Genomic DNA, 57671 nt, shown 5'->3' with positions numbered 1-57671 from the left:
CGCCATTGGTCGAGCCGCCAGAAGTCGGTGTCCGACTGTTGCTGCATCCATTGAAATTCAGCGAGCAGCGAGTGCGAACGCGCAGCGACGGCTGCATCTTCCGCCCCTTTGGCAAGCTCTTCGTAGAGGAACTCTCCTCGAGCAAAATTCCTGTCGGGACACCGGAGGATCGTTACGTCGCCCAGCGGATGAGGCGACCCGGTCACTCCGAGCGCCAATTCCTGCAACGTCCTCCATGCATGCCTGCGCGCATAGTCACTGAGCAGGCGTCTGGCCAAGCTGTAAGCGAAGAAAAATACGGCTTCGGTAAGTCGCCAAGGCGCCGCGACGGCAAAGAACATCGGCCCCGGAGCGATGAGTGCAATGAGCGTCACACCGATGAAGAGGCACGAGACGATGAACGGAATTGAGCGCGATATGTCCAGGCTTGCCAGCAACGGCACCATGACGAGTCCCGCCCCGACGATACCCGCAATTGCAAGGCCCAACCGCCGCCCGTCCCACGGATAGCGCTGGACGTCTTTCTCCCTTGCCTGCCTGACGACAATCTCGAACCATTGCCTGCCGGAGTTTTTCGCGCCGGGCACTTCCGGCCAGGCTTCGGCTGCCCGAACGCCGGCGAGGAACCCGTAGGCTTCGTCGCGCTCGCTGTTGATGAAAAGGAGACGGGGCGGATACGACATCACCATTTCGCGGATCGCCTGGAATCCTGTCAGGAGAGGGGCTGCCTCCGCCGCAACGTACCGCGTGCCCCAGTAGAGCGCTCCCAGGACGGCCACTGCTCCGATCGCCGCCATCCAAAACCGGGTACTCTCGTAGATCAGCGAACCCAGTTCGAACCCGCTCAGGTGAACAAGATAATTGGCCGCGAGCACCCAGAGCAGAAGAGAGACGACAGCCGCCGCGACGATGCGAAGGAGACTCGGCTCTCTACCTGGAATACTGCGACGCATGCCGTAGAAGTGAACCATTGGCGATGTGCTGATGCGAAGGCGCTCCACCAGCTTGGACCACATCTTCGGCGGCGATGCGAAGTGCAGGATCGGCGTGCCGAGGAGCACGCAGTTCCCCGTCAAACCGCCAATTCTGTTCGGGTTGTCGAGGTCGAACGCCTCGAGCACGGCATTGCCGCCATGGCTGTGCGCGACGAGCTTCCATTTCCATCCCCGGTCGATCAGATAGTCGAGTTCATCGAGCAACTGCTGGGCGGCGGCTGACCGATCGGTCCACGAATTGCGGCCACTCCAGGAAAAGTGGGGAGTAGCGCGTCCGGCACGCCGCCTGAGCTCTTCGCCACATTCCTCGAGATGCGCCCAGCAGCGAGCCTGAGAGCCGTGGGCGCCAAGGCGCTCGTCGAGTTGGCGACAGAATGCGCTTCCCGGCTCGTACCACCCGGGCTTTCCCTCGACCGGCGCGGCGAAAGTGCCGTGAACGATGATTACAGTTTCTTTGGTCGCCATGAGATTACCGTGACAGCGAGGGATTGCACCTCTCACGCGTGAATGTCGCGGCGGACGTCTTCGATGTATTTCCATGCAGGGGGCAGCGCATGTGGACGGCTGCACGTCGGCAGGCACTTTTCTCGATGTAGACGCCGGGAGCGCGGAACTCGGCCATGCCACCTCTCCTGCAAAGCTGCCTCGGGTGCCGCCGCTCGACAGGCCGTCCGCCCCGCGGAACCGCCAGCAGGGCGAGGACCGGTTGCGCTGAACACGATATTCCCGAAGAGACGGAGAAGCAATCCTCCCCCAACGGACCGTGTTTCGGGCCGTGGACGCTCCCGCCTCAAGCGGCAGCGGCCTACTTGCTGAACTGTTGAGCAAACACGGCCGGCGCCGGATAGCCCAGGCGCGAGTGGCGCCGTTGGCGGAAGATTTCCACGTATTCGCGAATTGCGGCTCGCGCGGGCACCCGCCCCGCGACAATTTCGCCGCCGTGACTCAGTTCGACAGCGTGCCCTTGGGCACAGCCCGCAAACCTTAAGCGTTTCAGCCCCTTGTCAATAGTGCCCCCACGGTGGCCACACCTGCTGCGCTATAGGCTTTGACGCCGAGTGCACCGAAGAACACCGCGGCTCGCGCACGATCCAAGCTTCGACTGGTTTCCGCGATGGACGGATGCACATGACGAACGATGCGACCCTCGAATCCGCGCGTGAACGCTACGCCCGTCGCGCCTGGGCCGACGCCTTTCGCCGATTCACGCTCGCGGATCGGGAGCGGGCGCTCGAGGTGAAAGATCTCGAGCGACTTGCGGTGACGGCGTATCTCGTCGGGGATGACGATGTGTATTTCGCCGCACTCGAGCGCGCCTATCATGCCTGCGTAGAGGCTGACGAAGCGGCGCGTGCCGCGCGCTGCGGCTTCTGGCTAGGTCTCCATCTCATGCTGAAGGGCGAAGCGGGTCACGCCACGGGATGGTTCGCGCGCGCTCATCGTCTGCTCGAGCATGCAGAAGGCGAGCGCGTGGAGCACGGCTATCTGTTGCTCCCCGTCGCGGAGCAGCAAATCGCGACGGCGGCATACGCGACGGCGGAAAGCACTGCGGCGCATGCCGCCGCGATCGGCGAGCGCTTTCGCGACGCGGACCTCGTCGCCTGCGCACGGCACGTGCAGGGCCGCGCGCTGCTCCTCAACCGGCAGGTGCGGCGCGGGCTCGCGCTTCTCGACGAAGCGATGGTCGCGGTCGCCGCGCGGGAGCTCTCGCCCATCATGACGGGCCTCATCTATTGCAGCGTGATCGACGCATGCCAGCAAATGTACGCCGTGGACCGCGCACGCGAATGGACCAGCGCGCTCGCGCGCTGGTGCGACGAGCAGCCCGAGATGATCGCGTTCACGGGGGTATGCCGCGTACATCGCGCCGAGATCATGCGCCTGCACGGTGCATGGAGCGATGCTCTCGATGAGGCGCGCCAGGCGTGCGAGCGCTGCCGGCAGACCAACCGCCAGGCCGCAGCGGCCGCACTGTACGAAGAAGCCGAGGTGCACCGATTGCGCGGCGAGTTCACCGCGGCCGAGGCTGCGTATCGGAACGCGAGTTTATGGGGGCTCGAGCCGCAGCCGGGGCTTGCGCTGCTGCGGCTCGCGCAAGGACGCACGGATGCGGCGGCGGCTGCGATCCGACGCGCGCTCGTCGCGAGCGCGGGCGACGAAGTGCAGCGCTCGCGCCTCCTGCCGGCATACGTGGAGATCATGCTCGCCGTCGGCGACACGGTCGAAGCGCGCCGTGCCTGCGGAGAGCTCGAAGCCCTCGCCGGCCGCTTCGAGGCCGACGTCGTGCGTGGGCTCGCAGCGCAGGCGCGCGGCGAGGTCGAGCTGGCCGAAGGCGATGCGCAGTCCGCACTCGCGTCTCTGCGCGACGCGGCGCACGCGTGGGAACGGATCGACGCGCCGTATCTCACCGCACGCGTGCGCATGCTGCAGGGACTCGCCTGCCGCGCGCTCGGCGACGAAGACGGTGCCGCGCTGGAGCTGGAGGCGGCGTACGCGAGCTTTCAGGCGCTGGGCGCAGCACCCGATCTCGCCGGCATCGACGCGCTCGCGCGCTATGCGCCGCACGCGCCTCAGCTCACGCCGCGAGAGCTGCAAGTCCTGCGGCTCGTGAGCGCGGGCAAGAGCAACAAGGCGATCGCCGCCGAGCTTTCGCTGAGCGAAAAAACGGTGGATCGGCACCTGAACAACATTTTCATGAAGCTCGACGTCTCCTCGCGCACAGCGGCGACCGCGTACGCGTACCGCCACCGTCTGTTCACCCCGGTCTGATGTTCTGATTGAGGCGGAAGAAATTAGTTGGATCGTACTTCTTCTTGATCACCGCAAGTCGCTCGTGGTTGGGACCATAGGAAGCCACGATTCTCGCTTCGCCCTCGTCACCCAGATAGTTGACGTACGCGCCGCTTTCCAGAAAAGGCTCCACAGTCCGGTAGCAGCGGCGGGCCCAGTCCATATTGGCTTCGGATTCGGCAGGATCCTCCCACATCCGCAGGACGAGCAGACTGTGCTGCGCCTTCCTGTGCCTGAAAGCACTCTCCTCAGCAGCGACGCGGCTCACCGCTCCGCCCAGATGCTCGATCGCGATGGCGGCGAAGAAACCCGGCGCCGTGCTCGCAAAGAACTCCACCATCGCGTCGACCGCGTCCTCGCCGAGCGCACGGACGAATGCAGCCTTCCAGTAGTGCAGCCGGCCCGGCTGGAACACCTCGGTGAGAAGATTCTGGACTTTCGTGTACGGAACCGTCGCGACCGTGTCGACCAGCGGACACCCACATAAACGTATGGGTTCCAACACCTTCTCGCCCTCCTCGGGCGCACCGCAGTAACAAACGCTGATATCGAGTGCCGGGCCCTCGGGTCCCGCGATCAGCGTCGCATCCGCTCGAACCTCGTCCGGAGCTGCCGTGGACCAGTCGCGGTAGAAACGCAGCACCCTCTGCGCCTGCTCCAGTGGAAAGACGATCTCCCCTCCCAGCACGGGACCTACCGCGTGGAGCCGGTATTCAAACGATGTAACCACGCCGAAATTGCCCCCGCCGCCGCGGAGAGCCCAGAAAAGATCCTCGTGTTCGGCGGGACCTGCGTGAAGCAACCGCCCGTCCGCGCTCACCACGTCCGCAGACAGCAGGTTGTCGCAGGCGAGGCCGTACCTTCGATTGAGAAAGCCGATGCCGCCGCCCAAAGTGAGCCCTGCGATGCCCGTGCTTGGCACGATGCCGCCCGTAGTGGCGAGGCCGAACGCCTGGGTTTCGTGGTCGAAGATGCCCCAGGTCGCCCCGCCTTCGGCCCGAGCCGTCCGCTTCCCAGGGTCGACATGAACGCTCTTCATCGCGGACAGGTCGATCACCACACCATCGTCGCACACGGCGTTACCCGTCACCCCATGGCCGCCGCCGCGAACGGCCGTGCGCATGTCGTTCTCGCGAGCGAAATTGACAGCCGCGATCACATCCGCGACGCCGGCGCAGCGCACGATCAGCGCGGGTCGCCTATCGATCAATCCGTTGAAAACCCTGCGCGCCTGGTCGTACCGCGGGTCACCTGGTTGAATCAGTTCCCCGCGCAGGCACGCCTTGAACGTTCCGAGACTTGATTCGCTGAACATGGCTTTGTCCTTTCCATAGCTTCCTTAGGACAATCCTGGCCGGATTCTGAGTCACGCGCTTCGGGGAAACCACCCAACCCGCGGTGCCAGGCGCGTGGGTACTTTCCCCCACGCAGCTGGCCGACTCGGAGGTTCGGTCGAGGCGGCGGCGTTTCGCGTCCGCTACCATGGCGAGAGATGAATGTCGTGACGGGACTCGGCGTCGGCACCTACTTCGAACACTGGGGCAACTTGGCGATCTTCTAAAAGGCCTGGACTGCTGCCGGTTTCACAGACAGCTTGTTAAGGAGGGAAGATGAAACCGGAGGTGGTTGATGAGCACAAGACGGCAGTTCAGTCGGGAATTCAGGATTGAAGCGGTAAAGCTGGTCAGGGAGCGCAGCGTGTCGGTTGCGCAGGCGGCTCGTGATGGGGATGTTCACGAGAACGTGTTGCGCAAGGGGGTGCGCGAGAGCGCGGCCGATCCGCGGCATGCGTTCCCGGGCGCAGGCGTAATGAAGCCTGAAGAGGCCGAGATTGCGCGCCTGCGCAAGGAAGTCGCCAAGCTCGAGATGGAGCGCGACATCCTGAAAAAAGCCGCGGCCTACTTTGCCAAGGCGTCGAGGTGACGTTCGGCTTCGTGGCGAAGCACCGAGGGGCCTGGCCGGTTCTGATGATGTGTGAGGCGCCCGGTGTGTCTCGAAGCGGGTTCTATGGCTGGTTGAGCAGGCCGCGCAGCCAGCGCAGCCGCGATGACGATGTGCTGAGCAATCAGATCCGCAAGAGCGTTCTCGGCAGCGACCGGACGTACGGCGCCCGACGCGTCTGGCACGAGGTGTTGGCGCTGGGACAAAGCTGTGGCCCGGACATTGAACAACAGGCCACGTAAAACGTTGGACTGGAAGACACCGGCTGAAGCGCTCAATGACCACCTAAGATCTGCCGCATAGCCCGATGTTGCGACGACCGGTTGAATCCACCCAATACACCAGCGAGCATTTCCAGGCGCTGCTCAAGGAACAGGGCGTCACTTGCAGCATGAATCGCGCCGGCGAGGTCTGGGACAACTCGGCAATGGAGAGCTTCTTCAGTTCGCTCAAGACCGAGCGCACGTCACGAAAGGTCTATCGGACCCGCGAGCAAGCTCGCTCAGACGTCTTCGATTACAGGGAGTGTTTTTACAATCCGACGCGACGTCACTCGACCTTGGGTTATGTGAGTCCGAGGGGGTTCGAGGCCGCGCGGAACGCGCAGGTGGGTGTCTACGGAACCGGCACCAGCCCAGACCTCCCGTTTTAGCCGCTAAAAGCTACCGAGAGCGCCCTCGACCGAGCTGGACTGTTTCGGCGGACATGCTGGCCTTGCCTTGCGCGTCGTAGCTGATACTCCTGGCGCTCCCAATTTCCGGTGTTTTATCGAAATCTAAGCGATCGTGCATGACGTAGTTCTTGCCGATTTGCTGATATACGCGTTCCTTGTCGGCATGAACGATTACGCCGCTGTGGGTGGCGGCCTTATCTGCTCGGCTAGCAAGATACAAATTGTATATACCGGGCTTCAAAGCCCCGGCCTTATCGACCTTGTCGGTGTACCACTGACCTTCTCGCTCGTTCTGGACGATCCGCGAACCATTCATCACAAGAAGTCTTTGTTTCACTAAGAGTCCCCTTTGAGTTAGGTCGACAATTCTATGATTTTTGACATTCTCCCCCACCTCTCGCGAACGCTCGCCGGCCTTGAGGCCGGAAAGGAGGGGGAGGATGTCAAGGGCAGGCGTTTGAATTGACTGACAGGCGGAGCTAGCCCGCCTTGCATCCCAGCCGCGTCCCTCCGGTCAGCCCTCGATCAGCGCAACGAGTTTCACCTGGATCAAGTCGGCCTCGAACTCCATTCCGTCATCCTCATACTTCAACCAGGCCCAGCCCTCGGCCGGCGGGCGCTTATTGAGGATCAGCCGGGCAGGGCGGCCATCGTGCTCGACTTGGATGATCGCCTTCTTGAGCTTGTCCAAGTCGGCCTCCTTCTTCTCCTTATTGGAATCCGACCCGTCCGACCCTTGCTCGCCTTCCTCAGCAGCGGCGTCAGGCTTGCTGTCCATGGCGTCGGCCGTATTCCGATTAGGCTCGTCCTCGTCACCATGCCGGCGCTTGTCCTCCAGGAACTCGCGCAGCAGCTTGACCGATCCCCGCGTCAGCTCCTGGCTGTCGTCGGCCAACCAGACGCCAACCTCTTCCGGGTTCTTCTTGAACGCCGTCACCAGTTCGTTGACCACGGTCACGTCGTTGACCCGACCGGTGTTGAACGCCTTGGCGATCGGGTCGGGTAGATCGAGCAGCGTCACGTGCTGGGTCACGAACGCCGGAGACTTGCCGATCTCGCGGGCGATCTCGCTCTTCTTTTTGCCGGTCGCCAGCTCGCGGCCAATGAAATCCGCGATCTCGCGCGGGGTGAGCTCGTTGCGTTGGAGGTTCTCGATGACCTGGTCGGCGTGGTTGTAATCGTTGTCGATAAAGGCCGGAATGGTCGCTCTCTCGGCCCACTGAGATCCACGGTAGCGGCGGGCGCCGTGGTTGATAATGTAGCGCCCTTCAGCCTCCGGGTTCTCGCGCACAGAAATCGGCGACTTCACGCCCCGGTCTTTGATCGTCTGCCCAATCTCCGCGATGCTTTCGCGCGAGAAGCCGGGGTTGTCTGCGGTGCGGGGCTGATCTGGATCTTCATCGATCAGCTCCAAGGGCAATTCCAAGGGGCCAGCGCCGCGCGCAAAGGGCTCGGGCTCGTTCAGGAGGCCCGACAGGTCGCCAATGCTATCCAGGCCCAGCCCGGACGCATGGGGCTGCTCGACGACCTTCTTCCTGGCGTTCTTAACGGCGGTCATTACGCAATCTCCATCTTCGTGAATACATAGTCGGCCACGTCGCGGACTTCCTTCGCCGCCTTGCGCGCTGCGGTTTTCTTGATCTTCCAGACAGGCACGCCGCTCGCGAGAGCATCGGCGATGCTGCTGCGAAGGCCGACGCTGGCCGGAATCATCAGTTGCGGATACGCCTTGTGCAGCTCGTCCAAGTGCCGCAAGTGCCGGGGGTTCCGGGCGTCCACCTTGCTCGGCATCATCCCGAGGAATTTCAGCTTGGTATTGACCTTGCGGACGTTCGCAATGGTCGTGACCATCCTCTTGATGCCCTGAATGCTGTATGCCTCCAGCTCGATGGGCGACAGCACGTAGTCAGCCGCGAACAGTGCCGCCGCCATTCCGACGCCAAGGGAAGGGGCGGTATCCACCAGCACCACGTCAAAGCCGCAATCGGCAAGGGCCGCCACGTTGGCCTTGAAGCTCGCGCTCGCCTCGGACACCCCGCGCTTCTCCATGTCCGCCAAGCGGGCATCGGACGCAATCAAGTGAATAGCTGGCCCGTCCACGCGGCAAGTGAACCACTGTCGCAAGCCATCGGCGTCTAGGTCGAACATCTGGCTCGCCAGATAGCCACTTTGATGCCGCTGCAAGGTGAAGGACGCATTGGCTTGGGTGTCCAGATCGATCACGGCAACCCGCAAGCCGCGCTCGAGGAAATCGAAGGCGACATGCACGACCGTCGAAGTCTTCCCGACGCCGCCCTTTTGGTTTGCCGTGACCATCGTTTTCATGTTTTGGGTTCCTGTTTTTTCTTGGCGTCCTCGGCCCACTTCTTCACGATGAACGCCTGGTGTTCGGGTAGTACTGCCGTGACTCGCTCAAATCCATCCGGTATTGCCTTGGTTATGTGCGCCCCCCACACTCGTTCCACCGCTTGCCAGACTGCTCCCTTGGTCACGCCCAAGGCTGTCACGTACCCGGCCTGTTTCTTTCCCTCGACCAGCACACCCCACGCGATTTCGCGGGTCTGCTTCCCGATTTCGAGGCCCTTAATGGCCTCTAGAAACTGCGCTTCGGTTAACCTCTTCTTCATGATGATGGACTGCTCATAACACTCCGCCCTGATGATTGAAATCAGCGGCGCCAACCGCTAATCATGCGTAACAGTTTAGCTATACTTTCTCAGCATGTCAATATTTTAGCGGCTAAAATTCCTCCTCAAGCGCTCCGTCAGAGCAGTCGTTTCCGCCCTAACGCGACCCCAGTGAACTTTCTGTCAACCCCTCCCCTACAGACCGTCCGCATACCGATTGTGCCGTTGATCATGCGTTCATCGTTACACCTGGCGTGATCGGTTCTCGACTGCGGGCCTTTGGACAAGGGCAGAACAGACTGTCTTTCCCAATCGGGCTTGTTCGGCGCCGTGCGCCGGGGCCTGCGACTACCCGCTCCGGCTGGTCTCAATGATTCGTCGATGCGGCCGAGGCATGGAGATCAGTCGCGCCACCCATCGTCAGCCAGAGGTTAGCCAGGCCCTCAATCGGTCGGTCTGACCTGGTCCCTGCGCTTCTCGGGTGCGTTTAATTCCTCTTGCGAACATGCGGTTGGCCTGCGAACTGTCGTCATGACTTTTGATTTGTTCGCCGAACCCACGGGCTCGGGGTCAGTCGCTGGCCCAGGCTGACCTGCCGCGCTATTTTCAGCGCTCGGCAGGAGATCATCGAGTACATCGAAATCTTCTACAACCGTCAGCGAAAGCAGGCCTGATTGGGCTACCTGTCACCTGCATCCTTCCGGCAGCAGTACTACACACAGATGATGGCTTGAACGCTTGGGCTCCACGCTTGCCGACCCACCTCAGTCGAGGATCAGGAGACTCATGGCGCGTCTCCGCGGGCTCTGGGCGGCGCGGTCGGTGATGCGACATGCTTCTCTCGATGCCGTTGTACCTTGGCCAAGATCTTCTTCACTGCGGCCAGCTCCTCCTGGGCGACCTCCGCGCGTCCCTGCCAACGTGCTGCCTCATCCCGGGCCGTGTAGGCCTGCTTCCGATAAGACTCCGCCGCCACTTTCTGTCCCTCGAGCTGCTCCCGCAGAGGCTCCGCCTGCAGCTTATGCGCCTGGCGCAGGTCGTCGGTCTGCTGCATGAAGTGCCTGCGGTCGGCCTCGGCCTGGCTATGCACCTGGGTAAGTTCTGCCCCATGGCGCTCTCGCTCCTGGCGCATGGACTCATCGTGTTGATGCCGTACAGCCTGGAGCACCTCGTCGTGGCGGGTGCGCTCGGACTCGAGTGTCGTCATCGCCCTTGCCAGGTCTTCCCGCAATGCCGTTATCTGATGATCGCGGGCGGCGAGGGCGGCCTGCTGCTCCCGAAGGCGTGTCTCCAGTTCAACCAAGCTGTGTTCTCTAGCCTGTAGCGTTGCCTTGGCCTCCTTAAGTTCTCCATTCAGGAGGAGGTTCTCGCGTTCGACCGCTGCCACCTTCTCATCTGCAGCTTCGAGTCGCACCTGCCACTCAGCCTCATTCATTGCCAGGTCGCCGAGCTTCCGCTGGTAGCTTTCCTCGGCCCGGGCCAGGGCCAGCTTCCAGACGGCTTCCACCAGGTTGTCAGATGCGGCTACCAGTTCTTCTGGAAGGGCGGTGTTTTCGCGCTTTGCCGTGATGGTCGCGGCGGTCTCCTGGCGCCAGCGCCGGATCATGTCGCTGACTACCTGCTGCCCACCCCGATTGCCGATGGCGGAATAGACCTTTGCAAAAGACACGGTTTCGCCCGCTCGGAACAGTTCCGTGCACGCCTTCTCAACCTGGTCGTACTGGACTTCAGTGATGCGGACCATTCTCGGTTTCCTGTTCGATCTGTACTTCAAGTTCCTGGGCAGTCTCAATATCCCCCCTCTCACGGTACGCCGCGGCCCACTGCAACTTCTGCGCACGGGTGGGTCTTGAATCTTGCCGGGAGCGCGTCGCCTCCGGGCTCTGAACGTCAAGCTGAAGGGCGTGCCTCTGCTTCAGCAGCCGGTCCATCTCGTCCTGGCCAAGGAAGGCGTCGGCAGCGGTTGCGGGCAAGCAGTCAAAGCGCGGGCGAATACGCGCTGCATACGGGACATCGCCAGCAGACTCCACGTACTCCGCCAACTCCTGACTAGGCCCCGCGTAGTGCGCCACGAGCAACGACGCCAAGTCCGGAAGATTGAGCTTGTAGGCCTCCAGCGCAATGCTGGCCAGCACCGAGGCATACCCATTGGCAAAGACCCCTGCAGCTTCGGCCCTGGCCCGGGTCTGCCGTTCGTCTCGCGCCGGGCGCCTCGGCTGTCGTTGCGGCACGCCTCTCACCCGGACAAACACCGGGGCGACGAACAGCGGTGCGTACTTGCGTTCCAACAACAGCGTAATGCGCTGACAACCATGCTCTTGCGGATCCCCGGGCCCTTCAGCAGAAGGCTGCGGGCCAAGAACTCGATGTCTTCTCTTGCAACCTGGGGCCAGTGCACGGGTTTCAGTACGTTGATGAGGGCGCGCAGGCTCCTTCAGGCGCTCGCCGGCATGTAGCAACAAGGCCTCGAGGTCGTCACCGGCCCCCTTCGGGCCGCTGTCATGGAATAGCGGGAGCATGTTGGCTCCAATACGATGGGGACGTGGCAAATATACGCGTATGCGTGCTGATACGCACGTATAACGTTCTATATAAGTCTTTTTGTTTCTATTTCTGGTCTTTATTCCCATTATGACCAGTTTCTTTTACCCTACGTTGGCGAACTCAAAACACCCTTCGAATAGCCCAAATGTTCCACGGAGAAATCAAGCTGATCGGCGCATGAAAGCCGCGCCGTTGCTGGACTCTGAGCCTTCCAGGTCGAATTGTTTTTTCTTTCTTCGTTGTTCCACGCGCCCCCTGAAAAGGAGTTCGCATGCCCGCAACAGACGACAACCAGAAATTAGTAACTGATCGTCGGCCAACCGTTCATCGCCGGCGTCACCAGCTGGCCCGACGACCGTTTCGAGTACCGAATCTTCGGCGGCACTCATCTGCTGCAGATCTGCCTGGCTAACCTAGGGTGCTGAGTTAGAAATTCGCAGACAAAACGGTTCAATGTTGGCGAGAATTTCGTCGGCTGATTTGGTCCATGCGAATGGTCTTGGATCTTCGTTGTAGCGTGTGAGGTAATCGCGGATGGCCTGCTCGAGCTGGCGAGTGGAGCGGTGCGTACCGCGGCGGCTCTGTTTCTCGGTGAGGGCGGCAAACCAGCGCTCGATCTGGTTGATCCACGAGGCCGAGGTCCAGGTGAAATGGACGTGGAAGCGCGGATGACGGACAAACCAGTTCCTGATCTTGGGCGTCTTGTGCGTGCCGTAGTTGTCCATCACCAGAGGGATGTCGAGGTCGGCCGGGACGTTGGCTTCGATGGTGCGCAGAAACGTCAGAAACTCGCCGCTGCGGTGGCATCGGTGCAACTCCCCGATGACTTCTCCCGTGGCGATATCGAGCGCAGCGAACAATGTCGTCGTGCCGTGGCGCATGTAGTCATGCGTGCGACATTCGGGAAGCCCCGGCGCCAGCGGCAGGATCGGCTGGGTGCGGTCGAGCGCCTGGATCGGGCTCTTCTCATCGACGCACTACACCATCGTTTTGACCGGGGGATCCAGATACAGCCCGTCGATGTCGCGGACTTTGTCGACAAACAGTGGATTGGTCGAGAGCTTGAACGTTTCCTGCCGGTGCGGTTGCAGACCGAAGGCGCGCCAGATGCGGCTGACGGCGGTTTGCCACAGCCCGCTCTCGCGCGCCATGCTGCCACGCTTCGAGCTGCTCACGCTCGCCGTCGTTCAGCACGATCTATGCCTTCGGTCTGCCCATCACTTTCTCCCGCCGCCAATCTTATGGCATGAGAGACAAGCCGATGAGCCATTTATTCATGCAATTTACAACTCACCACGCTAGCTGAACAGATACAGCAGCCCGACGACGAGCGCCGCATAGAAGGCGAACTTAATCAGGACGCCAAGCACCTTCATCGCAAGGCCGAGCACCACGAGGGCGACATACACTGCAACCCCTCCGGCCGCGCCCCACAGCGCGCCTTTCACGCCCCAGGCAAACAGCACCGAGTCGGTCACGATGTTCAACCCGAAGACGGCGTATGCGACCATCAACAGCGCGCCCAGGACGGCGCAACCCTTGACGCAACCGGCGAGGCTCGGCGCTCCACCGCTGCCAGCGGCGGCGACGGCCGAAGGACCATAGGAGGCGGACCCTGGCGCAGGGCGCGTCTGCGATGCGGCGTACTTCAGCTGCTTCTCGAGGTGCTCCTGGCCTTCGCGCTCGGACTGTCGCCGCGCCGCTTCCTCGGCGCGCCGCTCCTCCTCGAGTCGCGCCCAGCGCCCCATCTTCGCTTCATAGGTGTGCTGCGCGCCGGTGGAGAAATACCCTTTGTTGAACTCGTCGCTCATCGCACACCTCCGCGCCGCGCGAGGGCGGCGGTCCTTCCTCAGACTCCTACTATAGAAGGGCGCGGGGCGCTTGCAACGACGCTTTTGGCGATCAGTCCTCCGCCACGACGAAACCCGCGCGCGCGGCCGCCTCGAGCAACATTTTCCAGCCCGCGGGCGTCTCGAAGCTCGTTTGCCGGTCGATGCCGAGCTCGCCGTCACGAACCCGATCGCCGAAAAACAGCACGCAATCGCTCTCGTCATGCTGGCGCGAGCGCCAGACAAGGCCGTCGATGTCGGCGAACGCGGCGTGCAGGGCTTCGCCCCAGCGCGCAGTGCGCCCGTAATGGCTCGGACCGGGCTCGAGGAGCTGCGCGCGCAGCAGCGCGAGCTGTCGCAGGTTGTCGCCGCCCAGGCGCAGCAGCCGCAACGGACGGCGCGGGACGAGTAGCGCGTAGGCATGGCGCAGCACGCGCTTTTTCGGCACCGCTGCGCGGCCCGGATAGCCCGCTGAAGGCTCGAGCCGAAAAAGCGTCTCGCACAGGGCGCCGACGAGCGTCGAGCCGCCGTAGAGCGTCGGTATCGACGCGCCGCCGAGGCGGGCGATCGGATGGAAGCGCCCCTTGCCTTTGCCGGGATTGAAGCTGCTCGCCCCGTGCTCGAGCTCGTGAATGTGGTACAGCGCCCGCCCGCGCAGCCAGAATTCCGGCTCGAGCGGAAGAGTTCGAAGCGCAGCCGCGTCGGGCGGCAGCGGGACGAGCTCAGCCATGGAACATGTCGTGTTCCTCGCGCGCCGCGGCAGCGACCCGATCACGTTTGGCGGGCCAAACGTCAAGCGGTGCGGCCCCGTCGAGCCAGTCGTTGGGAGTGATGAACCAGATCCCGAGCGACCACCCTTCGTAATCGGGGGCGAGGGCCTCGATGATTGAGCGCACCTCCGAATAAGGCCGGCTGGTGCCCGGGTCGAACTGGAAGGCCGGGAACAGCATAGCCTTGTCTCGTACGCCGAAAACCCGCTTTTCGGCGGACCAGCGCGAGGTGAGGGCGTGCCGGTTCTCGGCCGAGGACTTGGCGAACTCGGCGACTTTGGCGGCGCTCCACAGCTGCGTACGCTGGGCGAACTGCTCCCGCAGGACGAGGTTTGCGTCCAGGTGCGCTGCGAGCGCGGGCGAACGCTGCAACAGCGCCTCGGTGCGCTCCTTCAGGAGCGATTGCAGGCCGGGGTCGCGTGCGCCGCCGGGTGCTTGGCGATCGGCAGCTGCGTCGCCGGCCGGCGCCACGTAGTTCCTATTCTCGAACCCACGAACGACGATCCGTAGATCCTGCGTAAAGACGACCCGGCGCTTGCGAGGGCCGGCGGGCGACAGCGGCCGGTAGCGAGACTGAGCAACCAGTCGGCCGAGCTTGGGTTCGTTGGGCATGCGCCGCTCCGGTTGGTATATGAGTTCAATTATAGCAACCCGCCGCTAACGACGCTCACTTTCAGGAGGAGCGAAGGGACGAAAGTGGCGGGCGGCCGGGACTTGAGGTAGCCTGACGAAAATGGACACTCCCGGTTGGTAGACTTGCCGAACGGGAGCAGCAGATGCAAAGAAAAATGTCAGCATTACACGCCGGAGTTTCCGCCGGGGGGCGGTCGGTCGCGGAACTGGAGGCCGAAAACGCCCGGTTGCGCAAAGAGTTGGCGGAAGCCCGGATCGAGCGCGACGTAATAAAAAAGGCCGCCGCGTACTTTGCCAGGGAGTCGCTGCCCGGTACGCGTTCATGAAGCACTGGCGACTCCGCTTTCCAGTCAAGGTCATGAGCCGCGTGTTCGACGTCTCACGCAGCGGCTTTTACGCGTGGTTGAAACGGCCGCCGTCGTGCAAGCGCCAGTCGGACGAGCGGCTGAAAGTGGCGATCAAGGCCGCCCACCAGCGCAGCCGCGAGACTTACGGCGTACGTCGTCTGCAGCCGGAGCTGGCCGCGGGCGGCTTTGCTGCCGGCCGCGACCGCATCGCCCGCCTGTGGCGCGAGCTGGGCCTTCGCTGCCGACAAAAGCGCAAATTCAAGGCGACGACGAACTCGAATCACAGCTTGCCGGTGGCAGAGAACGTGCTCGGACAGACCTCTGCCCCGAGCGCACCGAATCAGGGGTGGGTCACCGATCTGACGTACCTCCCGACAGGCGAAGGCTGCCTGTACCCTGCCCTACCTCGCATGGACGCTCTCTATTGACCCTGCGGCCACAGAGCAAGCGGGCCCGTGGGCGACGCGATGCGTGCGTTCCCGGCTACCATTTAACGCCATGCCCGACTTTCCGGTAATTGCCACCCCACCCCTCTCCCCTGCCCTGCCTGTTCAACCAGGAAAGCTGGTTGTGGGCGCGAACGCCGGCACTCGGACGCTTACCCGGGCCGAGACGGACATAGAGGCCGTGAGCGGCTGGCTCGCAAAGTACGTCGACAACCGGAACACTTTAGAGGCCTACAAACGGGATGCCGAGCGCCTCCTCACGTGGGGCGGAACAAGAGGGAAGGGGCTCGCGGATCTGATGGTGGAAGACCTGACCGACTACGGGCTGTTTCTCCGCGACCCTCAGCCCATCGAGGACTGGTGCTTGGTCAAAGTGCCCCGCTACCTCGAGGACGGCACCGACAACCCGGAATGGCGGTCGGTGCAACGCCCCCCCCGCTTCCTGGCGGATGGCTCACCGAACCCGGAATGGCGGCCCTTCGTCGGCGCCCTCTCCTCGTCCGCCGCGGGTCAGTCCCTCACTGTGCTGTTCGGGATGTTCGAGCATCTCTGCGGCGTCGGCTACCTGGCCGGCAACCCGCTCCGTGCCGCTCGGAAGAAAGGCTACAAGCCGCGGCGGACGACGGTCGACCGCTATCTCGAGCAGGATCTCTGGCAGCTCGTGCTCTCTCATCTGGAGACGTGGCCACGTGAGACCGCCCGCGACGAAGCGCACTATCAGCGCACACGGTTCCTGGCGGGTTTCCTCAAACTGACCGCGCTTCGTCGCTTCGAGATGGCGAAAGCGACCACGGCGGACGTCACGCGCATCGAAGGGCGCTGGTGGCTCAAAGTTGTCGGGAAAGGCAGCGTCGACCAGCCCATTCCACTCACGCGCGAGGCAATGCGACTTCTCGGAGCGTACCGGGCATCGTCGGGGCGCCCTCCCTCCCTCCCCCAACGTTGTCGAGCCGCTTCTGATGGACATCACCGGCACTGGCCGCGCGGTCAGCGTGAAAACCATCCACGCGATCCTGAAGAATCTGTTTCTGTCGGCCGTTCACGCCTGCACGGATCCTTATCACGCCGAGAAGTTGAAGGCCGCGAGCGCACACTGGTTGCGGCACACCGCCGCGACTCATTTGCTCCAGGACGGGGCCAGCTTGCTTCACACCCGGGATGCCCTCAGACATGCCTCCGTGCAGACAACCGAGATCTACATCTCAACGAATCAACACGCCTTCCACGAGGACATGGAAGCCCGGCAGCGTCTCACAAATACCGACCATCTCGCTGCAGACAACGAAACGAAGTTCCCTACAACCAACGCGAACGTCGCCTCCAAACGGGCAGATCTCGACTGAAGGGAATCCGGTATGCGCAGCTCACCTCTCATTGAAGCCGAAATCGAGCAAACCGCGTTGCGGCTTTTCGCAAGAGGCGGGAACTTGGCGCCGACCACCATGGAGGCTGCGCCCCGTCGTGCGGAACTGATTCTGGAACAGCAGTATTAGGCTGTCGCAGTCATCGAGACCTATGGGCGAGCATGGGCACCAAGCTCCTTCAGCCCAAGCCCCCCGTCCCTTTGCGGCAACAAAGCATCGAAATGGCCAATCAGCTGACCGACTCCGGGGCTGGCTCGCTCAGCGCGCTATCCGCCCTGGCCGTTGCAGTCTGCCGCTACAACCAGAAGGCGCCGCCCCAATCCTGGTGTTTCAACATAACGCGCCGGCGGGACCGCTCTATGCTAAGGCAGCTCTGGGCGGCGATAGCGGGATGACGGCGAAGCTTCGATCCCGCGTGACCCCTGTCGAGCGCGAAGTGATCCCGGCACAGTTTTGGCGGTAGCTGAAAAACCGCTCGACGTCGGATCCAGCGGACCCGCCTGCCACCGAACCCCGAGCGAACCGTCGCGCTTCGTGCCCTTCATCGCTAAGCTTTGCCCTTTTCCGCTGCAAAGCTTGGCGTGATAATGCAGCCTGCGTAATCAACCAAGGCCTTCCATGGCTACCCCCACTTCTGAACAGCTTGCCACGCTCAAACGCCTCTGGACTGTCGCCAACGGTCACTCCGGCCAGTGCAAGTACATCGCTGAGTTCCTTCTTGGCCTGTATAACGGCATCCGCTTTCCCGTCGACTTAACCGGTTTCCGGGCGCTCGATCAAGCAATCTTCCGAGACTGTCTCACCGTCCTCGAAATGGATAGCCAGCCGCAGCAAGAGGTTCACCTGCTACTGGGGTGCTTGAATGGCGAATTCGAAAAACTCGCCGAAGATTGGCGCATTCCCGACCGCTCCGTATAGTAGCCACCTCCTCATTGCACAGAGGTCCGACGATGATGTTCATCGCAGCGAAGATCAACAATGTTGACATGATTCGACTCCGAGACCGTGTGCTGACCGCGCCGGTCCTCCGTGGTGCGCCCGGGGACTTTCCCTGGGACAGATTCGAGGCCGCCGCGCTCGAAGCCGGCGTTTCGAAGGATCTCGCGAATCTTGGTCGCGCGATTTTCCGGGAAGCTTTTCAGCATGACTGGCGCGACGAGCTCAAAGTCGAATGCGGTTGGTTGGACGGCGGGCAACGGCTGGTCTACCAAGCCTTCGCGTTTCCACAAGACTGCACCGCGCGTTGGCAGCATCTGCTCGAAACCGACGGGGTCCCGGACGACGTCGAGGTCCCGCCCGTCACAATCGACCCGTATGACCTGGCTGACGGCCTCGACGCTGTAGGGATCAAGACGAACTTCATACGGTAAGCCCATCGGCGCGACCCACCCCCGTTTTAACCACCCTACCCCTACCATTTTTGCTAGTGCAGTGCATCATTTTTACTAAGTAACTGATTATTGGCGTTATTGCAGGTTGATAAGCACCGAGAGAGTCAATCCGCTGCGAACTCTGGCTCATAGCAAACTTCGTGGTCCGGGCGACGCAGTACGATGTCGCCCTCCTCCCACGACTCGACCAGCCGCGCGTTGACCGGCAGTGTCCGACGAACGTTCTGGTCGTCTAGACATTCGACGTACCCACCATCGCCCATGCGCCTAAGCACGCCGATCAGCTTGCCTCGTCGGGTGACAACCTGCATGCCGTCTCCCCGCTCGAGGAACATCGGCAGCTTCGTGTTGAGCCGCTCGAGGACCACTTTCGACGCGCTATCTCTGTCCTCGAACCGGTCTTGGATCTCGAGCAGGCGGGCAAAGTCCTTCCGCTGCCGAACAAGCGTAGCCAGATACGCGAAAGCGGCTTTTGCGTTGAATTGCTGGATGCGATGCCACACCAGGGCGACGACTGCTCCGAGCTTGCCGCCGTTGCCATGCTCACGGGCCAGCTTCATGAGCGCGCAGATACGGCTTCGAGAAAGGCCGAGCGATATGAGTCGGACCAGCTCTGCCGGCAGCCGGGTTTTCTTGTCGATCCGATTTTCTCGAGACCCCCCTGCCCTCTCCTGGTCGGTCTCGCATGGCGCCTCGGGTGGGGGCTGTCCTTTCGAAGAAAGTTGTTGATTAGGGGAAAGTTCAATCTCTTGTAAACGGTCTCTCACGGTGAGAGACGGCCCCTGTGGAAAACTGCACTCCGGCTGGCCAGCGACCTCTTCCTTGGTAGCCAGGTGTTCCTGGTAGACGCCCTTGCTGGCCTGTGCTTGTCCAGCCAGGCCGAGCAGCTGCAATGCCTTCTCGGTGAGCCAAATGCGGCTTACCGAATACTGGCCGAAGGCTTCCCTCGCCCGTCTGCGGCCTTGCTCGCGCGTGATGTACCCCCTCGTTACAAGCTCCGCGAGACCGCGGTAAAGAGTGGGGTGGCTGCCGAGGAGCGACTCGGCGCAGATGCTGTCTCGACTGGCGAAGACTGGCTCAGTGGGGCGCTTCACGTCGAAGAAGGCCAAAATGCCGTAGAGGGCCTGACGGGCCGTTCTGGCCAGGTCGAGGCAGTTTCGCCGGTTGAGCGCTTCTGCCCGGGCACGGATGAGCGGCGCCGGCAGAAAGCGGGCCTTGGGCCCAGAAGGGGAGGGGAGGGGGGCGTTGAGTTGAACAACCCCCTCGCAAGCCAGTGAAATTGGCACGATAGTCCTTTTTGAGCAAAAAGGACCCCTTTCGGTATTGACACCAACTCGCCGCTCATTAAACTACGGACATGCAACTGTCGCGTAACCGGTTCCCGCCGGTGAGCGTTAAGTCAGGGTTCAATCCCTAGCAGAGGCCAACTTTCCAGAGTTGGCCTTTGTCTTTTCAGGGGTCAGTTGATCTCAGCGTTGTCGCTAGTCGATTCCTCTTACGTTGTCCAAACGACAGCCGTCAGTCTCGTGTTCCCGCACGAGACGAATGCCGCCCCCAAATGCTCAGAAAGCTGCCCTGTGGACGATGGGCAGCTTTCTGAACATTCGGAAGGGTAGAGGAGGGCCGTACGTCCAAAGCAGTCATCTGGCACCTCCCTTTCGCTTCATTTTAGGTTAAGTCCTTGTTTTTCGGTATTATTGCAGGTTGATAATCACTTTTTGTTGCCTTTGGCGGCGCTGGCCCGCTCTTTGATAAGCTCAGTAATGAGCGCGAAAGTCGCCTCTGCTTCTTCAGCCGAAGCGAACGAGAGGCGGACGGTCTTGTCGCTGCGAAGCGCTTCGCAATACTTCGTCTTGCCCTGACGAAAGGTGACTGGTTCCGGGCGAGTCGGGCGCTTCAAGGTGTCACTCGCTTTTGCTTGCTGCACCGCAGCAATTTGGGAAAGCTCCGACGTTACGATCTTCTGAACGGCCTCAATGACCTTAGCTGCTTTGCCCTGTTTGGTGAGTTGAGCAAGCTGCTGCACGGCCTTGGCACCGAAGAGGGCAGGGGCGTCGGCGATGCATGCCAAGGCCTCCTCGGGCAGCTCGTCAAACGCCATGAGGGAGCTGATGTACGGCTGGCTGACCCCGGCTTCGGCAGCCACCTGCGCTTGCCTCAGCTTCTTCTTCTCCATCCGCCCTTTGAAGCCGAGATACTTCTCGTAGTCCGTGAGGCTCGGGGCGAGGAGGTTGGAGTAGAACGCCGTCCGGTCGGTCTCGTCGTCGTCGAGGTCGAGAATGTTGATGTCGATCTCGTCCCGGCCAAGCTCGCGGAAGAGGCTTACGCGGTTGTTGCCGGCGATGATCTCGTAGCCGCCCTCAGGTCGCAGTCGTACAGTGACCGGGTTCGCCAACGGGTTGTGTCGCAGGTTTTCGCGCAACTCCGCATATTGCTGGGCGGTGAGTTTGCGGCGTCGCCCCGGAATCTCGTGGAGCTCGTCGAGTTTGGCCGTCTGGCGTGGCTGGCTTTCAAGCGCAGTCGCCAGCGCTGCTTCCGCTTCGGCAAGCTTGCGATGAGCCTCTGCCAGCGCCTCCTTGGAGCCATGCTCCGCCTTGAGCTTGGCCAGCTCTGCTTCCGCCGCTTCGGCACGTGCCATGGCGTCCGCCAGTTGGCCGGAGAAAATTGCCAGCTGTCCGGGAGCCGTACGAGCTTCATCTGGCTTCTCTGGAAGCCTTTTCGCCACACCGCCGCTGGCCGTTCGCGCTTGCATGGCGGCCAAGAGGTCGGTGTTCTTCGACTTCATATCCTTCGCGCCGGCCATATCAAGCCCCCTCGTACCAAGCTTTCACGATCTTGTTGTCAATGATTTCGACGACCTGGTCGTAAGCGTCACGAATACGGCTGTAGGTTTTGGCGCCGCCTTCCCACTTGCTGACGTCGTAGACGGTGCCGAAGCCGGTCGCGGTGGTGCCGATGACGCTCGAGAAGGGTATCTCGACGGGCAGGACCTTAGCGGTGTAGGTCGAAACGATCCACTCGCGGACCACGGAGGCCGACGCCTCCTGTGCATTCACCGCGCTCAAGAGGATGTTCACGAAGTCGAACTCTTTGACGAAGTTCCGCTTCTCGAACGAGCTCGCCAGGTCGGAGAACAGCGACCAGTATTGAGCAGCTGACGCGAAGTCCAAGCTCTTGGGCGGCAGCGGCATCAGCATCCCGTCCGCGCCCATCAGGGCGTTGATGGTAAGGTACGAGAGAGAAGGCGGCGTGTCTAGCACGATAATGTCATAGTCCGCCGCCAAGTCTTGGAGGGCAGGGGCCAGGATGTTCCAGAATTCAAAGCCGGGCTTCTCGGCCACTTTGTGAGGGATGACGAACTCGGCCGAGAAGAGGGTAGGGGCACCGGGAATCAGATCCAGCCCGTCCCAGTATGTGGGTTGGATTGCGTATCGGAGATCCTTCTGGTCCCCGAAAATAAGGGGCATCACCGTCGCGTCGCTGTCGACTTCGGCAGAGGGCAGCAGCCCGCACAGAGAAGAGAGCGATGCCTGCGGATCCAGGTCGACGATGAGCACTTTCCGGCCGCGCAGAGTCAGGCCTTGAGCCAACGACATCGCGGTCGTCGTCTTGGTCGAGCCCCCTTTGAAATTGCTGACGACTACGATGCGGCCGCGTTTTCCCTCGGGGCGTTTCTTGATCTTGCTCTCGGCCTGGACCCATTGCCGGGTCTCAGCCAAGGTGAAGACCCGCCCACGGCCCGCGCCTTGCGCGACCCCGGGTGGCAGGTCACCCTTGCCGATGAGATAATTGATGCGCGCCCGGTCGATGCCGCAGAGCGTCGCCAGCTGAGTGGTTGTGTATTCAGGTGGGTTTTTGCGTGGGTGCGGCTTGAGCATGCTGTCGCGCACCAATGCCAACATGTCGTCTGCGATACTCGCGAGTTCGATGAGTTGAGCTGGGCCGACCTTCGCTTCGATGGGCTTCAGCTTGAGATCAGATTCGGGTGTCGTCAGTGCCATGGCAAGCCTTCTTTGTTTTAGGATCGCGCCTCTTGCACTGAGGCGACGATTAAGCTTCCATTCGACGCTCGTGGTGCAAAATAACTCCGAAGCGGAGAATACGCGGTGATGCAGCGGGGCGCAAGTCCACCTCGCATATTCACGCCTACCGCAGACTCCTAAAGAATCAGTCGGTTACCCCGGTTACCTGAAATGGAGGGTGAAGGCGTCTAGCTTCTAGCGTCATTTGCAATTAACCGACCGAGTGTCTTTGCTTTGTATGCTCCTGGGAATGCTGGGTTTGACTATTTGGAGATGCACGTAGGTCGCGGAGGGGTGGAAGTGTGGGTAAAGAACCGTACGACGGTTAATTGCATTTATGGAGAATGAAATTCTAATCCCGGAAGTTGCGGGTAGGGCCGCAGCAAACATGCCAACGCAAGTCAGGCGACGCGAGGCGGTGATCAGAGTTAAACACTGGCTGAAAAATAGCCTTAGAGGCAAGGGTGGTCGCGTTCCTATAATGAGCTCGCCACAGCCGATCTTATCGATGATCAGGAGCCGCAGCGTGGTAAAGGGCTTGAGCTTCTCGCCGAGCCGCCCTTCGTTGTGCGCCTTGGTCAGCGTGGCAATGAGGTTCGCTGCGGTACCGAACAGCAGCACCCGGTAGCCGGTCCCCGCTGACCATGCCATCATGGACGCATTCACATTCGGGCGCCTGGATCCCTTGGTAGAGCACGAGTCTCCGCCGGTGGACCCCAAACGAAAACGGAGCCCTCTGGCTCCGTCGTCAATGAATTCCGCAACCACGTCAGGCAGCCGCTTTGGTCCTGTCCAGAGCATACTGCCTCGTCTGGTACGGCATCAGCTCGCCCAAGCGGCTGGTGAGGTCCATCGAGGCGCCCCAAGCCACCGCCAAAGGATCCTTGCAACCGGCGGCCTCAGCTTTGGGTACAGGTGAGGAGGGCTGGAACTGGCGGATAGCCGAAAGCAGCCGTAGCTTTCGCTCCTTCGGCAGTACGTTGAAGCGGGCCAGCCGATCGACCAGGTAGCCGGCATCTGGCCGGAGGTTGGCGGGCACGTCAGCCAGGTTGGGAACCTCGCCGGCGTACCAGAGACGTTCAGCGACCTCGCGCAGCAGCTCAGGATCGACACGCGCGAAACCCTGGCGCACTACGTCGCCAAGCATTCGCTCTAGTGCCGCTCCTCGAGCCAACCGTTTCACGAAGACCTCCTCTCGTCAACTTTTCTTCTAACATGGGCCAAATTCGGGGTCAAGTCAGGCCCCACGTAATATTTGGCTGCCTCCAGCGCCAATTGTTCAAACCGTTCCCAGGAGGCCTCCGGCAGGGCGAGGAGGGTGCGGATGTCCTCCAGATCCACGTCACCTAGGCGGCCGAGCTTGGACAGGGCAATGTCCTCGATGCTCGGCAGCATCACGACTACGGGTGACTCGCGGGTGCCCTCGAGGGGCACGGCGCGGTCCTGGTAGTCCATGTGGAGCGGGCCCAGGGTCGGGTTGAAGGTCGGGTCGTAGGCCAGCTGCGACGGCCCCTCCTCCGGATCGTCGTAATCCACTGGGGGCAGGTCAGCCAGGATGAGCATCAGTTCGCTCTTGAGCGGCTGCGGATACGCGAACTCGGCGTCGACGTCCGTACTGGCCCGGGAGTGGGCGTGGAGATGGACCGCGCAGCCCCCGAAGACGTATGCGTGGACGGTACCGGGCGGCACTTGGCGCCGAGCGAGTTCCTCGCCCAGGTTGCTGAAGAGCTGCAGGATCGCGTCCGTCATCGGGGGGTTCATGATGCCTCCCAGAATGCTGCCTGCAATTGTATCGGGATAGCGTGGAAGGCCCGACTCAAGTTTCGCAGCCGAAGCACAGCAGAGGAGGCAGCCGCAGTCATGCGTCGCCTCCGATTCTCCTGGTAAGGCGGGCGTAGGCCGACACCCATGTCACTAGGTCGATCCCGTCAGGTTTGTCTGATTTGCCAGACAAGCCTGACTTGCTAGCAATTCACTTCGAAGCGTTGCCATCCCCAAGGTTAAGCGGGCGCACCCGGCAGCCCAGGGACGCATGGTGCTCCCCAGTGTCCTCCTCGAGGCATTCGTAGTCGGTCTGGGCGGCGTGAACGTCATCAGGATGCTAACGATCCCGTGGAAGGTCTGGGAACGGAGGATGATTGAGGGGCCGAGGGCAGGGCAGTGTTGTTTCAAGAAGGCCATGATGAGGTCCTTGTAGGGTGGATGAAGACCTCAGGCTGTTGTCACGACTGGCGGGAGGCAAGCAGGCGAAGAAACCCGGCGCTGGGCGGGGTGGGCTGCTACCGGTTTCACAGACACCTTGTTAAGGAGGGAAGATGAAACCGGAGATGGTTGATGAGCACAAGACGGCAGTTCAGTCGGGAATTCAGGATTGAAGCGGTAAAGCTGGTCAGGGAGCGCAGCGTGTCGGTTGCGCAGGCGGCTCGTGATCTGGATGTTCACGAGAACGTGTTGCGCAAGGGGGGCGCGAGAGCGCGGCCGATCCGCAGCTGCGTTTCCGGGCCCAAGCGTGATGAAGCGTGAAGAGGCCGAGATTGCGCGCCTGCACAAGGAAGTCGCCAAGCTCAAGATGGAGCGCGACATCCTGAAAAAAGCCGCGGCCTACTTTGCCAAGGAATCGATGTGAAGTTCGGCTTCGTGGCGAAGCACCGAGGGGCCGGGCCGGTTCTGATGAGGTGTGAGGCGCTCGGTGTGTCTCCTAGCGGCAATGAGAGCTTGAAGCAGGCCTTTTTACGGCCTCAATGACGCCGCCTCGCCGTCATCGAATAACTGAATTGCCAAGAATCTCGCCGAAGCGGACGACGGGTAGCGCATCCTGAGCCTTTTTTAAACAGCCTCGGCCAGTTGCAGCTAGATGGAGGTCGGCGCCCTCCAGCCAGCGGACGTTTGCAAGGGCACATGGAGTGCTACGGTGCTGCCTCACGGAAAGATGCCGGGTAGTGTGCTGAGAAGTGTGCAGAAGCGCCTTCGGCTGGAAGGCGCGGGTGGCCATGGCTAAGGTTGATTGTCGGATCGACCTTTAACCCCGTGGAGAGGGCAGCCATGACCACGATCAAGCGTAGTTCGAAGGGCGCGACAGTGGAAGCATTGGTGGCGTCGGATCCGGAGCTGATGAAGGCGCTGATGAAGCAGGCGCTGCAGGAGGTCCTGGAAGGCGAGATGACCGAGTTGCTGGGAGCGGCGCCGGGCGAGCGCACCGACCGCCGTCAGGGCTACCGGGCCGGCTACTACAGTCGTGGCTTGGTGACGCGCATCGGAAAACTGGAGCTGCGCGTGCCACGTGACCGTAACGGCGAGTTTTCCACCGCGCTGTTCGAGCGCTATGCGCGCAGCGAGAAGGCGCTGGTCGCGGCGCTCGCCGAGATGTACGTGCAGGGGGTGTCGACGCGCAAGGTCAAAATGATCACCGAAGAGCTGTGCGGGCACAGCTTCTCGGCCTCGGCCATCTCGGCGATCAACAAGAGCCTGGACGAGGCGCTGGCGCGCTTTGCCGCGCGGCAGCTGGACGAAGCGTACCCCTATCTGATCCTCGATGCCCGCTACGAGAAAATCCGCGAAGACGGCGTGATTCGCGCGCAAGCGGTGCTGATCGCGATCGGCATCAATTGGGAGGGGCACCGCCAGGTGCTCGCGGTCGAGCTCGCCCACCGCGAGAGCCAGAGCAGTTGGAAGGACTTTCTGCTGCGGCTCAAGGAGCGGGGCCTCGCGGGGGTCGAGTTCGTCGTCTCGGACGATCACGCAGGGCTCAAGAAGGCCATTTCCGAAGTGTTGAGCGAGGCGGTCTGGCAGCGCTGCTACGTCCACTTCCTGAGGAACGCCCTTGATTACCTGCCGCGCAAGGCTGACGACGACTGTCTGCAGGAGCTGCGCTGGATCTACGACCGGCGCGACATCCAGGAGGCCCACCGCGACCTGGCCGCGTGGATCACGAAGTGGCAGGCAAAGTATCCGAAGCTCGTCGACTGGGCCGAGTCGAACATCGGCGAGACGCTGACCTTCTACCGGCTGCCGCGCCAGCATCACAAGCACATGAAGAGCACCAACATGCTCGAACGGCTCAACGAGGAGATCAAACGACGCACCCATGTCGTGCGCATCTTCCCCAATACCGATTCGTGCCTGCGACTGATCCGCGCGCTGTGCGTCGAAACGCACGAGAGCTGGCTCGAGGACAACCGCTACCTGAACATGACCCTGCTCGCCGAGCAGAAGAAGGAGGCCCTGCGGCTGGCCGCGTGAGGCCGCCACCCGCTTTCAGCGCCGCTTCGGGCTACGCCCTGTGCGGCGCTGAAAGCGAAATGACATCAACCATGTCGTGCTCACCCAATTTGCACAACTTGACGCACACAACTAGATGCCGGCGCACGCCGTGGGCAATGATCTGCCGCCCTGTTATAGCAAGACCTGAGTCCCCAGTTCGACCACCTGATTCGCTGGCAGACGGAAATAGGTTGCCGCGCCCTCCGCCTGCCGGGTCATCCACGAAAACAGCACGCAGCGCCAGCGAGGGAGCGCACCAGGGCCATCGCCGATCACCGAGCGCGCGACGAAATAGGTCGTCATCATCGGCTCGAATGTGAGGCCGAACCTGGTGACTCCCTCCAGCGCCATCGGCAGGTCCGGCTCCTCACGAAAACCGAAATGCACATCGAGTTGATAGGTCTCGGGCGCGAGCCGGGTCAGACGCAGACGATCGGCGTTGGCGACGTAAGGGATCTCCTCGTTTATGACATGCAGGAACACTGTCTGCTCGTGCATAACCTTGTAATGCTTTAGGTTGTGGAACAGCGCGCTGGGAACGACGCTCGTGTCGGAGGTCAAGTAGACGGCAGTCCCCGCCACTCGCGGCACATCCGGGTGCGGTCCGCAGAGGAAGCCCTCCATCGGCACGTCGATCTTCCGCCGCTGCTCGGCAACCAGCTGGCTGCCTTCCTTCCAACTGGTGAGGGCGACGAAGATGAGCGCGCCAAGCAGCATCGGGAACCAGCCGCCGGCGGCGATCTTGGTGAGATTCGAGCTGAAGAAGACGCACTCCAGCAGCGCGAATAGTCCCAGGCAGGCCACGATCGGCAGTCGGAAGCGAGCGGCGGCGGCGAGCGTGACGAAGATCGTGAGCACGGTGGTTATGATCATCGTGCCTGAGACGGCGATGCCATAGGCGGCCGCTAGCGCGGCCGACGACCCGAACTCCAGCACCAGCAGGACCACCGACAGCAGCATCAGCCAGTTGACGCTGGGGATGTAGATCTGACCGCGTTCGCTGTCGGAGGTGTGCAGAATGCGCACGCGCGGCAGGTAACCGAGGCGCGAGGCCTGCAGGGTCATCGAGTACGCGCCGGAAATCGTTGCCTGCGAGGCGATCACGGTCGCAGCGGTCGCGAGGCCGATGAGCGGAAAGACGAACCAGTCCGGCGCGAGCAGGTAGAACGGATTTTCGGCCGCAGTCGGGTCGCGCAGCACGAGTGCCCCTTGGCCGAAGTAATTGATCAGCAGCGCCGGGCAGACTAGCCCGTACCAGGCAACGCGCACTGCTCTCGCACCGAAGTGGCCCATATCGGCGTACAGCGCCTCGCCCCCGGTTAACGCCAGGAATACCGCTGACAGCAGCAGGAAGGCCGCGTGCGGATGGTCCAGTGCGAAGCTCACCGCGTGGCGGGGGTCGATCGCTGCGAGCACGTGCGGCGTCTGGATGATCGATTGCAGGCCCAATACGGCAAGCGTCGCGAACCAGATCAGCGTTACGGGTCCGAAGAGCGTGCCGACCCGGCTCGTGCCGTGCTTCTGGATCAAGAACAGGGTGACGAGAATTCCGATCGTGATCGGCACGATCAACCGTTCGAACTGTGGTGCGGCGACCGCGAGGCCTTCCACCGCCGAGAGTACCGAGATCGCTGGGGTGATGATCGCATCGCCGTAGAACAACGCGGCGGCGAAGACGCCGGCCCCGATCACCAGCGTCGCGAGCCGCGGCGCGTGCGACGCGGTGCGATGGGCGAGCGCGGTCAGCGCCAGCACGCCGCCCTCGCCGTCGTTGTCGTATTTCAGAACGATCCAGACGTACTTGAGAGAGATGATCAGCATCATCGCCCAGAAGAAGGCGGAAAGCGCCGCCAGCACGTTGGCCTCGCTGACGGCCAGCGCGTGCGAGCCGTGAAATGCCTCCTTGAACGCATACAGCGGGCTGGTACCGATATCGCCATAGACGATGCCGAGCGCCGCGAGCGCAAGCCCGCCCAGACTGCTGTGCGAACGATCCGGTGTTACAGACATGCTGAATCCTCGAAAAAGGCGAGCCGGAGCGGCGGTCACCCCTGAAAGCGATAGCCGACGCCGATTTCGGTGCGCAGATGCGCCGGTTGCGTTGGGTCCGCCTCCAGCTTTTGCCGCAGATGACCGACGTAGATGCGCAGATAGTGGGTGCTGTCCACGTAGGTCGGCCCCCAGACCTCGCGCAGCAGATGGCGGTGGGTCAGGACTTTGCCGGCGTTGGCGAGCAGGACGACGAGCAGGCGATACTCGCGGGCGGTGAGGTGCACCGGCTCCCCGGCGCGCGTTACCGTGCGGTGGGCGAGATCAACCTCAACGTCGCCGAAACGCACGAGCGCCTCGCCCGCGTCCTTGCCGCCGTCGGCGCGTCGCAGCAGTGCCCGCACGCGGGCGAGCAATTCGCCGACCGAGAACGGCTTGGTCAAGTAGTCGTCGGCGCCCGCATCGAGCGCCGTGATCTTGTCCGCCTCGTCGGAGCGCGCCGAAAGGATCAGCACTGGCATCCGCGACCAGTCGCGCACCGACCGCACGAACTGCGCGCCGTCTCCGTCGGGCAGGCCCAGATCGAGGATCACCAGGTCGGGCTTGCCCAAGGCGGCGTCGGTGAGCGCCTGCTCGACCGTCCCGGCCTCGAACACCCGATAGGCGGCGCGCTCGAGCGTCTGCCGGATGAATCGGCGAATTTGCAGTTCGTCCTCAACGACGAGGATCCTGGTCCGAAGCTCGGTCACGACCCGACTCCGGCCGCGTCGGTAAGCTCCGGCTCGATGCGCGGCGGCTCGCCGGCCGACGGCAGCGTGAAGCGGACGCAGGCGCCGCCGTCGGCCAGATTCGACGCGCTGATTCTCCCACCGTGCGCTTCGACGACCGCGCGGCAGATTGCCAGCCCTAGGCCGACGCCGGCGATTGCCGACTCCGCGACGCCCCGCTCGAAGAGCTCGAAGAGGCGCGGCAGGCTCGCCGGCGGAAAGCCTGGACCGCAGTCTCGAACCTCGACGACCAGCCCTTCGGCCTCGCCTGCGACGACGACCGCGATCGGCGCGCCGGCCGGCGAATACTTCGCCGCATTCTCAATCAGATTGAAGAAGACGCGCTCCATTAGCACGGCGTCGACGGCAACGAGCGGCAGGTCCGGTGCCAGCGTGACCTTCACGGGATGCTCACGCAGCGCATTGTCGAGCATCTGGATGCTGGCGCCGATCACCTCGTCGATCGCTTGCCATTCCTTGCGCAGGCGCACTTGCCCGGCCTGCAGCCGCGCCATGTCGAGAAGTTTCTCCACCATCTGGTTCAGGCGGCCCGCCTGATCTCGAATCGCCCGGGCGGCATCGCGCTCTTCATCGGTCACGTGGCCGCCGGCGAGCGTCAGCGAATCGGCCTGCCCGAACAGCACCGTGAGCGGCGTCCGGATGTCGTGCGAAATCGACGACAGGATCGAACTTCGCAATCGCTCCGCTTCGGTCTCGAGTCGGCTCGCCTCCGCAATGTCGACAAAGCGCAGGCGTTCGAGGGCGATCGCGGTCAGCGACGCGATGCCCTCGAGCATCGGCCGCAGAGCGGGCCGGCCGCCGGCACCCGCCCTGACAAACAGGACCCCGTGCCGCCGCATCGCGCCGCCAAGCGGAAACATCATATCCAATCCATTTGGGTTGGCGATGCAGCAGGACCTGTCCGCGACGTCGCTCTGGAATACTGCCCGGATCGCGATCGACTCATCCAGTCCGAGCGGCACTCCGGGGGGCGGAAACTCGTGCAGTGCCTGCGCCGTATCGGTCAGGAAAAACCGGGCGTCGCCGTCGGCCTGTTCGCGCACGAAGGCGCCCACTCGCTCCACGACCTGCTCGATGCTCATTGCCCCGGCCAAGGCCTTGGCGAGCGCATAAAGGGCGTGCGAGCGGCGTTCGCGCGCCAGGGCTTCGCGCGCGCTCGCTTGCAGCCTAGTCGTGAGGTGGCTGGTGATCAACGACACGGCCAGCATGACGGCGAACGTGACGAGATACTGCACGTCGCTGACGAGGAACGAGAGGTGGGGCGTGACGAAAAAGAAGTCGAACGCCGCAACACTGACGAAACTGGCGAGGATGGCCTCCGACCGTCCAAGCGTCGCCGCGATGAAGACGACTATCACCAACAGCAGCATCGCAATGTTGGTCAGCTCCAGCAGATCGCGCAGCGGCAGACAGATCGCCACTGCAAGGCCGCAGACGGCAAGCGCGAGCAGATGGCTTGTGATCGGTGGCAGACGCTTCCTCTCGTCGTTTTGCATGTTCGGCCTTTGAATCCTCGCCTGCAGGTGACGGGGCACTTGTTACGACGGGTTGGAGGTCGGAGTTGCTCACCGAGTTAATTGTGCTGCGGCGCAAATAAAAACGGTGTAAACGAGCGAGAAACGTTTGCGGCGGGGGTCCCTATGGTGGGCCAGTAGGTGGCACAGTTCGACAAGGGCAGAGACCGACGCCCTTGGATCGCCAAGAGCCATGCCCGCACAAGCGGCAGCGTCCAGCATCCATGCGGGCATTACGACGACTACGCCAAAGGAAGCTTCGACGTGAACGACTTCACCACCCGCCCGCTGCTCGCTGTACTGTCGTCGAAGGCGACGGCCATACAGTGGGTGCCAGCGATAAAAGACCTCAACTTCCTGCCCGACAGGTGCAGAATGACCCCGTGATTGCCCTCGGTCGATCCAATTGGCTATTTGCCGGCAGTCTGCGCGCAGGGCAACGGGCTGCCGCCGTCATGAGCCTCATCCATTCGGCGCGGCTCAACGGGCACGACCCTTACGCGTACCTCAAGGACGTGCTCACGCGGTTGCCGACGACGCCGGCCAGCCGCATTCGCGAACTGTTGCCGCATCGCTGGCAACCTGCAGCGTAAGCGGGCTGCTACTTGGTACCAACGATGCGGATCATCGAACCCGTGCGCGCGTCAAAGATGCCCACGTCGATCACAACGCCGGGGCGCCGAGCGTCGTAGACCGCCACTTCGACCTCTTTGGGTTGAGGCCCGGGCGAGATCAGCCAACCACCCGGTTCAACCCGACCGCGCGCTTCACTGCACTTGAACGGCGGCGGCTGATGACCTGCCGGCCTGTCCGGATACCAGACACGGCACTCGCCCGGAGGCGGTAGGTGACCGTCCGGAATGCGGGTGTAGCCGTGCTGATGGAAGTACGAGGAACTCCCCTCATGGCGCTTGCGCTCCTCGTCTCGTTGCTTCCCCTTGCCTGACTCGTCCTTGCCTTCGTCCGCGAAGGCTCCGGTGGCGAGCGCCATCAACCCTACCAGTGCCATCACTGCTGCGCGCTTGATCATTTGGGCCTCCCTATGAGTGAGCGTCCTTATACAACGTAGCACCGCGACCTTACGGCGACACGACAGTGCAAGATGGTACAACTGCCGGTTACTGGACTTCTCGCCACCGCCGACGACCGAAGGCGAACGGCCCGTTCCCGCCGTCAAGATGAGTTCCCCGGTCGCTTACGACGCAGGCCCGGTTTCTGTGCGTCGAATGCGGCTTCGAGGAGAACGCCGATGTGGTCGGCGCGATCAATGTTTTAAGGGCGGGACACGCCCGGTTAGCTTGTGCAGATACTTCGCCTGAAGTCGGGGCGTCAGGCCAAGAACCCACCGAAGCGACTAAACAGTTCAGCGTATAGCACCGTAGGAATCCCCCTCCTTTCCGGCCTCAAGAGCTAAAGTCAATTCTGGTGTATGGACCCGTCCGGCATGGCTGATCAGGCGGCGAGCCGCTGCTGTTCGTGCTCTTCGTCTTTCACGGGTTCGCCGTCCTTGAAGACGACGCCGCCCATCAGTTCGGCAATGCGCTCAACGCCGCGAATCCGCCGCCAGGATTTCTCGGCTTCCTGCACGAGCTTGAAGGCGAGACCGAGGAAGCTCGAGCGCGACACGCAGTTCTTCGTGCGGGTAGTGCGGTGACGCACGGTGGCGAAAGTCGACTCGATCGGGTTGGTCGTGCGCAGGTGAATCCAGTGCTCGGCCGGGAAGTCGTAGAAGGCGAGCAGCGCGTCGCGATCCCTGACGAGCTTGTCGGCCGCCTTCGGGTACTTCGCCTGGTAGCTCTCGACGAAGCGCTCGAAGGCGCTCACGGCCGCGGCGCGCGTCGGGGCCATCCAGATCTCGTGGAGCTGCGCCTTCGCCTTGGCCTGCAGGCTCTTGGGCAGCGCGTTGAGCACGTTGGCGCTCTTGTGCACCCAGCAGCGCTGCCGGCGGGTTTCGGGGTAGAGCTCGTCGAGCGCCCCCCAGAAGCCCAGCGCCCCGTCGCCTACTGCCAGGCGCGGACCGACTTCGAGGCCACGAGCCTTGAGGTCGCGCAGCAACTCGAGCCAGGACGCCTTCGATTCGCGGTGCCCGTCGCCGATCGTGACCAGTTCCTTGGTGCCGTCGAGCCGCACGCCGATGACGACCAGCAGACACTGGCGGGCATCGTCCTCGCCGCGCAGGCTGGTGTGCACGCCGTCGGCCCACCAATAGACGTAGCGGCTGCCGGACAAATCCCGCTTCATCCAGCCGGCGTAGTCGCTCGCCCACTCGGCCTTCAGGCGGCTCACCACGTTGGGGGAGAGGCCCTTGGCCTCATCGCCGAGCAGCACGGTGAGCGCCTCGCGCATGTCGCCCGTCGAGATGCCCTTCAGGTACAGCCACGGCAACGCCGCCGACACCCGCGCCGAGCGGCGAACATACGGCGGCACCAAGGCGGAATTGAACTTCACCCCAGCGCCCGAGCGGTCACGCACCTTGGGTACCCGCACCTCGACGTTGCCGACCGCCGTGAGCACCTCGCGTGCCGGCAGGTAGCCATTTCTGACCACCGCTCGGCTCCCGCCCAGCATCCGCACGTTCTCGTACTCGGCCAACAACTGCTGCACCTCCACTTCAATCGCCCGCTCGATGAGATCCCGCGCGCCGCGCCGGATCAGCTCCTCCAGCGACAGCCCCACTTCCGATTGCTCAACCGACTGCTCACTCGTATCCTTCTTCAAGGCGCGCCTCCGTGGTTGCTGAAAATTTGGTCTCGACAACTCAATTCTCAGCAGAGGCACGCCGCCTCATCAAGCCCTTCTATCAGGATCTGGTCATACACCAGTCTTGACTATATCTCCGGCCTCAAGGCCGGCGAGCGTTAGCGAGAGGTGGGGGAGGATGTCAACGTGGCCTGTCCGCAGCCTCAGCCAGTGAAGTTCCCGTCTTCCACGATGAAGCGGAATAGGTAATCGTGGAAGCTCTGTGCTGCCGGCGACAGCGAGCGGCCGTCTCGGGTGAACACGTAGAAGCGGCGCGTGACCTCTGGCCCGATTAGCGGCCGCATCTCGAGGCGGTACAGGCGCACCAGCGAAGCCGCGTAGGGAATGCAGATGGTCACGCCGAGGCCGGCGGCTACCATGCTGAGTGCAGTGGACATGAAAGTAACGGTTGTCGTGGGCTCGAAATCGAGTTCGCGCATCGCGCTATGCAGGTCCAGCGACAGGCGCTCGGTAAACGGGCCGCGTAAAGTAATCAGCGGATGGTTTACCAGATCCGCCCAGTGCAGCATTTGCAGCGCCGCCAGCGCATGGCCGGGCGGGAACACTGCGTGGAAGGGCAACTCGAACAACAGCGTGGCATCGATATCCGAGTTCGGATCGCGCTCCGGTCCTACGCCGACGTCCACCTCGCCCGAAAACACGCGGGAGGTCACGCTTTCCACTGCGCAGTCGATCAAGCGGATGTCCACGTCAGGATGGTCAGCGCGATAAGCCGCGATTACCTCTGGTAGCAGCGTGCATGCCATCAGTTGCGGTGCCGCTACGCGTACCACCCCCTTCTTCAGCGCTTTCAGGTTTGCGACCTCATCGAGCACGCCGTCAAGGTCGGTGAGGATCTTGTCGATCAGCGGATGGATTTCGCCCCCGACTTCGGAGAGTTGGATGCGCCGCGTGCTGCGGTCAAAAAGGCGCACGCCGAGCGACTGCTCCAGTTCCTTGATCAGGCCGCTGAGTGCCGATTGCGTCACGAACAAGCTTTCGGCCGCGAGGGTGAAGCTGCCGGTGCGGGCCACCGCGATGAAGGCGCGCAGTTGGCGCAGGGTGATATTCATTAGCTGGACAGATAAATTGATCTGAAAAATCTGTTGGAATGATAAGACGCTTTCCAATTTAATGTCGTCAGGGCGGCGATAAGCGCAGCGCACCGAGCGCTGGTCTGTGAGACGACTACAGAGGAGCAAGGAGACAGAAATGACCCCGATCGTTAAGAGGATTCACCACGTTGCTTATCGCTGCAAGGATGCACTGGAGACAGCGCGTTGGTACGAGAAACACGTGGGCATGAAGCTGGTGCTGTCGATTGCCGAGGATGCGGTGCCCTCTACCGGCGAGGCCGACCCCTACATGCACATTTTCATGGATGCCGGCATGGGCAACGTGCTGGCCTTCTTCGAGTTACCCACCCGCAAACCGTTGGGCCGTGACGAGAATACGCCGTCCTGGACCCAGCACCTCGCGCTCGAGGTCGATTCGATGGAGACGCTGCTCGCCGCGAAGGCACGTCTCGAGTCCGCGGGCATCGAAGTCGTCGGACCCACCGACCACGCGCTCTTCCAGTCGATCTACTTTTTCGACCCCAACGGCCATCGGCTGGAACTTGCCTGCAACACCGCACTGCCCGGCATGCTGGAGGCGCTCGACAAGGTCAAGTGGGACATGCTCGAAGAATGGGCGCAGACGAAGAAGGCTCCCAAGCATGCGGCCTGGATGCACGACGGCAGCCACAAGGAGATCTTCAAGTGAAGCTCGCCACCCTCAAGCAGGGCGGACGTGACGGAACCTTGGTCGTCGTCAGCCGCGACCTCGCCCGTTGTCGCGCCGTGCCAGCCGTCGCTCGCACGCTGCAGGCGGCACTCGACGACTGGACGGCCTGCGAGTCGCAGTTGCGCGAGGTCTATGAGGCACTGAACAGCGACGCGGAAGAATGGCAGCCCTTCGATGAAGCCGCGTGCCACTCGCCTCTGCCGCGCGCCTACCAGTGGGCTGACGGTTCGGCCTACATCAATCACGTTGAGCTCGTGCGCAAGGCGCGCAACGCCGAAGTGCCGTCCTCGTTCTACACCGACCCACTGATGTACCAGGGCGGTTCGGATAGCTTCATCGGCCCGCGGGACGCGGTGGTGGCCGACGAAGCCTGGGGTATCGACTTCGAGGCCGAGGCCACCGTGGTGACGGGCGACGTGCCTAGGGGCGCCACCCCCGCCGAGGCGGCAAAGGCGATTCGGCTGGTTATGCTGGTCAACGACGTGTCGCTGCGCAACCTGATCCCGAACGAGCTTGCCAAGGGCTTCGGCTTCTTCCAAAGCAAGCCTGCTTCGGCGTTCAGTCCGGTGGCCGTCACACCGGATGAACTCGGCGAGGCGTGGCACGACGCTAAAGTGCATCTGCCGCTGGTGGTACACCTGAACGGCAAGCTGTTCGGCCGCCCGGAGGTCGGGGTGGACGTGACCTTCGATTTCGGCCAGCTCATCGCCCACGTGGCGAAAACGCGCGAACTCGAGGCGGGCTCGATCATCGGCTCGGGCACGGTGTCGAACAAGCAGGACGACTTGTGGGGCTCATCGATCGAGCATGGCGGCGTGGGCTATTGCTGCCTGGCCGAAGTGCGGACCTACGAAACCATCGAGCAGGGCGAGCCGGCGACGCCCTTCATGCGCGACGGCGACGTGGTCCGCATCGAGATGTTCGACCGTGCAGGTCGAAATATCTTCGGTACGATCGAGAATCGGGTGGCGACGCTCAAGGGCTGAGATGATGAAGCTCTACACCTACTTCCGCAGTTCCGCCGCTTACCGCGTACGGATCGCCCTCAATCTAAAGGGGCTGGATTACGACGCCGTACCCATTCATCTAGTGCGCGACGGCGGAGAGCACCGTACCCCGGCCTATCTGGACTTGAACCCTGCGGGACTTGTGCCGGTCCTGGAAGACGGGGGGCACGTGCTGACTCAGTCGCTCGCGATCATCGAGTATCTCGACGAGACGCGGCCGCAGTTGCCCCTGTTGCCAGCGGTGGCGCTGGACCGTGCGCGTGTGCGCGCGATCGCCCAGTCGATCGCATGCGACATTCATCCGGTGAACAACCTGCGCGTGCTGCAGTATCTCGGTCGCGAGTTTGGCCTGACGGACAAGCAGCGGAGCGCTTGGTACCGACACTGGGTCGAGACCGGTCTGGCCGCCGTCGAGGCGATGCTTGCGAACGATGACCGCACCGGACGCTACTGTCATGGGGATGCGCCGACTCTGGCCGACTGCTGCCTGGTGCCTCAGGTGTTCAATGCACGGCGCTTTGACTGCGATCTGTCGGCGATGCCCACCGTGCTGCGGATCAGTGAGCAGTGCGCGATGCTGGAAGCGTTTCGCCAAGCTGCGCCCGAGTGCCAGCAGGATGCCGACTAGACCCGTCCCACGCTTTCCCACTTCCCGGCGAACCGTAGCCCGGGCTCGCCTCGCGGGCGGCTGCCTCATGAGAGAGTCGCAAAAATGAAGACCGACCAGATCCTGTGGAGACCTTCGCCCGAGCGCATTGCCTCGGCCAACGTCACCGCCTTTCGTCTCGCCGTCGCGTTGCGCTGGGGCGTGAACCTGCCCGATTACGCCGCGCTCTACGCCTGGTCAGTCGCGCAGCCCGAGCAGTTCTGGGAGAGTGTTTGGGATGATGGCAAAGTGATTGGGACCCGCGGCGAACGGGTGTTGGTCGATGGCGACAAGATGCCCGGCGCGAAGTGGTTCCCGGACGCGAGGCTCAACTTCGCGCAGAACCTGCTGCGCTCACGCGACGCGCACGATGCCTTGGTGTTCTGGGGCGAGGACCACGTCAAAAACCGCGTGAGCCACGGCGAGCTGTACCGCGTCGTGGCGCACTTTGCTGCGGCGCTGCGCGAACAGGGCGTGGTGGCCGGCGACCGCGTTGCCGCCTACATGCCAAACATGCCCGAGACGCTCATCGCGATGCTGGCCGCGGCGAGCATTGGCGCAATCTTCACGTCCGCCTCGCCCGACTTTGGGGTGCAGGGGGTGCTCGACCGCTTCGGCCAGAGTGCCCCCAAAGTCCTGATCGCGTGCGACGGCTACTTCTACGGCGGCAAGACCATCGACTGCCTGGACAAGCTCGGCGACATCGCGCGCCAACTGCCCTCGCTCGCCCGCGTGGTGGTGGTGCCGTATGTGCACGTGGCTCATGACCTGTCAGCAATCCCGCATGCGCGCATGCTGGCCGACTTCGTCGCTCCCCACCGCCACGTCACCGAGATCGAGTTCGAGGCGCTGCCTTTCGACCATCCGCTCTACATCATGTACTCCTCGGGCACCACCGGCGTGCCGAAGTGCATCGTGCACTGCGCCGGCGGTGCGCTGCTCCAGCACCTCAAGGAGCATCGCCTGCATAGTGATGTCAAGCCGGGCGACCGGGTGTTCTACTTCACCACCTGCGGCTGGATGATGTGGAACTGGCTGATGTCGGGCTTGGCCGCGGGGGCTACGCTGCTGCTCTATGACGGCTCACCCTTTGCCAGCGACAACCGTATCCTGTTCGACTACGCCGACGCCGAAGGCATGACCCATTTCGGCACTTCGGCCAAGTACATCGACGCCGCGGCCAAGTTCGGCCTCAAGCCGCGCGAAACCCACAGCCTTGCCACGGTGCGCACGCTCATGAGCACTGGCAGTCCGCTCGTGCCCGAAGGCTTCGACTACGTCTATCGCGAGATCAAGGCCGACCTGCAGCTGTCGTCGATCTCCGGCGGCACCGACATCATTTCCTGCTTCGTGCTCGGCAGCCCGGTGCTGCCGGTGTGGCGCGGCGAGATCCAGTGTCGCGGGCTGGGCATGGCGGTGGATGTCTGGGACGATGACGGCCGACCGGTGCGCGGCGAGAAGGGCGAGCTGGTGTGTTCGAAACCCTTCCCGGTGATGCCGCTCGGTTTCTGGGGCGACGATGACGGCAGCAAGTACCACGCCGCCTACTTCGACCGCTTCCCCAACGTGTGGTGTCACGGCGACTTCTGCGAGATAACCGCCCACGACGGCCTGATCATTTACGGCCGCTCCGACGCCACGCTCAATCCGGGCGGCGTGCGCATCGGTACTGCGGAGATCTACCGGCAGGTCGAGACGCTTCACGAAGTAGTCGAGGCACTGGTCATCGGCCAGGATTGGCCGCCGCAGGATCCAAACGACGTGCGTGTAGTGCTGTTCGTGAAACTGCGTGAGGGGCTGACGCTCGACGACGATCTGGTCAAGCGCATTCGTCAGGCCATCCGTGACAACACGACGCCGCGCCATGTTCCCGCCAAGGTGCTCCAGGTGGCGGACATTCCGCGCACGAAGAGCGGAAAGATCGTGGAACTGGCGGTGCGCCACGTGGTGCACGATCGTCCCGTCAAGAACCAGGAGGCGCTGGACAATCCTGAGGCGCTGGCATATTTCCGCGGCCGGACCGAGTTGAGATCCTGAGAGATCCGAGTGGATTCGGAACGCTTCGGGATCCACAAGTTCGGTGTCAGTAAAGAAACACAGGAGGAGATATCGTGATGATCAAGAACTCGTCTCAACCGCAGTCATCCCAAGGCGGATGCCCCGTCCATCATTCCGGGGGTAGTTGTCCAGCGTCCGAGCTGGCCGCCGCCTTCGACCCCTTCGAGGGGCCGTACCAGGTCGATCCAGCCGAGGCGTTGCGCTGGTCACGTGACCAGCTGCCGGTTTTCTACAGTCCCAAGCTCGGTTACTGGATCGTCAGTCGCTATCACGACATAAAGGCCGTATTCCGCGACAACGTTCTGTACTCGCCGCGCAACGCGCTGGAAAAGATCACTCCAGCCACGCCGGAGGCGATGAAAGTGCTCGAAAGCTACGGCTATGCGATGAACCGTACGCTGGTCAACGAAGACGAGCCCGCCCACATGGAGCGCCGCCGAGCGTTGCTGGAGCACTTCATGCCCGAGAACCTCGAAGCCAAGCAGGAGATGATCCGGCGCCTGACGCGGGAGAAAATCGATGGCTTCATCGATCGCGGTCGCGTCGATCTCGTGGAAGACATGCTGTACGAGGTTCCACTGACGATCGCGCTGCACTTTCTCGGCGTGCCTGAGGACGAGATCACGCGGCTACGCAGCTTCGCCGTGGCGCATGCGGTGAACACGTGGGGCCGCCCCACGCCGGACCAGCAGATAGAGGTCGCGCATGCAGTGGGGCGTTTCTGGCAATACGCCGGCGAGGTGATCGAAAAGATGCGTGCCGACCCCGACGGCCAGGGCTGGATGCACTACACCCTCCGCAAGAACGCAGAGATCCCGGAGGTGGTCACCGACAGCTATGTCCACTCGATGATGATGGCGATCATCGTCGCCGCGCACGAGACCACCTCGCTGGCCTCGACCAACATGTTCAAGACGCTGCTGACCCATCGTGAGGCCTGGGGGGACGTCTGCGCCGATCCATCGCTGATTCCCAATGCGGTCGAAGAGTGCCTGCGCTATGCGGGTGCAGTGGTGGCATGGCGACGCGAGACGACGGCTCCCACCCGACTGGGCGGTGTGGATCTGCCTGAAGGCGCCAAATTGCTGATCGTGCAGGCTTCGGGCAACCAGGACGAACGTCATTTCGAAGACGGCGACAAGTTCGACATCTACCGCGACAACGCGGTCGATCATCTGACTTTCGGCTACGGAAGCCACCAATGCATGGGCAAGAACATCGGTCGTATGGAGATGCGCATCTTTCTCGAGGAGGTGACTCGCCGCTTGCCGCACCTGCGGCTGGCCGAACAGGAATTCACTTACCTGCCGAATACATCGTTCCGCGGCCCGAACGACCTTTGGGTGGAATGGGATCCCGAGCAGAACCCGGAGCGCGCCAATCCGGCACTGCGGCAAGGGAGCGTTCATTTCCCGGTAGGGGCGCCGTCGCGCAAGGATATCGCTCGCAAAGTCCGGGTAACGCAAGTCCGGCACGAAGCGGAAGATATCCTCGGCCTGACACTGGAGGATGCCAAGGGTCGGCCGCTGCCGCGCTGGAGTGCCGGCGCGCATGTCGAACTGTGCGTGGGCGAGTACGAGCGCAAGTATTCTCTGTGCGGTCGCCCCGAAGGGGCGGGATACGAAGGGGCGATCCTGCGCGAGGAGGGCGGTCGCGGCGGTTCGCGTCATATCCACGAGGTCGTGCGCGAGGGGATGGAGCTGAAACTGCGCGGCCCCAGCAATCTGTTCCGTCTGGATGAAGAGGCCTCCTGCTACGTGCTGGTCGCCGGCGGCATCGGCATCACGCCAATTTTGGCGATGGCGGACCGGCTGAAGGCGCTGGGGCGCGAGTATGTCGTCCATTATGCCGGCCGCTCGCGTGCGTCGATGGCCTTCGTACCGAGATTGCAGGCGGATCACGCCGGTCGTATCCAGCTCTATGCCAAGGACGAAGGGCAGCGCGCCGATCTGGCAGCGATCGTCGCGGCGCTGCCCGAAGGAGGGCAGATTTATGCCTGCGGGCCGGCGCGGATGATCACCGCACTGGAGGACCTGACGGCTGGCCTGCCGGAGAACACACTGCATTTCGAACATTTCTCGCCCCATCATGCCGGGCTGGACCCCACTAGGGAAAGTGCTTTCGAGGCTGAGTTGAAGGATTCGGGACTGACCCTGTCGGTGGCCGCAAACGCTACGCTGCTCGATGCGATCCGTGCGGTTGGCATCGACATCGCTAGCGATTGTTGTGAGGGATTGTGTGGAAGCTGCGAAGTGGAAGTGCTGGAAGGCGAGATCGATCACCGCGACCTCGTGCTGACCCGTGCAGAACGGGCCGAGAACCGGCGCATGATGGCCTGCTGTTCCCGTGCCAAGAATGGCGGGCGGATCAAGCTCGCGCTGTGAGCGCCGAAGTTAAGGCAAACATAAGTTCAAACGAAGGAGACAAAATGAAGTCCACCCGCAATTTGCTGGTCGGTGCTGCGCTCTCGGCGGCGATAGCCCTGGGCGTCGCGAACGACGCCGAAGCTCGAACCAAGCTAAAACTCAGCCACTATCTGCCATCGGTACATGGCATCCATACCGATTTCATTGTGCCGTGGACCGAGCAGGTCTCTCAGTGTAGCGGCGGTGAGGTCGAGTTCGAGGTCTTCCCGGCCGGTACGCAGTTGGGGAACGTGGCGCGGCAGCAGGAGCAAGTCGTGGCCGGCGTGGTCGATATCGCCCACGGCCTTCATGGTATTCCACGCGGCCGCTTTCCGCGCACCTCACTGATCGACATGCCCTTCCTGACCGATGACGCGGGTGCGGCAACCCACGCGTTGTGGCAACTGCTGCCCGACGTCTTGGCCGAAGAGTACAAGGGCCTGAAGGTGCTGGCCCTGCATGCGCACAACGGCGGACTGCTACACACCAGCCAGAAGAAGGTCGAGACCATGGAGGACATGAAGGGTTTGCGCCTCCGTACCCCGAGCCCGGCGGTATCCGACATGTTGTCCTTCCTCGGCGCTACGCCGCAAGGCCTGCCGCCCGGCGAGGTGTACGAAAATCTTCAGCGGGGCGTCCTCGACGGCACTGTGTTCCCGTGGGATCCAGTCAAGTCTTTCGGTCTCAACGAGGTGCTCAACTACCATCTCGAACTCGGTGCCTATACGGTGTCGTTCTTCTTCGTGATGAACGAGCGCTCCTATGCCCGGCTGAGCCCCAAGGCGCGCGCCTGCATCGATCAGTACTCCGGGGACGCCCTGATTCCGAAGTTCGGCGATTGGTGGGACGCCTGGGACAAGCCGGGCCGCGAGCAAGCGATCGCCGCCGGTCACGTGATCACGAAGTTATCCGATGCCGAGCGTGAGCGCTGGCGCGAGGCGCTGCAGCCCATGATCAATGCCTACATTCAGAAGGTGAAGAGCGAAGGCGTGGCCAATGCCGAAGAGATCTACCGCCTGATGCAAAAGAAGATCGCTGAGTTCAAGACGGCGAGATAGCAAGGATCTGTTAGTCCTGACCCAGATCGGCCCTTGTGGCAGCAGCGCCAGAGCCGGTCACTCATCCACGACAGGAGTAAACCCAATGAGCCGAGTGCATAGTCTCGCACGCTCCCTCGTGTCGGCCCTAGCCGCGTTGGGCGTCGCCGCATACGGCGGCGCAGCGTTAGTGACGGTGGCCGACGTGATTGGACGGACCGTAGACATGCCCGTGCAAGGGGTGGTCGATCTGGTTCAGTTGTTCGTTGTCACCGGCGCCTGGCTGGTGATGCCGTATGCGTTCATGACGGGCGCCCATGTCGGCGTCGACTTCGTGATCAATTCACTGCCGAAGGCGTTGAGGGTTCCGCTGCAGCTTTTTGCTGCAGCGGTCGCGTTGGTACTGGTAGGGTTGATGCTTTGGTACGGCTTCGAAACTTTCGAGGTTCGCTCGATGTTCGGCGACCGCTCACAGCAGCTTGGCATTCCGGTGGCGTGGTATTGGTATCCCCTGCTCATCGGGCTGACCGTGTCGCTGCTCGGGGTGGTCCTGGAAACGGCCGCAACATGGCAGCGGGTGTCGCGCCATGAGTGACGCGTTTCTCGGCCTCATCGGCTTCGTCGCTGCGCTCGGATTGATTGCGCTCGGCATGCCGGTTGCCGTCGCCATGGGCACCATCGGGGTGATCGGCTATTGGTGGCTGAATGGCTGGGTGGGCACCGCCTACATCCTCGGCTCCAGCCCCTTCGAGTCGATCTTTCCCTATTCCTTCAGCGTGATCCCTCTGTTTGTGATGATGGGGGTCTTTGCCTCCCATGCGGGCTTGTCACGCTCCCTGTTCAACGCCATCAACAGCTTCATCGGCCATCGTCGCGGCGGTCTCGCGGTGACGACGATTGGTGCCTGTGCCTTCTTCGGGGCGATCTGCGGCAGCTCACTCGCTACGGTGGCCACCATCGGTCGGGTCGCATTACCCGAAATGAAGCGCGCCGGTTACGACGACTCCCTATCCACAGCCACCGTTGCTGCGGGCGGCACGCTGGGCGTGCTGATTCCGCCGTCTGTATTGTTGGTGATCTACGGTTTGCTGACGCAGAGTTCGATAGGACAGTTGTTCATCGCCGCGCTGATCCCGGGTCTGCTCGGTACCGCACTGTATGCACTGGCGATCGTCGGGCGGGTGCGGCTGAACCCCGCGCTCGCGCCGCTTGCCTCGCGAATGGATTGGACCACCCGTATCCGCTATCTCGGGCAGATTTGGCCGGTGGTGGTGCTCTTTACGATGGTGATCGGTGGCATCTATGTGGGTTGGTTCACCCCGACAGAAGCCGCTGCGGTGGGGGCTGTCGGCGCCTTCCTTTTGGCGCTGGCATCAGGCAAGCTGACCCAGCGGGCGCTGCGCGAGTCGATCGTTGAGACTGCCGCGCTGACCGGGATGATCTACTTCATCCTGATCGGTGCCGCGCTGTTCAATTTCTTCCTCGAAAACACCGGTCTGCCACAGTTTCTAATCGGCTTGATCGAAGCGTCAGGTCTCAGCCCGCTCGCCGTCATGGTGCTGATCCTGATCTTTTACGTGATCCTCGGTTGCTTCATGGACTCCATGTCCATGATCTTGTTGACGGTGCCGCTACTGGCCCCGGTCGCGCTGCAACTCGATTACAACCTGATCTGGTTTGGCATCGTCGTGGTAACCGTAGCAGAGATCGGTCTGATAACCCCGCCCATCGGCATGAACCTTTTCGTCGTCCAGGCGGCAGCGCGCGGCGTGTCGTCCTCAACCGTGGTACGTGGCATCTTGCCCTTCATTTTGGCCGACCTGCTGCGGCTGGTGCTGCTGCTCGCCTTCCCGGTCCTGGTGCTGTGGCTGCCGGGTGCTATGTTCTAAGCCAGGGTTCCTCGATGAGAGGCTTCATCCAAAGCCCGGCACCCAGCGGGCGCTGCCCTAAATCGAGGGTTAACTGCTGTAAGGAGTTCGGATCATCCACCCCACACCGCTGCGTGCGGATGAAACGAGGCCACGAGGAATAAAGGAGTTGCAAATGACTGCAATGGTCAAGAGGATTCATCACGTTGCCTATCGCTGCAAGGATGCTCTGGCCTGCAACACCGCCCTGCCCGGCATGCTGGAGACGTTCGACAAGGTCAAGTGAGACATGCTCGAAGAATGGGCGCAGACCAATAAGGCCCCGAAGCATGCCGCCTGGATGCACGACGGCAGTTACAAGGAGATATTCAAGTGAAACTCGCCGTCTTGAAGATCGATCACAATCGATAAACGAAAGGATCCTAGCCGTGAGTGACAAAAATCATCCGGGGGCGGACGAGACCCCATTATCCGATTTCTCTAATTGCCACGCGGGTATTCTCGAGGGGCTCGAGGCTTTCGCCGAACTGCCGGCGCTTGTATCAGCGGCAGACCGTGCCCGACGGGTGGGGCAGCGGATGGTCGATTTATTCGCGACGGGGGTGATCGAACATCATGCCGAGGAGGAGGAGGAACTCTTTCCTGCCGTGGTAGCCAGTTCCGAGCCCGGAGAGGAACTCGACCGCGTCAAACAACTTGTGGATCGGCTCACACGTGAGCACCGGGAATTTGAGGCCATGTGGAAACGTCTTGCACCGGCCGTAAAGAAAGCGGCCAGGGGTCAGAGCGTGCAGCTGGATCTGGCTGAAGTGGAACGGCTGGTGCGTACTTATGCTGAACATGCCTCGTTCGAGGAGGCGGAATTCCTTCCATTGTCGGAGCGGATCTTGGGGCGCAATTCGAACCACATGGCCGCTCTTGGTTTGTCGCTGCACATGCGCCATGCGCCCTTGGCCAAGCGGAATATCTGATTGGCGCGTGCCGCTCAGAAGGAGGCGGGTGCAGCTGAGCGTTGAATGTCCGCAATTCTCGCGTCTTTTGGCGATCTCGACTACAACGTCGTCGAAATCGTTCTGGCAGATCAAGACGGCTGGGACAGGTACGAGGGGGCCAAGTGGCTCACCATGCGCCGATGGCTCGAAGCCAATCCCGACGACTTGGCAACAAATGTTCGAGCCAAACTGACCTCGGAATCCGAACGCTACGCCGCGTTCACCCGTGAATTCCTGGGCTGGGGCGTGTTCGCGCTGATGGCGCGGGAGTTTTTTCGACCCTATGAGGGCGGCATCAGTGTCGGAGGTGGTGCGGGCGGCACGGCGGGCTTCGATCATTCTGCGGGCCGTTTTGGAGCAAGACGTACAGCCGCTTCGGGTCGGCAGTTCGCGTTCGCTGTATAGGAATTCTGCTGTTCGTGGCCGCGCAATGCTGAACGCCAGCTAACCGGCGCATTGCCGTGTGATCGGGCGCGGCAGACGAACCGCAGGTCACGCCAAAAGCATAATATTCAATGAAGTGTCGAGGCTGCTCCACAGCACTTCTTGAACTTCTTCCCGCTTCCGCAAGGACAGGGGTCGTTACGGCCAACCTTAGGGTGCTCGCGTGTGACGGTTCCGGCCTGTTGGAGCTCATATATCGCCCGCCGATAAGGCAACCAGAAACGGTAAATGGACGCAACGGATGCTTGTATATGCTTGGCGAGATCCTCACGCTGCGCCGGTTTGTCCGCCAGCGCCAGCTCGTTCTCGCTGAGATCGTCACCGCCTAGCAGACGAATCGGGTTGAGCCACTCATATCCCCGCGGATCATCAAATAGCGGCTGCCAATCGGCGCGACAAAGCGCGATCCCGTCCATGAAACCGGCGGCCCACATCTCGGCATCGATGAATTCCTTGGACTTGTCTTCAGGAATGAAAATGTCGAAGATCGGTTCGTGGGAGTCCGCATCATGCTCGAGACTCCAGATGATGCCGTTGTAGTGACGCATGATCATCTGCATGATTCGCTGCGCCTCGTCCATGGTATCGAAGTGGGGCGCGTCTTCTTCACGCTTTCCCCATATGCCCGAGTACCACTGACTCATGTTCAAGCTGGTCGGGCCGACGATGATTGCCGTGAGATAGCCGTCCAGGTGATCCAGCAACATCGTTTCATCCGATGTGGCATCAGACAGCAAGAAGGCATCCAGTTCTTCCAGCTCCCCGTCCGACAAAGGGGTTGCAAGTCGTAGCGGGTTGCTCCCCATGCCTGAGCTTCCTGCCGCCTGGCTAGGTTCGCCAATCAGCGACTCGATTCCGTCCTCACGAATGGTTCGCATGACTTCATCAAGTGCGGCTTGATCAGTTCCGAACTGATCGTCCCAAACGGTGGAGTTGCCATGTTCGTCGACGACCTCCAGTGTCCACGCGGTATGCGGCATTCGGTAGATGCAGATCTCGACCGTATGAGTACCGACGGTGTAATGCCGTTGCAGCGGGGAGTGGATCAGGTCAGGTTCGTCGTACATGGGGTGCGCATCCTGTGTGAGGTCGCCATGGTAGCAGTTGGGATGACGATCACTCGCGGACCAGGCTGGATGGAGGCGCTAAGCTTTTGGATAACCGCGGACCGACCGTTGGACGACGCTGAGGGCCGTGCGGCAGCTTTCCGCAACCTTGCTGCCGCTCATTCGGCGCAGATCGGCCGGCAGCTGCGGCCAAATTCCACGCGTAGGCTGTTCGACAGATTTCTGAGCGAAGCCACCTCTCCAACGCCTCCTCTGCCAAAAAAACGCCCGGTAGCAGTTGGCCGACATTACCCTTCCGTCATCGCTACCGCAAGGGACCGCTCGTTGCATCAAAGGCTCGCGGCGAACGGCCTTGCCACCGTTAGATCTCGATCTGCTCGGTGATCTCCACAGCATCTCGACCTCGATGCGCGAGAGCGTGGATTTCAAACCATTTCGTTGAATTCATAAAGTTACTTATTTACTCATGCAAAATGTATTCATGCCGGAGCTTTCCGCGCATTCTTGGTAACGGTAGAAAAGCGATTGTCGGGCACGGATTGCCGACATTGCGCCAATTTGCGATCTACGGCACGCAAAATTGGCGCTGAGCAGCGCGAGGCTGGATGAGCACCTCGTGAAACAGGAAAGCTTCGCGGAGGTGCTCGCGCAGACGATCGTCGTCCCACGGCTTGTGGAGTGTCTTGTAAATGGCACCCGCACTGACCGCTTCGGTCATCGACTCGAGCTCGGTAAAGCCGCTGAGCACGAGGCGGACCGTATTGGGATGCAGTTCCTTGACCTGCCGCAGGAACTCGATGCCGGCCATTTCCGGCATTCGTTGGTCGGCTACAACAACCTGCACAGAATTCGTGGCCAGCAATTCGAGGCCGCGGTTCCCACTGTCCGTGCTCAAGATGTGGTAACCCTCCTCGCGCAACCCGCGGCGCACGGCCGCGATGACATCTAGTTCGTCGACGACGAGGAGCAGGGTGGGGCGGCCGTCTGGCGCCCCCCCGTCCCGGCTAGAGCTTTCGCCGTCACCATCAACTCGCTAAACGATTCGGCGGGCATCGGCTTGGCGAAGTAGTATCCCTGCATTTCGTCGCAGTCGTGCTGGCGCAGGTAGCCGAGCTGCGCCTCGGTTTCGACCCCTTCGGCGACGACTTTCAGCTGCAAGCGGTGGGCGAGGTCGATGATTGAAACGGCGATTACGGCCGCCTGTGGTTCGGTGACGATGTTGCGGACGAACGACTGGTCGATCTTGAGGGTATCGATCGGGAAGCGGCTCAGGTAGGCAAAGCTCGAATAACCGGTGCCAAAGTCGTCGAGCGACAGCTGGACGCCGATGCGCTTGAGGGCGGTGAGGACGGCGATGGTTTGCTCCGGATCGTCCATGAGCATGCTCTCGGTCAGCTCGAGCTCGAGGGCGCCGGCCGGAACGTCATGACGCGCAAGTGCCTGCGCGACGACGATCGGCAGGTCGCCCGAATGGAACTGCCGCCCGGAGACGTTGACAGCGAGCCGCAGGTGAGACCACCCGGCGTCATGCCAGCTGCGCAACTGGCGGCACGCGGCCTCAATGACCCAGGCGCCCATCGGTACAATCAGGCCGGTCTTTTCGGCGAGCGGAATGAAGCGCGCCGGCGACTCCAGGCCCCGGCCCTCGCGGGGCCAACGGATCAGCGCCTCGGCACCGGTCACCAGGCCGGTGCGCAGGTCGACCTTGGGCTGGAAATGCAGGACGAATTCTTCGCGCTCCACCGCCCGCCGCAGCGACGCTTCGAGCTCGAGCTGGGCAACGGCGTGTACGTTCATGTCGGCCGTGTAGAAGCAGAAGCGGTTGCGACCGCGATCCTTCGCCTGGTACATGGCGGCATCGGCATCGCGCAGCAGTTCGGCGGCCGTTGCCCCGTCCTTGGGGAATACGCTGATGCCGATGCTCGCGCCGATATAGACCTCGCTGCCGCAAGCCAGCTGGAACGGCGTCGCCAACGCCGCCAGCAGGTCGCGCGCGACTACCGCCACCGCGTCCGGACCGTCGATCGGCGCGAGCACCAGCAGGAACTCGTCGCCGCCGAGGCGGCCCAGAGTATCCTCGTGGCGCACCCGCGCCCGTAGGCGCTCGGCGACCTGGACCAGCAACTCGTCGCCGACCAGATGCCCGAGGCTGTCATTGACCTTCTTGAAGCCATCGAGATCGAGGAACAGCACCGCAGCCCGCTGGCGGTGCCGTTCGGTGCGCTCGAGCGCGTGGGCCAGCCGGGATTGCAGCAACAGGCGATTGGGCAGGTCGGTGAGCGGGTCGTAATGCGCGAGATGCGCCAGCTGTTCCTCGCTGCGCCGGATCTGGCTGATGTCGCTGAAGACGGCGACATAATGGGTCGGCGTGCCGCGCTCGTCGCGGACGGTCGTGATCGTTGACCACGCCGGATACACCTCGCCGTTCTTGCGGCGGTTCCAGATCTCGCCCTGCCACTGGTCGGTCTGCAGCAGGCTCGCCCACAGCGCCTGATAGAACTCCGGTCCGTGCCGGTCCGACTTCTGAAGGCTGGGCTTGTGGCCCATGGCGTCGGCCTCAGGGTAGCCCGTGATGTCGGTAAAGGCCTTATTCACGGCCAGGATCCGGGCGCCGAGATCGGTGATCACGACCGCGTCCCGGGTGTTCTCGAACACCGTGGCGGCCTGGCGAGTGTGCGCCTCGGCCTGCCGGCGCGCGGTGATGTCCTGTATGACGGCGACGACCGCATCGATGCCACCGTCGGGACGCCGCGCCACGCGGAGGTTGACTTCGGACAGACCGCATTGGCCATCCTTGCGCACGTAAATGCTTTCGGCGCGCAGACCGTCGATCTCGCCGGACGTCAGACGCTTCGACCCGGCGGCGAGCGCATCGCGTTCGTCGGGAGGGACAACGTCGGCCCAGGCCATGTCGAGCAACTCGTCGCGCCGATAGCCGAGCATCTCGCAGTAATAGTCGTTGACGTAGAGAAACCGGTTGGTTTCTGGCGCACTCAACGCCATGCCCATGAACGGGAGGTCGTAGAACAGCTTGAGCAGTTTGTCATTCTCGGCCCTCTGGGCAATCAAATGGAGACGGTTGGCTCGGTGCTGCTGGCGCCACAACATCGTCACCACTACCGCGACGGTTGCCACCGCCACCAGCGCCAGGAGACTAACCCAACGGATCAACTCGCGCAGCGGCGCGAGTACCTCGTCGTGGTCGAGTTTAGTCACGAGTCGCCAGGGCGTGCCTTCGATCGGCTGTATGGCGGCAAGGACGGGCACGTTGCGGTAGTCGACGCCGTCCCGGATCGTCGCCGCGCTCGGGTCGAGGACGGCCGCGGCCGCAGGCAGTTTGGGGTGCGCTTCGATCGGCAGGCGGAACGCCAGTCGCGTCTCCTGGCGATGGCGCAGTTCGGTTAAAAACAGGACGTCGTTTCCCTCCCGGCGGACGAGTAGTGTTTCGCCGCTCGGGCTCGGTGTGGGCCAAGTCTGGATCAACGGCAAGAGGAACTGCTCGACCGGGGCGCGGAGAACCACTCCGCCCACGGCTCGCGGTGCGCCGGCGTCCCGGAGCACGAGCGGAATGACGAGGTCGAAACGGGCATGGCCAGCAGTGTCCTGATACAAGTCGCTGGTCTGCACCTCTTCGCTGCGCAGGGCTGCCGACAGCAGCGTTTGATGCAGCGGTTCCAAGGGATCGGGCGAAGCTTCGACCAGCAGGCGCCGTCCATCGGCGCCAAGCAATTCGACTTCATAGTGGTGCACGTGCTCCAGAGATCGCACCACGCGCAAAACGTCTTTTCGGGCCTCGGCATTGCCGTTTCGGCTCCACTCGTCGACGCTATCGACAAAGCCGACGCTCGCGACGAGGGTGTCGGCATCCGCCCGCCATTCATCGAGCCAGGACTGAATCTGACCGGTCTTGAGATCGCCAATAGCGCGCAGGTCGCTCAGTGCAGCCGCCTCGAGTCGGGGGGCCTGAAGATCGACGATGCTCAAGCCGACCAGTGGAATGAAGACGGCCAGCCCGAAAAACAGGCTGACCACGCTGCGCTGCCCGCTGGGCACCGCCTGGCTCGCGGAATCGTGGACCCGCCAGCCCTTCAGCAGCAGGTAGAGCAGTGCCGTCGTAATTGTGACGTACGCTATGCCCTTCACGGTACCGATTGTCGCGACCAGCGCCGGGTCGCCGACAAACAGGTTCAGCACCTGGTCCGAGGCGAAGATCCAGAGCGAGGCCAGCGTACCGTAGAGAGCAGCGGCGGCGCACGCAGCCGGGTGCCTGAGCCGATCAGTGACTGCCTGAGGAAGTAACATAGGAATTTGCCGCTCGGAGTCACGTCCGACCGGCCGTGTCAGAATCAGATAGTTTGCGCGGCGCATGCGCTCCTCCGTGTCCTGCCACGGCTGTCGTTGCAGCGCCCAGAACGAGATATACCAAAGGTCAGGTGTTCCTATACAGGAAATTGTTCTCGGAATAGGCACACGTATTCTTCTAGCCCCCGTTTACGGCGCCCTTGCTGAGGCTGTTGGCGGGCCTCGGTGCCGGCTCCAGCCACCCCGTACAAGAAGGAAACACTGTTTTGAGGAGCAGGGTTTCATCTAGCTGATGCGGGTCTGCTGCCAAGGGCGCGGGCGATGGCCGAACCGATCGGGACCTGGGTGCGCCGCGCGAGCAGCCAGGCGTGCAGGCGCTCGAGAACGAGACATGCCCGCACGAGGCGAATCACCGGCTCTGACGTAGGCGCGAGCGTGACCGGCACAAAGCATGCCCTCGCTACGTCACTGACCGTGACCGCCTCGGAGCCCCGGCGACTCGGTGGCTCGACGCCGCGCTCGCGCATCCAGCGGCGCACCTGGTTCGCGTTCAGGCCGTTGGCCAGCGTGACACCCGCCCCCGACACCCCAGACTCGCTGCAGCCCGAGACGCCCGATTGCTTGAATAGTTCGCTGTGCGTACGCCGGCTTCGACGGGGGATGACCACGTCCATAATGTCCACCCATCGAAGGTTGATGGACATGATCTTCAGCAGACTACCGAGCCATGAACAGGTGAGTTTGCCGGGTGCTTACAAACAAATCATGTTTGACGGGCGCGAAACCGATTTGAAGCGTGTGTCAGGGGAGACCGTCCCGTTTCGACGGCTTCATCGCTCCCCATCGTGCCTTCCCTGCACGTTGCGTCCTCGTTTTCGCTCCCTGACGCCCCATCACGACGCATCCCTACAATAACCTGCGCGAAGCGGAACAACCTCACTGCGAAGGACTCGGGCCTACCAGAGGAGTAGGGTACAACCATTGCAAGCCGGGAATTCGGCGTATCGAAGGGCTCGCTCTTCGAGGACGGAAAACAGTCGTCCCGCCTAATCGGCAAGCCCATGCCTTCGATAGCGGTGGTCGAAGCGCTGAAAACCGGGGGCAGCTGATTCTTTCGATTACGCCACCGCTCGCTTCGGAGGAAACGAATATGGCCAGTTACAAAGTGGGGTATTTCGTCGGCAGCCTGTCCTCGACTTCGATCAACCGCCGGCTTGCAAAAGCACTGATACGGTTGGCACCTCCCGACCTTCAACTCGTCGAGATCCCGATCAGGGATCTGCCGCTGTACAGCCAAGACTATGACGCCGACTATCCTCCGGTTGCACGGACGTTCAAGGAGGCTATCGCCGACTGCGACGCCCTGCTGTTCGTCACGCCTGAGTTCAATCGTTCGATACCCGGCGGCTTGAAAAACGCAATCGACTGGGCCAGCCGTCCCTGGGGTCAGAACTCTTTTGCGCGCAAGCCCTCCGGTGTGATCGGCGCTTCCCCCGGTGCAATCGGCACCGCAGTGGCCCAGAGCCAATTGCGTAGCGTGCTGTGCTTTTGCAACTCACCCCTGATGAATACCGTCGAGGCATACATCCACTTCAAGGAGGGACTGATTACGGCCGAGGGCGAGATCACCGACGAGAGTACAAGGAATTTCCTGCGCAACTATATGACCGAGTTGCACGCCTTTATCGTGCGCGTCCTGACCGTGCTGCCCCGCACGGCCTGAGCCGCACGACCAGCGCGATCGTAATCGACGCTTGCTTGCAGCCTGCGCCGTCCTGCTGTGGTGCTGAGGTTCATCGGCACCGTGATGGCGGCAGGCTGAACGGGAGCCCGATGATAGACCGGCCCGATCTCGATCTCGGATTTCAGCACCTTGAAGCTGCACTCCATGTCGAGGAGTACGGTTGTAGCGCGCGACGACGACGTCGGGTGCGAATTCTTCCGCATTGGTCCCGAGCAGGAGCTCGCCGTCGCTGAGTTCGGCGAGCCCGCGGGGCGTCTCGGCGATCTCGTAGCTCACGAGCTCGACCTTGAGATCGATGCCGATGATCCTTGACAGATCCCCGCCTCCCACACAGCGGGGTAGGAACGTGCCTTGGCCTCGCGCGATGAGACCCCATGTCGAGGGCGCGTCCTCAGCGGTTGCTTTCACGCCCGGTCGTACTTCCCGTGAGATTCAGGTCTGTGGGGGGCGGTCAAGAATTGACCAAGCGTACCGAAGGGGACTTGAGCAAATCTCACCCGCACCGTCCGCACCCGACAACGGCATCAATGTGCCAGAGTGACAGTGTCGCCAACCACTCTAATCGGAAGGAGTGTCCCTCCCATTGCTTACGCTCCCGCGCCTCGACCCTGACCAATAGGGCTCGCTGGGTTAGCATGGAATGCCTGGACCATCCAACCGGAGCTAAGGGATATGAAGATTCAAGCCGCAGTAACCCATGCTAAGGGCGAAGACTTCACTATCGAGAAAGTCACCCTCGCGGCGCCCAAGTCGAATGAAGTGCTAGTCAGGATCGTTGCAACCGGCGTGTGTCATACTGACGCAGTAGCGCGCGACCTGGGTATTTCGCCCTATCCCATCGTGCTGGGGCACGAGGGTTCGGGTATCGTCGAGCAGATCGGTGAGAACGTCACCAGCTTGGAGGTGGGCGACCATGTGGTGCTGTCCTTCGCCCATTGTGGCCAGTGCGAAAACTGCCTGACCGGGCACCCGACCGTGTGCGCACGGTTCAATGAGCTCAACTTCGGCGGGCGGATGGAAGATGGCACCTGCCGCCTGCATCAGGGTGATACCGAGCTGGCCACCTTCTTTGGCCAGTCCTCCTTCGGCACGCACGTCGTGGCCCATGAACGCAACGTCGTGAAGGTCGACAAGGACGTGGATCTGGCGCTGCTCGGGCCGCTCGGCTGCGGTATCCAGACCGGTGCTGGCACTGTGCTCAACCGCCTGAAGCCCAAGTTCGGCACCTCCATTGCGGTCTACGGCTGTGGGGCGGTGGGGCTGAGCGCAATCATGGCGGCGAAGATTGCCGGCTGCCAGCAAATCTTTGCCATCGATGTGCATGAAAGCCGTTTGCAACTGGCCGGGGAACTGGGCGCGACCCATGCCCTGAATGGCAAGGAAGTGGATGTCGTCAAGGAGATCAAGGAAGCCTCTAGGGGCGGCACCCACTATGCGGTGGAAAGTACGGGCGTGCCACCGGTGGTGCGCCAATGCCTGCACGCGCTGCGCCCCCTCGGGCAGGCGGCCATCGTCGGGGTGACGCCGGAGATGAATATCGACGTGCACAACGATCTGATGGCCGAAGGCAAGAGCATGATTGGGGTGATCGAAGGCGATTCGGTACCGCGAGTATTCATTCCCAAGCTGGTCGAATTCTTCAAGGCCGGAAAATTTCCTTTCGACAGGCTGGTCAAGTTCTACCGCTTCGATCAGATCAATCAGGCCTTCGACGATTCAGCCAACGGCACCGCGGTCAAGCCGGTCCTCAGGCTCGCCTGACGCGGGCGCCGGGCGCATTCCCGCCCCGTGGAACCGGCGTCGCCGCGGGGAGGTCAGGCCTTTTTATAGGTGTCCAGATTGATGCCCGAGCGGCCCGGCGCGAGAATATTGTTCGGGTCCAGCGCGCGCTTGATGGCGTGCTCCACGTCCCGCTTGACCGGGCCGTAGCTGCGCGCCACACGCTCCTGGAAGCGGGTGTTCACGCGGTACACCGCATAACCTTCCTTCTCGAACTCATCCAGCAGTTCGTTGAAGCAGGCATCGGCACGTCTGGTTTCCTCCGCATTGGTGCGATCGAAGAGGACGTCGATGACGTGGTGCATGTCGCGCGGGGCGACGATGAACTCGGCCACATAATCCAGACCATGCTTGTGCAGGATGCGCTTGGCCATCCGCGCCTGCTTCTCGCACTCGCTGCCGCGCGCCTCGCTTACCGGCGCGAACCACATCGAGCCGCCGCCCCCGCGCCAGTTGTACAGGCCGAATTCCTGCAGGTTGGGTACACCGGACATCAGCTCGGCGCGGTATTTGAACGGCTGCTTGTCACCGGCCTCTTCCTGGGTCACGATGCGGCCCTTGCCGAGCCTCTTGAAGGCATCGGTGACGATTTTCCAGTTCACATCGACCTGTTCCTGGGTGCCATACAGCGCTGCATAAAGGTTCCACGCGCCCATGCCGGTATCCTTCTGCATCTGCTTGATCACGCTGTCCGGCGTGTGGCCCGGTTCGGTGATGTAGTCGGAGCGACGCAGGTGCGCGCTGCCGGCCTCCCACAGCGTGCTGGCGATCACTACCGAGTTGGGGATGGTGCCGGACATGCGCAGCGGACGAAGCAGATCAACGATCTCGACGATATCCTCCTCGCTCTGGAAAATGACCTCGAACGGTTTGAACACCGGCGGCTTGGGCATCAGCCAGAAGCCCATCTTGGTGGTGATGCCGTAGTTGGCCTGGGTGAACATGCCATCCAGCGTCGGGCCATAGCCCCATTTGAAGATCTGCCAAGTGTTGCTGCCCTTCACCCCGCCCATACCCGTGCGGTAGACATCACCGTTGGCCAGCACCACTTCCATGCCGCACTGCATCATGAAATGCTCACCGTACGGGGTGTAACCCACGCCGCGGTCCATTGTGTTGCCGACCGGGCCGGCAATGGCCGAGGGCGCCGAGAAGGACAGCATCACCGGCAGATTGTTCTCCTCGATGTGATCGTAGAGCTGCCCATAGGTCACGCCCGGCTCGACCAGGGCATAGCACATGTCCGTGTCGATCTTGATGATCTTGTTCATCTTCTTCAGGTCAAGGATGACCTGCCCACGCTGGCTCGGCGCGGCTGAGCCGTAACCGAAGTTTCGGCCGGTGGAGATGGTCCAGATCGGAATTTTGTGTTCGTTGCAGATCCGCACCACACCCTGCACCTGCTCAACCGTGGTCGCCGTCAGAGCTGCCGAAGGCGCATGAGCGGCATTCTCGACCGACAGCATGATCTTGTTGTAGGGCAGCAGCTGATCGGCTTTGACCAGCACGCTCTCTTTACCCAGCAGGACGCGGAACTTCTCGACTGCCTTGTCGAATTCTTCCTGGACCACCCCGCGCGGCAATACAGCGTTATTCTGTTCAGGCATTGATCAGACTCCTTCAGGCCTCGATCGAAAAAGAAACGAAGCTGCCGGTAATTGGCGTGCTGGCAACGGGTGCCAATGGGGCGGTCAGCGTCGTGCGCGTGCCGAGCGAAGCCAGCAAATAACCGATACTGCTCGCCCACTGTGCCGACTGACCGGCGCTGCGTGACGGTCCGCTCATCCGGCGCGGCCCAATCGGCCCGTTCTGGCGCTCCTCATTCAGGCTGAAACCCGCTCCACAGGCCTGCAGCTGACGGCTGAACTGCTGCGAACAACCTTCAGCGCTATCGGTGTCGAGCAAATGATGGCGACTGAAAGCGGCTTCGACAGTGTGTTGCCCAAGCCACTGCATCCGTGCGCCGCCACTGCGGGCGATATCCACTAGCAGAGCTGCCGAGGCATCATCCAGCAGGCCGATGACCCGCATCGGCTGGCGACTCCGCAGCTGGCGCTCAAAATCCAGCATGAAGCCCGGATCGCAACCCACCCGCTGCACCTGCAGCCGGGGGCCACCGGCCGCCAGAGCGCCATACAGGAAAATCGACTGAGCCGCCCCCTCGTTTGCCAGCGCCAGTACCGGCCGGGCGGCTGCGGTAGCGCTCGGGGCGGCCGTGCCCGCGGCAAGCGCGCGTACCGCGCTGCCCATCGTCACACCGGCGATACTGCCCAAGGCCATACTCTTGAGCACGAAACGACGATTCACACTCATAACCGGCTCCTCAAGGCCGAGCTGCCGGAGCCGGCAGGGTCGACAGATATTCAGTCACCTGAGCAATGGATTCGTCATCAATGTAGGAGGCGGGGAAGGCTGGCATGGCGTTGAAGCCATTTCGAACGATGAATCTGACATAGTCTTCGGGCAGGTCGCGCCCGGCGATCACCGGACCTACTCCGACTTTAGGGTCATGGCAGTGGCCGCAGATTTTGTCATACAGGTTCTTGCCACTGCCCCATTGGCTGTCATCCTGCGCTAGGGTCGACGCGGCCAGCAGTGCAAAGGGCAGGACACTCGCCACTAGCACCCGTTTCGCAGCCTTGCCGCTCAAGGAATCAGACATTTTTGATTCTCCAATCGCAAGTGGACGGGCGAGCCTCTGACCGGATGCATCAGAATGGATAGCGACGCGGTGCGTGCTGCACCGTTACCCAGTGATCCGTCGTGAATTCCTCGATGGCCCAGTCACCATTGAACCGCCCCAGGCCGGAGTTTTTCACGCCACCGAAGGGGGCGTTTGGCTCGTCGTTGATCGGCATATCGTTGATATGCGTCA

General features: G+C 62.3%; 49 protein-coding genes and 8 pseudogenes (2 of these 57 only partly in view). 23 read left to right on the top strand and 34 right to left on the bottom strand.

Translation table 11 applies throughout. The annotated features are described in order from the left end of the window. Positions 1–1460, bottom strand: partial view of a hypothetical protein gene (locus GO608_RS01140; protein ID WP_169199562.1) — the 5' portion only. It extends 175 nt beyond the left edge of the window; only the first 1460 of its 1635 coding nucleotides appear in the window; the start codon lies at positions 1458–1460; its stop codon lies beyond the left edge, outside the window. Between the two features lie 663 nt (positions 1461–2123). Here GO608_RS01140 and GO608_RS01135 point away from each other — a divergent pair. Continuing rightward, positions 2124–3764, top strand: coding sequence for a helix-turn-helix domain-containing protein (locus tag GO608_RS01135; RefSeq protein WP_169199563.1), 1641 nt, complete (start codon positions 2124–2126; stop codon positions 3762–3764). Here GO608_RS01135 and GO608_RS01130 read toward each other — a convergent pair. Continuing rightward, positions 3751–5100 carry an FAD-binding oxidoreductase gene (locus tag GO608_RS01130; protein WP_169199564.1) on the bottom strand — a complete coding sequence of 450 codons (1350 nt, stop codon included), beginning with the start codon at positions 5098–5100 and terminating at the stop codon, positions 3751–3753. The genes GO608_RS01135 and GO608_RS01130 overlap by 14 nt on opposite strands. Before the next feature lie 314 nt (positions 5101–5414). On the opposite strand from GO608_RS01130, the pseudogene GO608_RS01125 reads away from it, so the two are divergent. Beyond that, positions 5415–6378 (top strand): annotated as a pseudogene (locus GO608_RS01125) (transposase). Between the two features lie 10 nt (positions 6379–6388). Here GO608_RS01125 and kfrB read toward each other — a convergent pair. The 11 genes and pseudogenes from kfrB to GO608_RS01065 form a co-directional block, all read right to left on the bottom strand. Further along, positions 6389–6736, bottom strand: a complete 348-nt coding sequence (gene kfrB, locus GO608_RS01120) for an IncP plasmid survival protein KfrB (RefSeq protein WP_169199565.1) — start codon at positions 6734–6736, stop codon at positions 6389–6391. 177 nt (positions 6737–6913) lie between these two features. Beyond that, positions 6914–7957 carry a transcriptional repressor gene korB gene (locus tag GO608_RS01115; protein ID WP_169199566.1) on the bottom strand — a complete coding sequence of 348 codons (1044 nt, stop codon included), beginning with the start codon at positions 7955–7957 and terminating at the stop codon, positions 6914–6916. Further along, a complete protein-coding gene (locus GO608_RS01110; protein ID WP_169199567.1) occupies positions 7957–8724 on the bottom strand; it encodes a ParA family protein in 768 nt (255 codons plus the stop codon). Before GO608_RS01110 ends, GO608_RS01115 begins: the two co-directional genes overlap by 1 nt. Continuing rightward, positions 8721–9026, bottom strand: a complete 306-nt coding sequence (locus GO608_RS01105) for a transcriptional regulator KorA (protein ID WP_169199576.1) — start codon at positions 9024–9026, stop codon at positions 8721–8723. Before GO608_RS01105 ends, GO608_RS01110 begins: the two co-directional genes overlap by 4 nt. Before the next feature lie 784 nt (positions 9027–9810). Next, positions 9811–10770, bottom strand: coding sequence for a DNA-binding protein (locus tag GO608_RS01095; protein ID WP_169199568.1), 960 nt, complete (start codon positions 10768–10770; stop codon positions 9811–9813). After that, complete coding sequence (locus tag GO608_RS01090; RefSeq protein WP_169199569.1) at positions 10754–11545, bottom strand: hypothetical protein; 792 nt, start codon at positions 11543–11545, stop codon at positions 10754–10756. Before GO608_RS01090 ends, GO608_RS01095 begins: the two co-directional genes overlap by 17 nt. 186 nt (positions 11546–11731) lie before the next feature. Continuing rightward, entirely contained in the window at positions 11732–11959 is a 228-nt protein-coding gene (locus GO608_RS01085) for a hypothetical protein (protein WP_169199570.1), read from the bottom strand. A gap of 24 nt (positions 11960–11983) precedes the next feature. Beyond that, a pseudogene (locus GO608_RS01080) lies at positions 11984–12724 on the bottom strand (IS630 family transposase); the annotation flags it as partial. Positions 12725–12868: 144 nt separating this feature from the next. Continuing rightward, positions 12869–13381: a hypothetical protein gene (locus tag GO608_RS01075; RefSeq protein ID WP_169199571.1), complete on the bottom strand. Its 513-nt coding sequence runs from the start codon at positions 13379–13381 to the stop codon at positions 12869–12871. A 91-nt stretch (positions 13382–13472) separates the two neighbouring features. Beyond that, positions 13473–14129 (bottom strand): RES family NAD+ phosphorylase, encoded by a 657-nt coding sequence (locus GO608_RS01070; protein ID WP_169199572.1) that lies wholly within the window; start codon positions 14127–14129, stop codon positions 13473–13475. Continuing rightward, positions 14122–14781 carry a hypothetical protein gene (locus tag GO608_RS01065; protein WP_011254984.1) on the bottom strand — a complete coding sequence of 220 codons (660 nt, stop codon included), beginning with the start codon at positions 14779–14781 and terminating at the stop codon, positions 14122–14124. Before GO608_RS01065 ends, GO608_RS01070 begins: the two co-directional genes overlap by 8 nt. A gap of 206 nt (positions 14782–14987) precedes the next feature. Here GO608_RS01065 and GO608_RS01060 point away from each other — a divergent pair. The 4 genes and pseudogenes from GO608_RS01060 to GO608_RS01045 form a co-directional block, all read left to right on the top strand. After that, a pseudogene (locus GO608_RS01060) lies at positions 14988–15550 on the top strand (IS3 family transposase); the annotation flags it as partial. A 1004-nt stretch (positions 15551–16554) separates the two neighbouring features. Continuing rightward, positions 16555–16938, top strand: a complete 384-nt coding sequence (locus GO608_RS01055; protein WP_247002670.1) for a site-specific integrase — start codon at positions 16555–16557, stop codon at positions 16936–16938. A gap of 639 nt (positions 16939–17577) precedes the next feature. Next, positions 17578–17877, top strand: coding sequence for a DUF7673 family protein (locus GO608_RS01050; protein WP_169200523.1), 300 nt, complete (start codon positions 17578–17580; stop codon positions 17875–17877). Between the two features lie 32 nt (positions 17878–17909). Beyond that, positions 17910–18329: a hypothetical protein gene (locus GO608_RS01045; protein WP_169200522.1), complete on the top strand. Its 420-nt coding sequence runs from the start codon at positions 17910–17912 to the stop codon at positions 18327–18329. A 125-nt stretch (positions 18330–18454) separates the two neighbouring features. On the opposite strand, the gene GO608_RS01040 is transcribed toward GO608_RS01045, so the two are convergent. The 6 genes from GO608_RS01040 to GO608_RS01015 form a co-directional block, all read right to left on the bottom strand. Next, a complete protein-coding gene (locus tag GO608_RS01040; protein WP_169200521.1) occupies positions 18455–19636 on the bottom strand; it encodes a replication protein in 1182 nt (393 codons plus the stop codon). A gap of 425 nt (positions 19637–20061) precedes the next feature. Further along, entirely contained in the window at positions 20062–21153 is a 1092-nt protein-coding gene (locus GO608_RS01035; protein ID WP_169200520.1) for a ParB/RepB/Spo0J family partition protein, read from the bottom strand. A 1-nt stretch (position 21154) separates the two neighbouring features. After that, positions 21155–22351 (bottom strand): AAA family ATPase, encoded by a 1197-nt coding sequence (locus GO608_RS01030; RefSeq protein ID WP_247002668.1) that lies wholly within the window; start codon positions 22349–22351, stop codon positions 21155–21157. A gap of 222 nt (positions 22352–22573) precedes the next feature. Continuing rightward, positions 22574–23038: an ATP-binding protein gene (locus tag GO608_RS01025; protein ID WP_211159636.1), complete on the bottom strand. Its 465-nt coding sequence runs from the start codon at positions 23036–23038 to the stop codon at positions 22574–22576. Between the two features lie 103 nt (positions 23039–23141). Next, positions 23142–23555, bottom strand: coding sequence for a hypothetical protein (locus GO608_RS01020; protein ID WP_169200519.1), 414 nt, complete (start codon positions 23553–23555; stop codon positions 23142–23144). Beyond that, a complete protein-coding gene (locus GO608_RS01015; RefSeq protein WP_247002666.1) occupies positions 23552–24121 on the bottom strand; it encodes a DUF6036 family nucleotidyltransferase in 570 nt (189 codons plus the stop codon). The genes GO608_RS01020 and GO608_RS01015 overlap by 4 nt, the downstream gene beginning before the upstream one ends. A 585-nt stretch (positions 24122–24706) precedes the next feature. On the opposite strand from GO608_RS01015, the pseudogene GO608_RS01010 reads away from it, so the two are divergent. Together GO608_RS01010 and GO608_RS01005 are read left to right on the top strand one after the other, a co-directional pair. Next, positions 24707–25078, top strand: a pseudogene (locus tag GO608_RS01010) (transposase); the annotation flags it as partial. Positions 25079–25414: 336 nt separating this feature from the next. Further along, complete coding sequence (locus tag GO608_RS01005) at positions 25415–26611, top strand: IS256 family transposase (protein ID WP_169200660.1); 1197 nt, start codon at positions 25415–25417, stop codon at positions 26609–26611. A 153-nt stretch (positions 26612–26764) separates the two neighbouring features. Here GO608_RS01005 and GO608_RS01000 read toward each other — a convergent pair whose 3' ends face one another. The 3 genes from GO608_RS01000 to GO608_RS00990 are packed head-to-tail and all read right to left on the bottom strand — an operon-like array spanning position 26765 to position 30905. Then, positions 26765–28642, bottom strand: coding sequence for a potassium transporter Kup (locus GO608_RS01000; RefSeq protein ID WP_169200581.1), 1878 nt, complete (start codon positions 28640–28642; stop codon positions 26765–26767). 35 nt (positions 28643–28677) lie between these two features. Beyond that, positions 28678–29370, bottom strand: a complete 693-nt coding sequence (kdpE, locus tag GO608_RS00995; RefSeq protein ID WP_169200580.1) for a two-component system response regulator KdpE — start codon at positions 29368–29370, stop codon at positions 28678–28680. After that, positions 29367–30905, bottom strand: coding sequence for a DUF4118 domain-containing protein (locus GO608_RS00990; protein ID WP_169200579.1), 1539 nt, complete (start codon positions 30903–30905; stop codon positions 29367–29369). Before GO608_RS00990 ends, kdpE begins: the two co-directional genes overlap by 4 nt. Positions 30906–31064: 159 nt before the next feature. Between GO608_RS00990 and GO608_RS00985 the strand changes: the two genes are divergently transcribed. After that, positions 31065–31310, top strand: coding sequence for a hypothetical protein (locus GO608_RS00985; protein WP_169200578.1), 246 nt, complete (start codon positions 31065–31067; stop codon positions 31308–31310). 2 nt (positions 31311–31312) lie between these two features. Beyond that, positions 31313–31516: pseudogene (locus GO608_RS00980) on the top strand (transposase domain-containing protein); the annotation flags it as partial. An 8-nt stretch (positions 31517–31524) separates the two neighbouring features. Here GO608_RS00980 and GO608_RS00975 read toward each other — a convergent pair. The 3 genes from GO608_RS00975 to GO608_RS00965 all read right to left on the bottom strand — a co-directional run bounded on the left by GO608_RS00975 (position 31525) and on the right by GO608_RS00965 (position 34735). Further along, entirely contained in the window at positions 31525–31953 is a 429-nt protein-coding gene (locus tag GO608_RS00975) for a hypothetical protein (protein ID WP_169200577.1), read from the bottom strand. 422 nt (positions 31954–32375) lie between these two features. After that, positions 32376–33641, bottom strand: a complete 1266-nt coding sequence (locus GO608_RS00970; protein WP_169200659.1) for an IS256-like element ISAzo34 family transposase — start codon at positions 33639–33641, stop codon at positions 32376–32378. Positions 33642–33826: 185 nt separating this feature from the next. Continuing rightward, complete coding sequence (locus GO608_RS00965) at positions 33827–34735, bottom strand: LysR family transcriptional regulator (RefSeq protein WP_169199947.1); 909 nt, start codon at positions 34733–34735, stop codon at positions 33827–33829. A gap of 139 nt (positions 34736–34874) precedes the next feature. Between GO608_RS00965 and GO608_RS00960 the strand changes: the two genes are divergently transcribed. The 11 genes and pseudogenes from GO608_RS00960 to GO608_RS00915 all read left to right on the top strand — a co-directional run. Next, a complete protein-coding gene (locus GO608_RS00960) occupies positions 34875–35426 on the top strand; it encodes a VOC family protein (RefSeq protein ID WP_169199913.1) in 552 nt (183 codons plus the stop codon). Beyond that, positions 35423–36433, top strand: coding sequence for a fumarylacetoacetate hydrolase family protein (locus GO608_RS00955; RefSeq protein ID WP_169199914.1), 1011 nt, complete (start codon positions 35423–35425; stop codon positions 36431–36433). Before GO608_RS00960 ends, GO608_RS00955 begins: the two co-directional genes overlap by 4 nt. A 4-nt stretch (positions 36434–36437) precedes the next feature. Further along, positions 36438–37082 carry a maleylacetoacetate isomerase gene (maiA, locus tag GO608_RS00950; protein ID WP_169199915.1) on the top strand — a complete coding sequence of 215 codons (645 nt, stop codon included), beginning with the start codon at positions 36438–36440 and terminating at the stop codon, positions 37080–37082. 84 nt (positions 37083–37166) lie between these two features. After that, the gene (locus GO608_RS00945) at positions 37167–39137 is read left to right on the top strand and encodes an acetoacetate--CoA ligase (RefSeq protein WP_169199916.1); all 1971 of its coding nucleotides are present in this window, start codon (positions 37167–37169) and stop codon (positions 39135–39137) included. A 77-nt stretch (positions 39138–39214) separates the two neighbouring features. Next, positions 39215–41542: a cytochrome P450/oxidoreductase gene (locus tag GO608_RS00940; protein ID WP_169199948.1), complete on the top strand. Its 2328-nt coding sequence runs from the start codon at positions 39215–39217 to the stop codon at positions 41540–41542. Between the two features lie 44 nt (positions 41543–41586). After that, entirely contained in the window at positions 41587–42621 is a 1035-nt protein-coding gene (locus GO608_RS00935) for a TRAP transporter substrate-binding protein (RefSeq protein ID WP_169199917.1), read from the top strand. 85 nt (positions 42622–42706) lie between these two features. Then, complete coding sequence (locus tag GO608_RS00930; RefSeq protein ID WP_169199918.1) at positions 42707–43195, top strand: TRAP transporter small permease; 489 nt, start codon at positions 42707–42709, stop codon at positions 43193–43195. Beyond that, positions 43188–44489, top strand: coding sequence for a TRAP transporter large permease (locus GO608_RS00925; protein ID WP_169199919.1), 1302 nt, complete (start codon positions 43188–43190; stop codon positions 44487–44489). The genes GO608_RS00930 and GO608_RS00925 overlap by 8 nt, the downstream gene beginning before the upstream one ends. 208 nt (positions 44490–44697) lie before the next feature. Beyond that, positions 44698–44844 (top strand): annotated as a pseudogene (locus GO608_RS19625) (VOC family protein); the annotation flags it as partial. A 52-nt stretch (positions 44845–44896) separates the two neighbouring features. Next, positions 44897–45439 (top strand): hemerythrin domain-containing protein, encoded by a 543-nt coding sequence (locus GO608_RS00920; protein WP_247002664.1) that lies wholly within the window; start codon positions 44897–44899, stop codon positions 45437–45439. A gap of 54 nt (positions 45440–45493) precedes the next feature. After that, positions 45494–45727: pseudogene (locus tag GO608_RS00915) on the top strand (SAM-dependent methyltransferase); the annotation flags it as partial. Between the two features lie 245 nt (positions 45728–45972). On the opposite strand, the gene GO608_RS00910 reads toward GO608_RS00915, so the two are convergent. From GO608_RS00910 to GO608_RS00895, 4 genes are all read right to left on the bottom strand, one after another. Further along, a complete protein-coding gene (locus tag GO608_RS00910) occupies positions 45973–46971 on the bottom strand; it encodes a UPF0149 family protein (protein WP_211159540.1) in 999 nt (332 codons plus the stop codon). Between the two features lie 565 nt (positions 46972–47536). Continuing rightward, on the bottom strand, positions 47537–47902 hold the full coding sequence (locus GO608_RS00905) for a response regulator (protein ID WP_169199921.1): 366 nt from the start codon (positions 47900–47902) through the stop codon (positions 47537–47539). 14 nt (positions 47903–47916) lie between these two features. Beyond that, positions 47917–51339, bottom strand: coding sequence for a bifunctional diguanylate cyclase/phosphodiesterase (locus GO608_RS00900; protein ID WP_169199922.1), 3423 nt, complete (start codon positions 51337–51339; stop codon positions 47917–47919). 215 nt (positions 51340–51554) lie between these two features. Next, complete coding sequence (locus GO608_RS00895; protein WP_211159541.1) at positions 51555–51860, bottom strand: hypothetical protein; 306 nt, start codon at positions 51858–51860, stop codon at positions 51555–51557. 563 nt (positions 51861–52423) lie between these two features. Between GO608_RS00895 and GO608_RS00890 the strand changes: the two genes are divergently transcribed. After that, complete coding sequence (locus tag GO608_RS00890; RefSeq protein ID WP_169199924.1) at positions 52424–52996, top strand: NADPH-dependent FMN reductase; 573 nt, start codon at positions 52424–52426, stop codon at positions 52994–52996. 101 nt (positions 52997–53097) lie between these two features. Here the strand turns inward: GO608_RS00890 and GO608_RS00885 are convergent. Further along, positions 53098–53388 (bottom strand): annotated as a pseudogene (locus GO608_RS00885) (IS1634 family transposase); the annotation flags it as partial. A 301-nt stretch (positions 53389–53689) separates the two neighbouring features. Between GO608_RS00885 and GO608_RS00880 the strand changes: the two are divergent. Then, complete coding sequence (locus GO608_RS00880; protein ID WP_169199926.1) at positions 53690–54778, top strand: NAD(P)-dependent alcohol dehydrogenase; 1089 nt, start codon at positions 53690–53692, stop codon at positions 54776–54778. A 53-nt stretch (positions 54779–54831) separates the two neighbouring features. Here the strand turns inward: GO608_RS00880 and GO608_RS00875 are convergent, their stop codons facing one another. The 4 genes in view from GO608_RS00875 to GO608_RS00860 are tightly spaced (at most 49 nt apart) and all read right to left on the bottom strand, a layout consistent with a single transcriptional unit that may run on beyond the window. After that, positions 54832–56403: an FAD-binding oxidoreductase gene (locus GO608_RS00875; RefSeq protein WP_169199927.1), complete on the bottom strand. Its 1572-nt coding sequence runs from the start codon at positions 56401–56403 to the stop codon at positions 54832–54834. Between the two features lie 13 nt (positions 56404–56416). Next, the gene (locus tag GO608_RS00870) at positions 56417–57109 is read right to left on the bottom strand and encodes a hypothetical protein (RefSeq protein WP_169199928.1); all 693 of its coding nucleotides are present in this window, start codon (positions 57107–57109) and stop codon (positions 56417–56419) included. Positions 57110–57119: 10 nt separating this feature from the next. Further along, complete coding sequence (locus GO608_RS00865; RefSeq protein WP_169199929.1) at positions 57120–57458, bottom strand: c-type cytochrome; 339 nt, start codon at positions 57456–57458, stop codon at positions 57120–57122. Positions 57459–57507: 49 nt separating this feature from the next. Next, positions 57508–57671 carry the 3' end of an aldehyde dehydrogenase family protein gene (locus GO608_RS00860; RefSeq protein ID WP_169199930.1) on the bottom strand. It continues 1309 nt past the right edge of the window, so 164 of the gene's 1473 nt are visible here — the last part of the coding sequence; its start codon lies off the right edge, out of view; its stop codon occupies positions 57508–57510.

The sequence above is a fragment of the Aromatoleum buckelii genome, from assembly GCF_012910785.2.
GTDB classification, from domain to species: Bacteria; Pseudomonadota; Gammaproteobacteria; order Burkholderiales; family Rhodocyclaceae; genus Aromatoleum; species Aromatoleum buckelii.
The sequence above is the reverse complement of the archived record's forward strand: the minus strand, read 5'-3'. Positions and strand labels throughout refer to the sequence as shown.

Excerpts from the sequence above, each read along its gene's own strand:
- GO608_RS01135 (WP_169199563.1), top strand. The coding sequence starts at position 2,124 with ATGACGAACGATGCGACCCTCGAATCCGCGCGTGAACGCTACGCCCGT.
- GO608_RS01105 (WP_169199576.1), bottom strand. The coding sequence starts at position 9,026 with ATGAAGAAGAGGTTAACCGAAGCGCAGTTTCTAGAGGCCATTAAGGGC.
- GO608_RS00940 (WP_169199948.1), top strand. The coding sequence starts at position 39,215 with ATGATCAAGAACTCGTCTCAACCGCAGTCATCCCAAGGCGGATGCCCC.
- GO608_RS00880 (WP_169199926.1), top strand. The coding sequence starts at position 53,690 with ATGAAGATTCAAGCCGCAGTAACCCATGCTAAGGGCGAAGACTTCACT.
- GO608_RS01065 (WP_011254984.1), bottom strand. The coding sequence starts at position 14,781 with ATGCCCAACGAACCCAAGCTCGGCCGACTGGTTGCTCAGTCTCGCTAC.
- GO608_RS00875 (WP_169199927.1), bottom strand. The coding sequence starts at position 56,403 with ATGCCTGAACAGAATAACGCTGTATTGCCGCGCGGGGTGGTCCAGGAA.
- GO608_RS01030 (WP_247002668.1), bottom strand. The coding sequence starts at position 22,351 with ATGGCACTGACGACACCCGAATCTGATCTCAAGCTGAAGCCCATCGAA.
- GO608_RS01110 (WP_169199567.1), bottom strand. The coding sequence starts at position 8,724 with ATGAAAACGATGGTCACGGCAAACCAAAAGGGCGGCGTCGGGAAGACT.
- GO608_RS01090 (WP_169199569.1), bottom strand. The coding sequence starts at position 11,545 with ATGCTCCCGCTATTCCATGACAGCGGCCCGAAGGGGGCCGGTGACGAC.
- GO608_RS01075 (WP_169199571.1), bottom strand. The coding sequence starts at position 13,381 with ATGAGCGACGAGTTCAACAAAGGGTATTTCTCCACCGGCGCGCAGCAC.
- GO608_RS00865 (WP_169199929.1), bottom strand. The coding sequence starts at position 57,458 with ATGTCTGATTCCTTGAGCGGCAAGGCTGCGAAACGGGTGCTAGTGGCG.
- GO608_RS01035 (WP_169200520.1), bottom strand. The coding sequence starts at position 21,153 with ATGGCCGGCGCGAAGGATATGAAGTCGAAGAACACCGACCTCTTGGCC.
- GO608_RS01000 (WP_169200581.1), bottom strand. The coding sequence starts at position 28,642 with ATGTCTGTAACACCGGATCGTTCGCACAGCAGTCTGGGCGGGCTTGCG.
- GO608_RS01045 (WP_169200522.1), top strand. The coding sequence starts at position 17,910 with ATGATGTTCATCGCAGCGAAGATCAACAATGTTGACATGATTCGACTC.
- GO608_RS01055 (WP_247002670.1), top strand. The coding sequence starts at position 16,555 with ATGGACATCACCGGCACTGGCCGCGCGGTCAGCGTGAAAACCATCCAC.
- GO608_RS00935 (WP_169199917.1), top strand. The coding sequence starts at position 41,587 with ATGAAGTCCACCCGCAATTTGCTGGTCGGTGCTGCGCTCTCGGCGGCG.
- GO608_RS01085 (WP_169199570.1), bottom strand. The coding sequence starts at position 11,959 with ATGAGTGCCGCCGAAGATTCGGTACTCGAAACGGTCGTCGGGCCAGCT.
- GO608_RS00965 (WP_169199947.1), bottom strand. The coding sequence starts at position 34,735 with ATGAATATCACCCTGCGCCAACTGCGCGCCTTCATCGCGGTGGCCCGC.
- GO608_RS00945 (WP_169199916.1), top strand. The coding sequence starts at position 37,167 with ATGAAGACCGACCAGATCCTGTGGAGACCTTCGCCCGAGCGCATTGCC.
- GO608_RS00930 (WP_169199918.1), top strand. The coding sequence starts at position 42,707 with ATGAGCCGAGTGCATAGTCTCGCACGCTCCCTCGTGTCGGCCCTAGCC.
- GO608_RS00960 (WP_169199913.1), top strand. The coding sequence starts at position 34,875 with ATGACCCCGATCGTTAAGAGGATTCACCACGTTGCTTATCGCTGCAAG.
- GO608_RS00870 (WP_169199928.1), bottom strand. The coding sequence starts at position 57,109 with ATGAGTGTGAATCGTCGTTTCGTGCTCAAGAGTATGGCCTTGGGCAGT.
- GO608_RS01070 (WP_169199572.1), bottom strand. The coding sequence starts at position 14,129 with ATGGCTGAGCTCGTCCCGCTGCCGCCCGACGCGGCTGCGCTTCGAACT.
- GO608_RS00890 (WP_169199924.1), top strand. The coding sequence starts at position 52,424 with ATGGCCAGTTACAAAGTGGGGTATTTCGTCGGCAGCCTGTCCTCGACT.
- GO608_RS01115 (WP_169199566.1), bottom strand. The coding sequence starts at position 7,957 with ATGACCGCCGTTAAGAACGCCAGGAAGAAGGTCGTCGAGCAGCCCCAT.
- GO608_RS00910 (WP_211159540.1), bottom strand. The coding sequence starts at position 46,971 with ATGTACGACGAACCTGACCTGATCCACTCCCCGCTGCAACGGCATTAC.
- maiA (WP_169199915.1), top strand. The coding sequence starts at position 36,438 with ATGAAGCTCTACACCTACTTCCGCAGTTCCGCCGCTTACCGCGTACGG.
- GO608_RS01095 (WP_169199568.1), bottom strand. The coding sequence starts at position 10,770 with ATGGTCCGCATCACTGAAGTCCAGTACGACCAGGTTGAGAAGGCGTGC.
- GO608_RS01005 (WP_169200660.1), top strand. The coding sequence starts at position 25,415 with ATGACCACGATCAAGCGTAGTTCGAAGGGCGCGACAGTGGAAGCATTG.
- GO608_RS01130 (WP_169199564.1), bottom strand. The coding sequence starts at position 5,100 with ATGTTCAGCGAATCAAGTCTCGGAACGTTCAAGGCGTGCCTGCGCGGG.
- GO608_RS01050 (WP_169200523.1), top strand. The coding sequence starts at position 17,578 with ATGGCTACCCCCACTTCTGAACAGCTTGCCACGCTCAAACGCCTCTGG.
- GO608_RS00900 (WP_169199922.1), bottom strand. The coding sequence starts at position 51,339 with ATGCGCCGCGCAAACTATCTGATTCTGACACGGCCGGTCGGACGTGAC.
- GO608_RS00925 (WP_169199919.1), top strand. The coding sequence starts at position 43,188 with ATGAGTGACGCGTTTCTCGGCCTCATCGGCTTCGTCGCTGCGCTCGGA.
- GO608_RS00990 (WP_169200579.1), bottom strand. The coding sequence starts at position 30,905 with ATGCAAAACGACGAGAGGAAGCGTCTGCCACCGATCACAAGCCATCTG.
- GO608_RS00975 (WP_169200577.1), bottom strand. The coding sequence starts at position 31,953 with ATGATCAAGCGCGCAGCAGTGATGGCACTGGTAGGGTTGATGGCGCTC.
- GO608_RS01015 (WP_247002666.1), bottom strand. The coding sequence starts at position 24,121 with ATGACGGACGCGATCCTGCAGCTCTTCAGCAACCTGGGCGAGGAACTC.